This window comes from Halomonas sp. LMYGS-3, assembly GCF_059509875.1.
Genome location: NZ_JCAKFQ010000028.1, coordinates 1 through 56,119, shown reverse-complemented (window position 1 = coordinate 56,119; position 56,119 = coordinate 1). Strand labels below are relative to the sequence as shown.

51 protein-coding genes and 1 pseudogene are annotated in these 56,119 nt (G+C 65.2%); 31 read left to right on the top strand and 21 right to left on the bottom strand.

The features are described 5' to 3' along the window. Positions 1-249: 249 nt before the first annotated feature. Positions 250-1,962, top strand: coding sequence for a DEAD/DEAH box helicase (locus AC5W54_RS19200; protein ID WP_495963706.1), 1,713 nt, complete (start codon positions 250-252; stop codon positions 1,960-1,962). 117 nt (positions 1,963-2,079) lie between these two features. Here the strand turns inward: AC5W54_RS19200 and AC5W54_RS19195 are convergent, their stop codons facing one another. Genes AC5W54_RS19195 through araD1 form a run of 3 tightly spaced genes read right to left on the bottom strand, consistent with a single transcriptional unit; the run spans position 2,080 to position 5,845 of the window. After that, the gene (locus AC5W54_RS19195; protein ID WP_495963705.1) at positions 2,080-3,249 is read right to left on the bottom strand and encodes a fumarylacetoacetate hydrolase family protein; all 1,170 of its coding nucleotides are present in this window, start codon (positions 3,247-3,249) and stop codon (positions 2,080-2,082) included. Positions 3,250-3,264: 15 nt separating this feature from the next. Then, positions 3,265-4,842 carry an aldehyde dehydrogenase (NADP(+)) gene (locus tag AC5W54_RS19190; protein ID WP_495963704.1) on the bottom strand — a complete coding sequence of 526 codons (1,578 nt, stop codon included), beginning with the start codon at positions 4,840-4,842 and terminating at the stop codon, positions 3,265-3,267. A gap of 16 nt (positions 4,843-4,858) precedes the next feature. After that, on the bottom strand, positions 4,859-5,845 hold the full coding sequence (gene araD1 / locus AC5W54_RS19185; protein WP_495963703.1) for an AraD1 family protein: 987 nt from the start codon (positions 5,843-5,845) through the stop codon (positions 4,859-4,861). A 207-nt stretch (positions 5,846-6,052) separates the two neighbouring features. On the opposite strand from araD1, the gene AC5W54_RS19180 reads away from it, so the two are divergent. Further along, positions 6,053-6,979 carry a Gfo/Idh/MocA family protein gene (locus tag AC5W54_RS19180; protein ID WP_495963702.1) on the top strand — a complete coding sequence of 309 codons (927 nt, stop codon included), beginning with the start codon at positions 6,053-6,055 and terminating at the stop codon, positions 6,977-6,979. Positions 6,980-6,981: 2 nt separating this feature from the next. Here AC5W54_RS19180 and AC5W54_RS19175 read toward each other — a convergent pair whose 3' ends face one another. Then, on the bottom strand, positions 6,982-7,938 hold the full coding sequence (locus AC5W54_RS19175) for a LysR substrate-binding domain-containing protein (RefSeq protein WP_495963701.1): 957 nt from the start codon (positions 7,936-7,938) through the stop codon (positions 6,982-6,984). Positions 7,939-8,313: 375 nt separating this feature from the next. On the opposite strand from AC5W54_RS19175, the gene AC5W54_RS19170 reads away from it, so the two are divergent. From AC5W54_RS19170 to AC5W54_RS19130, 9 genes are all read left to right on the top strand, one after another. Further along, positions 8,314-9,564, top strand: a complete 1,251-nt coding sequence (locus AC5W54_RS19170; RefSeq protein WP_495963700.1) for an extracellular solute-binding protein — start codon at positions 8,314-8,316, stop codon at positions 9,562-9,564. A 75-nt stretch (positions 9,565-9,639) separates the two neighbouring features. Further along, the gene (locus tag AC5W54_RS19165; RefSeq protein WP_495963699.1) at positions 9,640-10,512 is read left to right on the top strand and encodes a carbohydrate ABC transporter permease; all 873 of its coding nucleotides are present in this window, start codon (positions 9,640-9,642) and stop codon (positions 10,510-10,512) included. Further along, complete coding sequence (locus AC5W54_RS19160; RefSeq protein ID WP_495963698.1) at positions 10,513-11,409, top strand: carbohydrate ABC transporter permease; 897 nt, start codon at positions 10,513-10,515, stop codon at positions 11,407-11,409. Between the two features lie 105 nt (positions 11,410-11,514). Next, positions 11,515-12,615, top strand: a complete 1,101-nt coding sequence (locus AC5W54_RS19155) for an ABC transporter ATP-binding protein (RefSeq protein WP_495963697.1) — start codon at positions 11,515-11,517, stop codon at positions 12,613-12,615. Positions 12,616-12,739: 124 nt separating this feature from the next. Continuing rightward, a complete protein-coding gene (arfA, locus tag AC5W54_RS19150; protein WP_495963696.1) occupies positions 12,740-14,263 on the top strand; it encodes an arabinosylfuranosidase ArfA in 1,524 nt (507 codons plus the stop codon). Positions 14,264-14,599: 336 nt separating this feature from the next. Beyond that, positions 14,600-15,676, top strand: a complete 1,077-nt coding sequence (locus AC5W54_RS19145; RefSeq protein WP_495963695.1) for an aldose epimerase family protein — start codon at positions 14,600-14,602, stop codon at positions 15,674-15,676. A gap of 161 nt (positions 15,677-15,837) precedes the next feature. Beyond that, positions 15,838-17,583 (top strand): IlvD/Edd family dehydratase, encoded by a 1,746-nt coding sequence (locus AC5W54_RS19140; RefSeq protein ID WP_495963694.1) that lies wholly within the window; start codon positions 15,838-15,840, stop codon positions 17,581-17,583. Between the two features lie 11 nt (positions 17,584-17,594). Further along, the gene (locus AC5W54_RS19135; RefSeq protein ID WP_495963693.1) at positions 17,595-18,488 is read left to right on the top strand and encodes an SMP-30/gluconolactonase/LRE family protein; all 894 of its coding nucleotides are present in this window, start codon (positions 17,595-17,597) and stop codon (positions 18,486-18,488) included. 18 nt (positions 18,489-18,506) lie between these two features. Beyond that, positions 18,507-20,318, top strand: coding sequence for an IlvD/Edd family dehydratase (locus tag AC5W54_RS19130; protein ID WP_495963692.1), 1,812 nt, complete (start codon positions 18,507-18,509; stop codon positions 20,316-20,318). An 85-nt stretch (positions 20,319-20,403) separates the two neighbouring features. Here AC5W54_RS19130 and AC5W54_RS19125 read toward each other — a convergent pair whose 3' ends face one another. Beyond that, the gene (locus AC5W54_RS19125; RefSeq protein ID WP_495963691.1) at positions 20,404-21,162 is read right to left on the bottom strand and encodes a FadR/GntR family transcriptional regulator; all 759 of its coding nucleotides are present in this window, start codon (positions 21,160-21,162) and stop codon (positions 20,404-20,406) included. A 116-nt stretch (positions 21,163-21,278) separates the two neighbouring features. Further along, a complete protein-coding gene (argE, locus tag AC5W54_RS19120; protein ID WP_495963690.1) occupies positions 21,279-22,436 on the bottom strand; it encodes an acetylornithine deacetylase in 1,158 nt (385 codons plus the stop codon). A gap of 151 nt (positions 22,437-22,587) precedes the next feature. Here argE and AC5W54_RS19115 point away from each other — a divergent pair, with 151 nt between their 5' ends. The 8 genes from AC5W54_RS19115 to AC5W54_RS19080 all read left to right on the top strand — a co-directional run bounded on the left by AC5W54_RS19115 (position 22,588) and on the right by AC5W54_RS19080 (position 30,048). After that, entirely contained in the window at positions 22,588-23,325 is a 738-nt protein-coding gene (locus AC5W54_RS19115; RefSeq protein ID WP_495963689.1) for a FadR/GntR family transcriptional regulator, read from the top strand. Between the two features lie 194 nt (positions 23,326-23,519). After that, complete coding sequence (locus AC5W54_RS19110) at positions 23,520-24,470, top strand: Bug family tripartite tricarboxylate transporter substrate binding protein (protein WP_495963688.1); 951 nt, start codon at positions 23,520-23,522, stop codon at positions 24,468-24,470. Between the two features lie 91 nt (positions 24,471-24,561). Next, positions 24,562-26,100, top strand: coding sequence for a tripartite tricarboxylate transporter permease (locus AC5W54_RS19105; RefSeq protein ID WP_495963687.1), 1,539 nt, complete (start codon positions 24,562-24,564; stop codon positions 26,098-26,100). After that, the gene (locus AC5W54_RS19100) at positions 26,097-26,552 is read left to right on the top strand and encodes a tripartite tricarboxylate transporter TctB family protein (protein ID WP_495963686.1); all 456 of its coding nucleotides are present in this window, start codon (positions 26,097-26,099) and stop codon (positions 26,550-26,552) included. The genes AC5W54_RS19105 and AC5W54_RS19100 overlap by 4 nt, the downstream gene beginning before the upstream one ends. A 10-nt stretch (positions 26,553-26,562) precedes the next feature. Beyond that, the gene (locus tag AC5W54_RS19095) at positions 26,563-27,729 is read left to right on the top strand and encodes a mandelate racemase/muconate lactonizing enzyme family protein (protein ID WP_495963685.1); all 1,167 of its coding nucleotides are present in this window, start codon (positions 26,563-26,565) and stop codon (positions 27,727-27,729) included. 82 nt (positions 27,730-27,811) lie between these two features. Further along, positions 27,812-28,171 carry a DUF1428 domain-containing protein gene (locus AC5W54_RS19090; protein ID WP_495963684.1) on the top strand — a complete coding sequence of 120 codons (360 nt, stop codon included), beginning with the start codon at positions 27,812-27,814 and terminating at the stop codon, positions 28,169-28,171. A 148-nt stretch (positions 28,172-28,319) separates the two neighbouring features. Continuing rightward, positions 28,320-29,363, top strand: coding sequence for a DUF4145 domain-containing protein (locus AC5W54_RS19085; protein ID WP_495963683.1), 1,044 nt, complete (start codon positions 28,320-28,322; stop codon positions 29,361-29,363). A 124-nt stretch (positions 29,364-29,487) separates the two neighbouring features. Then, the gene (locus AC5W54_RS19080; protein ID WP_495963682.1) at positions 29,488-30,048 is read left to right on the top strand and encodes a plasmid pRiA4b ORF-3 family protein; all 561 of its coding nucleotides are present in this window, start codon (positions 29,488-29,490) and stop codon (positions 30,046-30,048) included. A 37-nt stretch (positions 30,049-30,085) separates the two neighbouring features. On the opposite strand, the gene AC5W54_RS19075 is transcribed toward AC5W54_RS19080, so the two are convergent. The 4 genes from AC5W54_RS19075 to AC5W54_RS19060 form a co-directional block, all read right to left on the bottom strand. Next, positions 30,086-30,403: a CcdB family protein gene (locus AC5W54_RS19075; RefSeq protein WP_495963681.1), complete on the bottom strand. Its 318-nt coding sequence runs from the start codon at positions 30,401-30,403 to the stop codon at positions 30,086-30,088. Continuing rightward, the gene (locus AC5W54_RS19070; RefSeq protein WP_495963680.1) at positions 30,403-30,648 is read right to left on the bottom strand and encodes a type II toxin-antitoxin system CcdA family antitoxin; all 246 of its coding nucleotides are present in this window, start codon (positions 30,646-30,648) and stop codon (positions 30,403-30,405) included. The genes AC5W54_RS19075 and AC5W54_RS19070 overlap by 1 nt, the downstream gene beginning before the upstream one ends. A 161-nt stretch (positions 30,649-30,809) precedes the next feature. After that, positions 30,810-34,103 (bottom strand): AAA family ATPase, encoded by a 3,294-nt coding sequence (locus AC5W54_RS19065; RefSeq protein WP_495963679.1) that lies wholly within the window; start codon positions 34,101-34,103, stop codon positions 30,810-30,812. Beyond that, positions 34,100-35,413 carry an exonuclease SbcCD subunit D gene (locus tag AC5W54_RS19060; RefSeq protein ID WP_495963678.1) on the bottom strand — a complete coding sequence of 438 codons (1,314 nt, stop codon included), beginning with the start codon at positions 35,411-35,413 and terminating at the stop codon, positions 34,100-34,102. The genes AC5W54_RS19065 and AC5W54_RS19060 overlap by 4 nt, the downstream gene beginning before the upstream one ends. A 78-nt stretch (positions 35,414-35,491) precedes the next feature. Here AC5W54_RS19060 and nfi point away from each other — a divergent pair, with 78 nt between their 5' ends. Continuing rightward, positions 35,492-36,184 carry a deoxyribonuclease V gene (nfi, locus tag AC5W54_RS19055; protein WP_495963677.1) on the top strand — a complete coding sequence of 231 codons (693 nt, stop codon included), beginning with the start codon at positions 35,492-35,494 and terminating at the stop codon, positions 36,182-36,184. A 141-nt stretch (positions 36,185-36,325) separates the two neighbouring features. On the opposite strand, the gene AC5W54_RS19050 is transcribed toward nfi, so the two are convergent. After that, positions 36,326-37,216, bottom strand: a complete 891-nt coding sequence (locus AC5W54_RS19050) for an aldo/keto reductase (protein ID WP_495963676.1) — start codon at positions 37,214-37,216, stop codon at positions 36,326-36,328. A gap of 147 nt (positions 37,217-37,363) precedes the next feature. Between AC5W54_RS19050 and AC5W54_RS19045 the strand changes: the two genes are divergently transcribed. The 3 genes from AC5W54_RS19045 (at position 37,364) to AC5W54_RS19035 (ending at position 38,995) form a co-directional block, all read left to right on the top strand. Beyond that, entirely contained in the window at positions 37,364-37,924 is a 561-nt protein-coding gene (locus AC5W54_RS19045; protein WP_495963675.1) for a DUF1415 domain-containing protein, read from the top strand. Positions 37,925-38,008: 84 nt separating this feature from the next. Beyond that, positions 38,009-38,512 (top strand): thiol peroxidase, encoded by a 504-nt coding sequence (gene tpx / locus AC5W54_RS19040; protein ID WP_495963674.1) that lies wholly within the window; start codon positions 38,009-38,011, stop codon positions 38,510-38,512. 51 nt (positions 38,513-38,563) lie between these two features. Continuing rightward, positions 38,564-38,995: an OsmC family protein gene (locus tag AC5W54_RS19035; protein WP_495963673.1), complete on the top strand. Its 432-nt coding sequence runs from the start codon at positions 38,564-38,566 to the stop codon at positions 38,993-38,995. Between the two features lie 31 nt (positions 38,996-39,026). On the opposite strand, the gene AC5W54_RS19030 is transcribed toward AC5W54_RS19035, so the two are convergent. Together AC5W54_RS19030 and AC5W54_RS19025 are read right to left on the bottom strand one after the other, a co-directional pair. Further along, positions 39,027-39,734 carry a gamma-glutamyl-gamma-aminobutyrate hydrolase family protein gene (locus AC5W54_RS19030; RefSeq protein ID WP_495963672.1) on the bottom strand — a complete coding sequence of 236 codons (708 nt, stop codon included), beginning with the start codon at positions 39,732-39,734 and terminating at the stop codon, positions 39,027-39,029. Beyond that, on the bottom strand, positions 39,731-40,738 hold the full coding sequence (locus tag AC5W54_RS19025) for an amidoligase family protein (protein WP_495963671.1): 1,008 nt from the start codon (positions 40,736-40,738) through the stop codon (positions 39,731-39,733). Before AC5W54_RS19025 ends, AC5W54_RS19030 begins: the two co-directional genes overlap by 4 nt. Before the next feature lie 136 nt (positions 40,739-40,874). On the opposite strand from AC5W54_RS19025, the gene AC5W54_RS19020 reads away from it, so the two are divergent. The 4 genes from AC5W54_RS19020 (at position 40,875) to AC5W54_RS19005 (ending at position 46,307) form a co-directional block, all read left to right on the top strand. Next, on the top strand, positions 40,875-43,193 hold the full coding sequence (locus tag AC5W54_RS19020) for a mechanosensitive ion channel domain-containing protein (RefSeq protein WP_495963708.1): 2,319 nt from the start codon (positions 40,875-40,877) through the stop codon (positions 43,191-43,193). Positions 43,194-43,305: 112 nt separating this feature from the next. Beyond that, positions 43,306-44,292 (top strand): LacI family DNA-binding transcriptional regulator, encoded by a 987-nt coding sequence (locus tag AC5W54_RS19015; protein ID WP_495963670.1) that lies wholly within the window; start codon positions 43,306-43,308, stop codon positions 44,290-44,292. A gap of 162 nt (positions 44,293-44,454) precedes the next feature. Further along, positions 44,455-45,234, top strand: coding sequence for a ThuA domain-containing protein (locus AC5W54_RS19010; protein WP_495963669.1), 780 nt, complete (start codon positions 44,455-44,457; stop codon positions 45,232-45,234). Further along, entirely contained in the window at positions 45,231-46,307 is a 1,077-nt protein-coding gene (locus AC5W54_RS19005; RefSeq protein WP_495963668.1) for a Gfo/Idh/MocA family protein, read from the top strand. Before AC5W54_RS19010 ends, AC5W54_RS19005 begins: the two co-directional genes overlap by 4 nt. On the opposite strand, the gene AC5W54_RS19000 is transcribed toward AC5W54_RS19005, so the two are convergent. Further along, the gene (locus AC5W54_RS19000) at positions 46,270-46,683 is read right to left on the bottom strand and encodes a hypothetical protein (protein ID WP_495963667.1); all 414 of its coding nucleotides are present in this window, start codon (positions 46,681-46,683) and stop codon (positions 46,270-46,272) included. The genes AC5W54_RS19005 and AC5W54_RS19000 overlap by 38 nt on opposite strands. Position 46,684: 1 nt before the next feature. Beyond that, complete coding sequence (locus tag AC5W54_RS18995; protein ID WP_495963666.1) at positions 46,685-47,440, bottom strand: DnaJ domain-containing protein; 756 nt, start codon at positions 47,438-47,440, stop codon at positions 46,685-46,687. Positions 47,441-47,606: 166 nt separating this feature from the next. Here AC5W54_RS18995 and AC5W54_RS18990 point away from each other — a divergent pair, with 166 nt between their 5' ends. Further along, positions 47,607-49,088 carry a hypothetical protein gene (locus AC5W54_RS18990; protein ID WP_495963665.1) on the top strand — a complete coding sequence of 494 codons (1,482 nt, stop codon included), beginning with the start codon at positions 47,607-47,609 and terminating at the stop codon, positions 49,086-49,088. Continuing rightward, positions 49,085-49,453: a glutaredoxin family protein gene (locus AC5W54_RS18985; protein ID WP_495963664.1), complete on the top strand. Its 369-nt coding sequence runs from the start codon at positions 49,085-49,087 to the stop codon at positions 49,451-49,453. The genes AC5W54_RS18990 and AC5W54_RS18985 overlap by 4 nt, the downstream gene beginning before the upstream one ends. Before the next feature lie 9 nt (positions 49,454-49,462). On the opposite strand, the gene cdd is transcribed toward AC5W54_RS18985, so the two are convergent. From cdd to deoC, 4 genes and pseudogenes are all read right to left on the bottom strand, one after another. Next, positions 49,463-49,900 (bottom strand): cytidine deaminase, encoded by a 438-nt coding sequence (gene cdd, locus AC5W54_RS18980; RefSeq protein WP_495963663.1) that lies wholly within the window; start codon positions 49,898-49,900, stop codon positions 49,463-49,465. Continuing rightward, positions 49,897-50,634, bottom strand: a complete 738-nt coding sequence (gene deoD / locus AC5W54_RS18975; protein ID WP_495963662.1) for a purine-nucleoside phosphorylase — start codon at positions 50,632-50,634, stop codon at positions 49,897-49,899. The genes cdd and deoD overlap by 4 nt, the downstream gene beginning before the upstream one ends. Positions 50,635-50,716: 82 nt before the next feature. Next, positions 50,717-51,082 (bottom strand): annotated as a pseudogene (locus AC5W54_RS18970) (thymidine phosphorylase); the annotation flags it as partial. After that, positions 51,082-51,876: a deoxyribose-phosphate aldolase gene (deoC, locus tag AC5W54_RS18965; RefSeq protein WP_495963661.1), complete on the bottom strand. Its 795-nt coding sequence runs from the start codon at positions 51,874-51,876 to the stop codon at positions 51,082-51,084. The pseudogene AC5W54_RS18970 and the gene deoC, both read right to left, overlap by 1 nt. A gap of 206 nt (positions 51,877-52,082) precedes the next feature. Here deoC and AC5W54_RS18960 point away from each other — a divergent pair, with 206 nt between their 5' ends. Together AC5W54_RS18960 and AC5W54_RS18955 are read left to right on the top strand one after the other, a co-directional pair. Then, positions 52,083-52,856 carry a DeoR/GlpR family DNA-binding transcription regulator gene (locus AC5W54_RS18960; protein WP_495963660.1) on the top strand — a complete coding sequence of 258 codons (774 nt, stop codon included), beginning with the start codon at positions 52,083-52,085 and terminating at the stop codon, positions 52,854-52,856. Positions 52,857-53,005: 149 nt separating this feature from the next. Then, positions 53,006-53,695: a CBS domain-containing protein gene (locus AC5W54_RS18955; RefSeq protein ID WP_495963659.1), complete on the top strand. Its 690-nt coding sequence runs from the start codon at positions 53,006-53,008 to the stop codon at positions 53,693-53,695. Positions 53,696-53,764: 69 nt separating this feature from the next. Here AC5W54_RS18955 and AC5W54_RS18950 read toward each other — a convergent pair whose 3' ends face one another. Together AC5W54_RS18950 and AC5W54_RS18945 are read right to left on the bottom strand one after the other, a co-directional pair. Then, on the bottom strand, positions 53,765-54,901 hold the full coding sequence (locus AC5W54_RS18950) for an aminotransferase class V-fold PLP-dependent enzyme (protein WP_495963658.1): 1,137 nt from the start codon (positions 54,899-54,901) through the stop codon (positions 53,765-53,767). A 125-nt stretch (positions 54,902-55,026) separates the two neighbouring features. Then, positions 55,027-55,845, bottom strand: coding sequence for an IclR family transcriptional regulator (locus AC5W54_RS18945; protein WP_495963657.1), 819 nt, complete (start codon positions 55,843-55,845; stop codon positions 55,027-55,029). Positions 55,846-56,119 lie beyond the last annotated feature (274 nt).

Genomic DNA, 56,119 nt, shown 5'->3' with positions numbered 1-56,119 from the left:
TGAAGATGGAGCGCCAACCAGATGCCGCCAGACAGGTGGCATCGGCGCAGAAAGGTCGCCTTAGCGGTTCGCCAGCCTTCGAGGCTCGAACCGGATGCCAGGTGCGACCGGCGTCCCCGATACCGTGACTCGCTCTGCCCCCTGGCCATGACGGCCCAGCGATTGGCGCAGTGCGCCCGACCGTTTGCTTGCGTCGGGGGTGCCTCAATGTGATTTGCCGGCCATCGCCGGCCTACCAAGGTGTGATTGATGACCTCGACTTCTGTCGCTGCGCTGAGCTTCGGCGATCTGGCCCTGCTGCCCGCCGTTCTCTCTGCTGTCGAAACCCTGGGCTACGAGACCCCTTCGCCGATCCAGATGCAGACCATCCCGGCGTTGCTGGAAGGCCGTGACATGCTGGGCCAGGCCCAGACCGGTACCGGCAAGACCGCTGCCTTCGCGTTGCCGATCCTGTCGCGCCTCGAGCTCGACCGCCGCGAGCCCCAGGTGCTGGTGCTGGCGCCGACCCGTGAACTGGCCCAGCAGGTGGCCGTGTCGTTCAGCAAGTACGGCCAGAACCTCAAGGGCCTGGAAGTGGCGACCCTGTGTGGCGGCCAGGAGTACCGCGAACAGCTGGGCGCCCTGAAGCGCGGCGCCCAGGTGGTGGTGGGCACCCCCGGCCGGGTGATCGACCACCTGGACCGCGGCAGCCTCAAGCTCGATGGTCTCTCCGCCCTGGTGTTGGACGAAGCCGACGAGATGCTGCGCATGGGCTTCATCGACGACGTCAAGCGCGTGGTCGCCGATACCCCCAAGGATGCCCAGCGGGTGTTCTTCTCCGCTACCCTGCCGTCGGAGATCGAGCGCATCGTCAATCGCTACCTGGTCGACCCGGTCAAGGTGGCCATCGAGGCCAGGGTCGGGACTGCGGCGAGCATCGACCAGCGCATGGTGCGCGTCGATGGCGGTGCCAAGCTGGAGGCGCTGTCGCGACTCCTCGAGGTCGAGCCCGTCGATGGCGCCATCGTCTTCGTGCGCACCCGAGCCGCCTGTACCACCCTGATGGAGCAACTCTCGGCCCGCGGCGTCAACGTGGCGAGTCTCTCCGGCGACCTCGACCAGAGCCTGCGCGAGCGCACCATCACACGCCTCAAGCGCGGCAAGGTCGACGTGCTGATCGCCACCGACGTGGCCGCCCGCGGCCTCGACGTGCCGCGTATCACCCACGTCATCAACTACGACCTGCCCCAGGATGCCGAGGCCTATACCCACCGCATCGGGCGTACCGGCCGTGCCGGCCGCACCGGCGTGGCGATCACCTTCGTCGGCTTCCGCGAGGGTCGCAAGGTAGGCTGGCTCGAGCAGGCCACCGGTCAGAAGCTGAGCGAGATGCCGCTGCCCGACGAGGCCGCCATCCGCGCCCATCGCGACGAGGTGTTCCATCAGCGGGTGGTCGCTTCCCTGACCAAGGGCGCCGAGGAGCAGAACGCCCTGGTCGCGCGCCTGGTGGAGGAGGGGCACGACCCCATCGAGCTGGCCTGCGCCTTTGCCGCCATGGCCCGCGCCGACGAGGCACCCATCGGTCGCCTGCAGGCGCCACGTCGCGACAATGACCGTGGTGAGCGTGCCGCCCGCGATGGCAAGCCGCCGCGCCGCCGCGAGAGCGGCCCCAGCGAGGGCATGACCCGCTACCGTGTCGCCGTGGGTCACAAGGATGGCGTCAAGCCGGGCCAGCTGGTCGGTGCGCTGGCCAACGAGGGCGGCATCGAGGGGGCGCGTATCGGCCGCATCGATATCCGCAACGCCTTCTCGGTGGTCGAGCTGCCGAGCTCGCTGCCGGCCAGCATCCTGGCCAAGATGGCCCGCGCCCGGGTGGCCGGCCGTCCGCTGGAGATCAGCGAGGACCGTGGCGTCCCCGAGCGTGCGCCGCGCCGCCGCCACGACGACGGCGATGCACCGATCCGCCGCCAGTCGCGTGGCTGAAGGGCAGGATAAGCCGATCGCCACACCGTGACGATCGGCAGGCCACCAGGCAACGGGCCCGGGGAGGATTTCCCCGGGCCCGTTTCGCGTTCTGGCCTCACCCGGTGAGGGAGGGAATCAGCGACGCTGCTGGCTGGCCAGCCAGGCACGAATGCCGAAGGTCCAGGGCGGCAGGCGGTCCGAGCGGTCGACGCGGTTGATCAGTCCCCCCAGCGCGGGGGTGGCGATGGTCACGGTGTCGCCGAGGTGATGGGTGAAGCCCTGTCCCTCGCCGTCGCGATCCTGGATCGGCGAGAACATGGTACCGAGGAACAGCAGGAAGCCGTCCGGGTACTGGTGATGGGCGCCGATGGTCTGGTCGACCAGCTCCAGCGGGTCGCGGCTGATCTGGCGCATGTCGCTGCTGTCGTCGAGGATGAAGCCGTCGTCCTCGCCCTCGATGCGTAGCGACACCCGCGCCTCGCGCACCGTGTCGATCGTGAAGGCGTCGTCGAACAGGCGAATGAAGGGGCCGATGGCACAGGAAGCGTTGTTGTCCTTGGCCTTCCCCAGCAGCAGGGCGCTGCGCCCCTCGATGTCGCGCAGGTTGACGTCGTTGCCGAGGGTCGCGCCCTTGGCCTGGCCATTGGCATCTACCGCCAGCACGATCTCCGGCTCGGGGTTGTTCCACTGCGACGCCGGGTGCAGGCCGACGCGGTCGCCGAAGCCCACCGCCGAGAACGGCTGCGCCTTGGTGAACACCTCGGCGTCCGGGCCGAGGCCGACCTCCATGTACTGCGACCAGGCGCCGCGCGCCTGCAGCGCCGCCTTGAGCGCCATGGCTTCTTCGGAACCGGGCACGATCCGCGACAGGTCGCTGCCGATCAACGCCTGCAGCTCGGCGCGCAGTTCACCGGCCCGGCCGGGGTCGCCGCCGGCCTGCTCCTCGATCACCCGCTCCATCAGGCTCACGGCGAAGGTCACGCCGCAGGCCTTGATCGCCTGGACGTCGCAGGGGGCGAGCAGGTAGGGGGCGCGCCGCGGTTCGGCGAGCGAGTTCTCCAGCAGCGCCTCGACGGGGCCGAGGGATTCGCCCTCGGCGCGCGAGACGAATTCGACGGCATCGTCGCGATCGAGCAGGTCGGCCATGCAGCCGCACTGCGCGGAGATGTCGATGACCTCGCCGCGGCGGACCACCACCAGGGCCGGCCCCTCGTCCGGGGCCGACCGCCATACCCGCCCCACCAGCCGGGCGCGCTCCAGGTCCTCGGGAAGTAAGCGTTCGTTGTTCAACTGGCCACCTCGCATGGGTTGTCGTTTGCGTCACGCCTCACGCCGGCCGTCCACCAGCCGAGTCACGCCCAGCGGGTTGCCGTCGTGCAGCGCCTCGGGCAGCAGGGCCGCTGGCAGTGCCTGGTAGCACACCGGGCGCAGGAAGCGCTGGATGGCCGCACTGCCCACCGAGGTGGTGCGCGAGTCGGCCGTGGCCGGGTAGGGGCCGCCGTGGACCATGGCGTGGCACACCTCGACGCCGGTGGGCCAGCCGTTGGCGAGAATCCGCCCCGCCTTGCGCTCGAGCACCGGCAGCAGGCGGCGGGCCAACGGCAGGTCGCCGTCGTCCACCTGCAGGGTGGCGGTGAGCTGGCCTTCCAGGGCCTCGGCCACACGCTGCATCTCCTCGGCGTCGGCGCATTCCACCACCAGGGCGCTGGCGCCGAACACCTCGGCCTGCAGCGCTGCATCGGACAGGAAGTCGGCGCCGTTGGCGGCAAACAGCGCCGCCTGGCACTCGTGCGGTCCGGCGCCGGCCTGGCCACGGGCGATCTCGCGCACCTTGGGGTGGGCGGCCAGGGCACCGACGCCATCCTGATAGGCGGCGTGTATCCCCGGGGTGAGCATGGTCTGGGTGGCACTGCCCTTGACCGCCTCGCCGGCCGCCTTGACGAAGGCGTCGAGCGAGGGCCCGCTCAGGCCGATCAGCAGCCCGGGGTTGGTGCAGAACTGGCCGGCGCCCAGGGTGAGCGAGCCAACAAAGCCCTCGGCGATGGCTGGGCCGCGCGCGGCGAGCGCCTCGGGCAGCAGGAACACCGGGTTGATGGAACTCATCTCGGCATAGACCGGGATCGGCTGGGGGCGGGCCTGGGCGGTGGCCATCAAGGCGGTACCGCCCGTGCGCGAGCCGGTGAAGCCCACCGCCTGGATGCGCGGATCGGCGACCAGCGCCTGGCCGATCTCGCGGCCCGAGCCGAACAGCAGCGAGAAGACGCCCTCGGGCAGGTGGCACTGGGCCACTGCGGCCTGCACGGCGCGGCCGACCAGTTCGGAGGTGCCGGGATGGGCGGAGTGGCCCTTGACGATCACCGGGCAGCCGGCGGCCAGTGCCGAGGCAGTGTCGCCGCCGGCCACGGAGAAGGCGAGCGGGAAGTTGCTGGCGCCGAACACGGCGACCGGGCCCAGGGCCACGTGGCGCTGGCGCAGGTCGACGCGCGGCATCGGCTCGCGCTCGGGCAGCGCCGGGTCGAGGCGCACATCGAGCCACTCGCCGGCGCGCACCACCGCGGCGAACAGGCGCAGCTGGCCGCAGGTGCGGCCACGCTCGCCCTCGAGGCGTGCCCGGGGCAGGCCGGTCTCGGCCATGGCGCGCTCGATCAGAGGCTCGCCGAGGGCCTCGATCTCGCTGGCGATGGTTTCGAGGAAGGTCGCGCGCTCTTCCAGCGAGGATTCGCGGTAGCTGGCGAAAGCGGTCTCGGCCAGTTCACAGGCACGTTCGACCTCGGCCTTGCTGCCGCCGGCATAGGTGGGGGCGAGTGTCTTGCCGGTGGCGGGGTCGACGGCGGAGATGGGGGTGGAGTTGCCGCTGACGGCCTCTTGGCCGATGAGTAGCTTGCCTTCCAGTGTCATGGGGAACTCCTGCTTGTCAGAGTGCATGGATGTCGATGGGGAGGGCGTCCGGCTCCAGGCGCAGCGGGTTGCGCAGCGGGCGTCCCAGAGCGGGCAGGGCGATCTCGAAGCGGTCGCCGTCGCGAGTACGGAACCCGTCGGCGAAGCTCAGGGTGGCGGTGCCGAAGAAGTGCACATGGACGTCGCCGGGACGCCGGAAGCCCGGGTACTTGAAGTGATGGTGCTCGAGGTTGGCCAGGCTGTGCGCCATGTTGGCCTCCCCGGTGAGGAAAGGCTTTTCCCAGAGCGTCTCGCCATCCCGGACGATCCGGCTGGCGCCCTCCAGGTGCTCGGGCAGCTCCCCCACCAGCAGCTCCGGGCCGAAGCTGCAGGCGCGCAGCTTGGAGTGGGCCAGCCACAGGTAGTTGAAGCGCTCGGTCACGTGATCGGAGAACTCGTTGCCGATGGCGTAGCCGACCCGCCAGGGGGTGCCGTCGTCACCGATCACGTAGAGGCCGGCGAGTTCCGGCTCCTCGCCGGCATCCTCGGCGAAGGCCGGCACCGGCAGCGCCGCCTCCGGGGCCACGATACAGCTGCCGTCGCCCTTGTAGAACCACTCCGGTTGGGCGCCCACCTCGCCCGGTGTGGGCTTGCCGCCATCCACTCCCAGCTTGAACATGCGCATGGAGTCGGTCAACTCGCCCTCATCGACCTGGGGCTTGGCATGCATGGCCGAGCGGGTGTCGGCGCTGCCCAGGTGGGTGAGTCCGGTACCGGTCACCAGGCAGTGGGCAGGGTCGGGGTGCAGCAAGGGGGGCAGCAGGCGGCCATCATCGACCAGGCGTTGATAGTCGAGTCGGGTCTCGGTCGCCGAGGATTCGACGATGTCGGTGAGTGACTGCGCGCCAGCGATGGCGCGATGGGCCAGCGTATAGGTGTTGGCGTCGAGCAGCCTGACCTGTTGCTCGTTTTCGACCAGGGCGGCACGCACCTGGTCCTGATAGTCGCATTGAATCAAGCGCATGGCGTGATTTCCTCATAGTAGTTGAAAGGGCGGCATCGGCATGAACGGCAGCACCACTGGCAACCGTGTCGTTTGACACCGTTTGAATGCTTCTCAATGTTTAACATACAACAATCATGTTTAACATATACTTTAGTAGTGTCGCGTTTTACGCGGGCCATGAATTGGCCTCAGAATGCCTCCTCACTACAACGACAGGCTATCCGTATGAGTAGCATCGATATCGGCCTGGTGGGGGTTGGCAAGATCGCACGTGACCAGCACCTGCCGGCCATTGACTCCAGTCCTGACTTTCGCTTGGTAGCGACCGCCGATCCGTATGCCCGCTTGGAGGGTATCGACGGCTATGACTCACTGGCGGCCATGCTCGATGGTGTGCCGGACTTGCAGGCGGTGGCGATTTGCACGCCGACGCATCTGCGCCACTCCCAGGCGCGGCTCGCCTTGGGGCATGGCAAGGCGGTGCTACTGGAAAAGCCGCCTGGTGCCACGCTGAGCGAGGTCGAGGATCTCATGGCTCTGGCCGAGCGGCGGGGCTGCCCGATGTTTGCGGCCTGGCATTCACGCTTCGCTCCCGGTGTGGCCCAGGCACGGGAGTGGCTGGCCGAACGAGAAATTCATCGCATCGAGATCGAGTGGAAGGAAGACGTGCGGGTCTGGCACCCGGGCCAGGCATGGATCTGGGAGGCCGGTGGCATGGGGGTCTTCGATCCGGGAATCAACGCCCTGTCCATCGTCACCGAGATACTGCCGCAACCGTTCTTTCTGCGTTCAGCGAGGCTTGCGGTACCGAGCAACTGTCAGACGCCGATTGCCGCCGAGCTGGCATTCAGCGATGCGCAAGAGACGCCGATCCAGGCAGCTTTCGAGTTCCGTCAGACTGGTCCCCAGACCTGGGATATCCATGTCGATACCGAGGACGGTCGACTGAGCTTGACCCAGGGGGGCAGCCGGCTGGTCGTCGACGGGCATATCGTGCTCGACGCCGAGGAGCGGGAATACGCCGGGTTGTATGCCCGTTTTGCTGAACTGGTCGCCGGCCGAATCTCCGATGTCGATGTCGCGCCGCTGCGCCATGTGGCGGATGCCTTCCTGCTGGGGCGGCGTGAGACGGTGGATGCCTTCGTGGAGTGAGCTCAGTTCGCGCTTGCCGCACGCTGATGCGCGATGATCTCACGCAGCGTTCTCATTAGGGCACCGGCGCCTGGCGACAGGCGCTGGTCGCGCAGGCTCACCAGGCCGTAGGGCTGAACGCTGAGCGCTTCCCGAAGAGGCAGGATGCGAAAGCGCTGCGGCGCGCATAGCAGGCCCGCCACCTCGCGGGTGGTGGCGGTGATGGTATCCGACTTGTCGACCAGTGCAAGGGATACCAGCACGTCCGGGGTGTCGACGATCCGTGACGGAGGGGATACCCCGTGGTGAAGAAACAGGCTGTCGACCCGCTGGCGCATCAGGGCGCCGGGAGACTGAAGCGACCACGGATAGGCCGCCATGTCCTCCAGGGTCAGGGGAGAGCGCCCCGTCAGGGGGTGGCCTTCCCGGCACACGAAGCAAATATCTTCCTCGCCGATTTCCTCGAACACGAAGCGCTCCGTCGGGAAGCCGGCGGGGATGCGTGTGATGGCGAAATCCAGTTCCCCCTCCAGCAGTCGTGGCACCAGCGCCTGGCTGACGTCCACGGCAACGCTGACCTTCAGCCCCGGCCGGTCGCGGTGAACCCGCTCGATGGCGCTGGTCAGCAAGGTAACGGCCGGGGCCATCACGGTGCCAACTGCCACCATCCCGGCATTGCCCTCGCGTAGCGCGTTCAGTTCTTCGCCGGTATGACGCAGCTCGGAGAGCATGGTGCGGGCATGACGCACCATGATCTCGCCATACCAGTTGGGGGCCAGGCCCCGGGCATGTCGGTCGAAAAGCTTCACGCCCAACTGAGACTCGACATCCCCCAGCAACTTGGAGGCTGCCGGCTGGCTCATGCCTAGCCTGGCAGCGGCGCGATGCAGGTTACGCTGCTCGTCCAGGGCCAAAAACAGCTGCAGATGGCGCAACTTTAGTCGCACGCGTAGAAACCAGTCATCATCCAGGATCCGCACGGCAGCGCTCCTCTCGCTGTTCTGATAACAAAAAATATATCAAAAATGGCCAATTTTGACATTGGTTGATTATCTGATGGCCTGGCTAGCTTGAACCTTGGGCGCACCGGTACTGTGGTGCGCCACCCAAATACAACAATCCCCGGGCTCGGGGGCGACAGGAGAAAGCAGCATGTCACTCTCTTCCATCTTCATGGTCACGACTATTGCTCATCCAACTTCAAGAACAGACATGGCATCGGCAATGTTTTCAAATCGAGATGGCCATGGTGCAGCCTCATGCCGTCAGCCGGGGGCTCGCTAGCGAGGCAAAAGGTTTGGAGTTGGTCCTGCGTTTTTTTCTGATAACAGTACAATGAAATGGAAAGTCATGATATGAAAAATAAAGTAATGAAGAGAAAGCTGTCACTAGGTGTAACCTCTGCGTTGCTGATTGGCTCGACTCTGACGGTGGAGGCATGGGCCCAAGAGACTATCCGTATCATAAGCCACCGCCAGCCAGCTTTAGAATATTATACATCACAGATGAAAGGGGCCTTGGATGACGGGCGTGTGACCGTCGAGCTAATGCCGATTGACAAGGAGCTTGAGCTTGCCTCTATTACCATGTCATCAGGATCGGATGCAATCGATGTGCTCTACTTGAACGATGCGTCGCTGAAGCGCTTCGCGGCAAATGGTTGGCTAGAACCACTGGATGAGTTTTGGGAAAAATACAAGGAAGAATACAACCTCGGGGATTTTCCGCAATCCGTTGTGGATGCGGTAAGCTATGACGGTCATATCTATTCAATGCCGATCATGTCTAATGCAGAGCTCTTTTTCTATCGTTCCGATCTGCTGAAAGAGAACGGCATAGAACCACCATCCACTATGGAAGAGTACAAGCAGGCAGCAGCAGCCCTGGACAGTAACAGAATGGCCGGGACGATCATGTCTCTGAAGCCGGTTGACGCCGCCTTGAACGAAGCACACTGGTATATCAATGCCATCGGCGATGGCTGGTTCGATGAGAACTGGAAGCCCATATTTAATAACGAGGCAGGGGTTGTCGCTATTAAAAAAATGAAAGAGATGGCCGAGTATGCCCCCCGGGGCTTCACCTCTCATGCAAATGATGAGTCGACCATCAATCTTCAGCAAGGATTGGCTGCGATGGGCCTGCAATGGTTTACCCGAGCCGCAGCTATGGATGACCCGACTCAGTCGCGCTTTGTCGGTGAGTTCGAATGGGTGGCACCTCCTGGCGGTGGCGCGCGGATTGCCAATGACGGCTTCGCGATTTCCAAGTTTTCTTCAGCCGACAAGGAGGAAATGTTCCAGATGCTGGCAACCGCTGCCAGCCAGGAGAGTATGCGTAAGGGGGCAGAATATGCTATGCCGCCACGTCTTTCGGTGTTGGGAGATCCCGAACTCGCTGAGAAATATCGGTGGTATCCAGCCGCTCGCGAGGCGCTTGAAACAGGTCAAGCATTCCCGGCGATACCCGACTTTCTGGATGTGGGTGAAATCGTGACCCGCTACATCCTGCAGGCAGTAATCGGTGAAATGGAAGTACAAGCCGCTCTAGACAAGGCTGCGGTGGAAACCGAAAAACTCTTGGCCTCACGCGGTTACTACGAGTAACGGCATGAGCGTCGGCACCAGCGGGCGTGGTAGGGCGGTGGTGCCGTTGTCTGTAATCTCCGATAGGACTGACATATGGTACGTTGGCAAAGGGGTTTGTGGTGGTTTCTCTTGCCCAGTTTCGGTCTGTTGACCGTGGTCCTGCTTTGGCCATTGGGATATGCGATTTACCTCAGTTTCTTCGACTATTACTTAGGGTCGTCAGAGCGAACCTTCATCGGTCTCGGCAATTATTTCGAGTTGTTCGCTGAGACGCGTCTTTGGCAGTCGTTCTGGACGACGATTATTATCGCGTTCGGGTCGGTAGGGCTCCAGTTTGTGGTGGGGTTCGCGTTGGCGATTGGCATCTATAAACTGAAGTTCAGCGCCCGCCTTTTCACCATGTTGTTGTTCCTGCCTCACATTGTAACGCCGGTGGTTGCTGCGCTGTTTATTAAATGGATCCTGGTCTCTAACTTTGGGCTTCTGGACGCCACGCTACTGGGCCTCGATATTACTCCGCCGGACTGGCTGGGCGATCCGATATGGGCAAAAATCAGCGTTATACTCGCCGATGCCTGGATCTTTACGCCACTGATCATGATGGTCCTCTATGCCGCGCTACAAACGCTTGACCAGTCGCTGGTTGGCGCCGCCCAGATCGATGGTGCAAATGCTTGGCAGATTCTTCGCCATATCATCATTCCGGCACTGATACCTGCGATAATATTCACGGTGTCGGTCCGACTCATGGATGCATTCAGATTCTTCGACACTATTTATGTGTTGACTGGTGGCGGCCCCGGAACCGCGACCGAAACCATCACCATGTATACTTATCAGCTGGGCTTCCGGATGTTGGATATTGGCAAGGCCTCTGCTTTGGGTGTCATTACCTTGGTCGTCGTCGCCATCATTCTTCTCACCATCAATAAAGTTCTGACTCGTATTTACAGGAAGGGAGACTGAATGTCGATGATAATTACTGACAAGGCGCTGAGCAAAAGAGGCCAAGAGGCCCGGAAGACTGCCCCTGAAAACAGCGCGTTGCTCAACAGAGGTCAGATGCTGCTATTTGCAGCGCTATGCATCTTTACGTTCTTCAATCTCATTCCTTTGCTTTGGGCTGTCCTGACGTCACTGAAACATCCGGCGGACGCCTTTACCATACCGCCAACGCTAGTCTTCGAGCCGACGTTGGAGTATCACAAGCAAGTATGGATCGACCATGATTTTGTCCAGTATTTGTTTAATAGCCTTATTGTGTCAGCCGGAACAGTGATCATTTCCGTCCCGATCGGGACTTTGGCGGCTTATGCACTGTCTCGCATCCCTCGCCAGCGGTCTGGTCCGATTCTCAGTGCCCTGTTCACCATTCGGATGTTTCCACATATTCTACTGGCCATTCCTTTTTTCGTGATGGGGAGTTTTTTGAACCTTATTGACAGCTATGTATTGTTGATTCTGGCGTTGATCGCGATAAATCAACCGTTCACTATTTGGCTGATGCATGGTTTCTTTTTGGATATTCCTCGAGATCTGGATGAGGCGGCCGCTCTTGATGGGTGTAACAGTTGGCAGTCGTTCCGTACCGTGATTCTCCCCCTTGCACGACCCGGCATGACCGTCGCGGCCTTGTTTAGTCTGCTCCTCTCATACAACGAATTTCTTTTTGCCCTTGTACTGACTGGGGTCGACACAAAAACCCTTCCGGTGGCAATCGCTTCCTTTGGTGGGGAGGATATCTCTAGTCTGTCTCTTGCAGCCGCTGGCGCAATCGGGATCATGCTACCGATCGTCATCATCATGATGCTTCTGCAGCGGCATCTCGTTCGTGGGCTCACAATGGGAGCGGTCAAGGGTTGAGTGCCCATGGTAAGGCCGTGAATTAACGTTTCGATACCTCGATTGAGTGTGTAAAGCATCAGGTTATGCCAATACAATCAAAGTCCGAGATAAGGAATAATACTTATGGCTTCAGTTGAAATAATGAATGCCGTGAAGGCTTACGGAGATCAACAGGTCCTACACAGTGTAAATATTCATGTAGAGGATGGTGAGTTCGTTGTCTTGGTGGGACCTTCAGGCTGTGGGAAGTCGACCTTGCTTCGCATGATTGCCGGTCTCGAAGACATCACTGGCGGTGAAATATGGATAGATGGAAAGGTCGTGAACACTAAGCATCCGAAAGACCGTGACATTGCGATGGTCTTTCAGTCTTATGCCCTTTATCCTCATATGACGGTTGAAGAAAACATGTCATTCTCTCTTAGGATGAAGAAAAAGGATAAAGAAGAGCAGAGACGGAAGGTCGTCGAGTCTGCACGTATACTTAACTTGACGAATCTTTTGGACCGTTATCCTCGACAGCTTTCTGGAGGACAGCGTCAACGGGTCGCCATGGGGCGGGCGATTGTCCGCGATCCCAAGGTTTTTCTGTTCGATGAGCCTCTTTCTAACTTAGATGCCAAGCTACGTGTACAAATGCGAGCCGAGATAAAGTCTTTGCATCAAAAGTTGAAAACGACGATCGTTTATGTGACGCATGATCAGATTGAGGCCATGACGATGGCCGATAAGATCGTCGTCATGCATGATGGTTATATTGAACAGATTGGTAGTCCCTTGGAGCTCTATGACCATCCAGAGAATCTCTTTGTCGCAGGTTTCATGGGATCTCCCTCAATGAACTTTATCAAGGGGAGAGTGGATGGAGCTGATCCTCAATGTTTTCTGACGCAGTCTGGTGAGACGCTGCGGCTACCATATCCTGTGGATATTGACTCCAGCCGCGAATTGGTTATTGGGATCAGGCCCGAGCATTTTGAGGTTTCCGAGGAAGGGACAGAATTTGAAGTGGCAGTAATCGAACCGACTGGTTCGGAGATTCAGGTGATCTTGAATTTGGGTGGCGAGAATGTCACAGCTGTTTTTCGTGACCGGCTGTCTCTTGGGCCAGGCGATAAAGTGCGTTTGGCAATGTCGAAAAATGGGTTGCATCTTTTTGATAGTGAATCAGGAAAAAGGTTGAACCCCGATCTATACATGCAAGCGGTTAGCCCCGCACATTAAGGGTTTTTTTGCAATATTATTGGGGTCAGCCGATGTTTGGGGAAGGGATCCTGATATTACACATCCGTAACTCACGGATGGCAGGCTGCACGCCTTTGTCATTTTTCCGGGGAGTACTGAAGAGATGATTACTACACAGCTGGTCGTCGATCGTGACTTCGATATATCACCACTGGATCGGCGAATCTTCGGAACCTTCGTCGAGCACATGGGGCGATGTGTATATAGCGGCATATACGAACCAGACCATCCGAGTGCCGATGAGCACGGCTTCCGCGGTGACGTCATGGCACTCACCCGTGAATTGGGCCCGACTATTGTCCGTTATCCCGGTGGCAACTTCCTTTCCGGTTACAACTGGGAGGATGGTGTTGGGCCAAAGGAAGATCGGCCGGTACGTCTCGATCTCGCATGGCTTTCCACCGAGACCAATCAGTTCGGTACGAACGAGTTCATGCAGTGGTGCCGTACCGTGGATGTCGAACCGATGTTCGCTGTCAACCTCGGCACGCGTGGTCCTGATGAGGCGCGGCATTTCCTCGAGTACTGCAATCATCCCGGTGGGACTGCGCTCTCCGAATTGCGTCGTCAACATGGTGTCGAAGAGCCGCACGCTATCAAGTTCTGGTGCCTTGGCAATGAAATGGATGGTCCCTGGCAGATCTGCCAGAAGACTGCTGACGAATACGGGCGCATTGCCAAAGAGACCGCAAAGCTTATGCGCTCGGTCGATCCGAGTGTACAGCTCGCTGCCTGCGGATCATCTAAGCATGACATACCCACCTATGGTGTATGGGAAGACCGCGTGCTGGAGCATTGCTTTGACGAGGTAGATTTCATCTCGTTGCATCATTACTTCGGGAACTCCCACGACTCTACCGCCGAGTATCTCGCCAATGTCGAGCTGACTGACTTGTTCATCAAGGAAATCGTTGCGGTGGCCGACAGTGTAGCGGCTAGGCGACACTCGACAAAGCGGATCATGCTGTCGTTCGACGAGTGGAACGTCTGGTACAAGGCGCGCTCTGCAGAACATCGTAGCCAGCCCGGCTGGCCGCAGGCGCCACGCTTGATTGAGGAGGTCTACAATCATGAAGATGCGTTGTTGGTGGGTGGGGCGTTAATTACATTGATGAACAATGCCGATCGGGTGAAGGCTGCTTGTTTAGCACAACTGGTCAATGTCATCGGCCCTATAATGACCGAGCCCGGTGGAGAGGCGTGGCGCCAGACGATATTCTTTCCGTTCGCGCAGGCCTCAAAGTATGCACGGGGTCGCGTGCTGAGGTGCTTGATTGACTCACCGAGTTATCAGGCGAATACCTTTCCTGAAGTGCCTTATCTGTGCGCTGCTGTTGTGCACGATGACGAGTGCGGCCAGACCGCGATATTTGCCCTCAATCGCCATCTCAGTGAGTCGCAGGACATTACCATCGAACTGCGTGGCCTGGGTAACCAGCAGCGCTTGGTAGAGGCGCTCGAACTCTATCATTCTGATATGAAAGCGACTAATACACAGGCGTCACCCGATACAGTGTGTCCAGAAACCAATGCCGTAGTGGAAGTTGATGGCGACCGGGTCAAGGCGCACTTAAAGCCAGGATCCTGGAATGTGATAGTGACAACTAATGCAACGGATAGATGCTGATCGCTGTGCTGCTATCTAGTGGTAGCGACCTGCCCGGCGAAAATCAGATATTCTGTCGCTATGGGTAAGCCCTACGGTGCGTTATCAATGCACAAAAAGATGCATGAGCAGGCCGAGTAACTCGTAATCTAGGGTAATTGTGCATCATCCGGAAAATGGCTATTTAATGTGGCCTCATGTGGTCAAGTTCCGTGAGCATTAGGGTTGCATGAATGGTATCTCGAAGGGATGGCGTAGGTACTTCATGCCCAAGACGTGATTGGTAGGATACGTTTGGCATGAGTGCAGGCGTAGGATGCACAAGATGGTCAAAAGGGAAACTTCTGGAGCTAAATAGTGCAAGCCAAGATAGAAAAGCAACTATATGCGTGTGACCCCCAGTTGGGAAAAATTCATCAATATTGGCTTTGTAATAAGTGGGGTGTTCGGGTAGGTGTGCTGGATTATGGTCTGACGGTTACTGACTTTATTTTGCCGGACCGCACCGGCAATCCGGTGAACGTTGTATTAGGGTTTAATGATTTTTCTTCTCTCCGTCAACAAACGGCTTTTGTCAATGCAATTATTGGCCGCTATGCCAACCGTATTTCCCATGCCAGGTTCACGATAGAGGGTCGTGACTTCAGCCTCAGCTGCAATGAAAATAAGCATCATTTGCATGGTGGGCTAGCAGGGTTTGATAAGCAACTATGGTACATCGAAAGTGTACAAAGTGATAGTGAGGAGAACTCGCTTTGTGCCCGCCTCCTGTCGCCGGATGGTTCCGGAGGTTATCCAGGCGAGCTGGATTGTCATGTAACCCTTAGTCTTGATAACGATAATAGACTGACGTTTAAGGTGATCGCTACGACAAGCCGGCCCACTAATGTAAATATTACTAGTCACCTTTACTTCAATCTTTCCGGGGGTGAAAAAGGTACCATAAAGGATCATGTTTTTCTGATTCCCAGTACAGCGGTCGTGGATATTGATGCCTCGGGGATCCCGAGCGGGAGTATCATTACGGTTGACGGAAGTGCACTGGATTTCAGTCGCACTAAAGTGCTTAAGGATGCATTTGTTCATGCTGATCCGCAGATTGAAAAGCGCGGTGGTATCGATCACTGTTATGTCATTAAGCCCCGCGATGAGTCAGGCAGCATAAAGATGGCAGAAGTTAACTGCCCTTCGTCTGGGTTAAAACTTCAGCTTGATGCAACTCAGCCGGGGGTGCAGTTTTATACAGGGCAGAATCTGCAGGATGTTGTATCCCGTGATGGTAGTCGCTACGCTCCTTTCACTGGGTTTTGCTTGGAGCCTCAGCACTTTCCGGACACGCCGAACCAGTCCGGGTTTCCGGCTACTTTATTGCTCCCTGGAGAAAAATATGAGCAATGCTTCAGCTATAAGGTAAATGTTTCAGAGAAAAGTTAATGCTCTCCAGTAATCCTGATATGGTTCAGGCGCCTCACCTATCTTGTAGGCTCTTGAGTACCTGATTCTTGTCGCCATCCTATTGCTGGCGATGAGTGCTCGACTGCTGGTAGAAAACACGATGGGAGCGATCACGATCCTGCTCTTTGATTGGAGGTCTTATGTCCGATTACAAGCGCCAGCTACGTTCCGCCGAGTGGTTCGGCAGTGCCGACAAGAACGGCTTCATGTATCGCAGCTGGATGAAGAACCAGGGGATTCCCGATCACGAATTCCAGGGCAAGCCGATCATCGGCATCTGCAACACCTGGTCGGAACTGACGCCGTGCAACGCGCACTTCCGCAAGCTCGCCGACCACGTCAAGAAGGGGGTGCTGGAGGCCGGAGGCTATCCGGTGGAGTTTCCGGTGTTCTCCACCGGCGAGTCCAACCTGCGGCCCACGGCGATGTTCACCCGCAACCTGGCGAGCATGGACGTGGAGGAAGCAATCCGCGGCAATCCCATGGACGCGGTGGTATTGCTGGTGGGCTGCGACAAGACCACGCCGGCGCTGCTGATGGGGGCGGCGAGCTGCGACCTTCCCACCATCGTGGTCACCGGCGGCCCCATGCTCAACGGCAAGCACGAGGGCAAGGACATCGGCTCGGGCACCGTGGTCTGGCAACTCTCCGAACAGGTCAAGGCCGGCAAGATCACGATGCACGACTTCATGGCCGCCGAGTCCGGCATGTCGCGCTCGGCGGGCACCTGCAACACCATGGGCACCGCCTCGACCATGGCCTGCATGGCCGAGTCGCTGGGTACCTCGCTGCCCCACAATGCGGCGATTCCGGCCGTGGACTCACGGCGCTACGTGCTGGCGCATCTCTCCGGCAACCGCATCGTCGAAATGGTCGACGAGGATCTGACACTGTCCAAGGTGTTGACCCGCGAGGCGTTCGAGAACGCCATTCGCACCAATGCCGCCATCGGCGGCTCCACCAACGCGGTGGTCCACCTCAAGGCCATCGCCGGGCGGATCGGCGTCGATCTCGCGCTCGACGACTGGACCACGATCGGCCGCGGCACGCCGACCCTTGTCGACCTGCAGCCCTCGGGGCGTTTCCTGATGGAGGAGTTCTACTATGCCGGCGGGTTGCCCGCCGTGCTGCGCCGGCTGGGCGAAGCCGACCGGTTGCCGCACAAGGACGCGCTGACCGTCAACGGCCAGACCCTGTGGGAGAACGTCCGGGACGCGCCGCTCTACAACGACGAGGTAATCCGGCCACTGGACAATCCCCTCCGCGAGGAGGGTGGCATCTGCATCCTGCGCGGCAACCTGGCGCCGCGCGGCGCGGTGCTCAAGCCCTCGGCAGCGAGCCCAGAGCTGATGCGACACCGAGGCAGGGCGGTGGTCTTCGAAGACTTCGACGACTACAAGGCGCGTATCAACGACCCCGATCTTGAGGTCGACGCCGACAGCATCCTGGTGATGAAGCACTGCGGGCCGCGCGGTTATCACGGTATGGCCGAGGTCGGCAACATGGGGCTGCCCGCCAAACTGCTCGAGCAGGGCGTCACCGACATGGTGCGCATTTCCGATGCGCGGATGAGCGGCACTGCCTACGGGACCGTGGTATTGCACGTGGCACCCGAGGCCGCCGCCGGCGGGCCGTTGGCGGCGGTGCGCGATGGCGATTGGATCGAGCTCGATTGCGAGGCCGGACGTCTGCACCTGGATATCAGTGATGCCGAGCTCGAGGCCCGCCTGGCGGAGAGCGACCCCACCGAGAAGTCGCGGCGCATCGCCAGCGATGGCGGCTATCGCCAGCTCTACATCGAGCATGTACTGCAAGCCGATGAGGGCTGCGATTTCGACTTCCTTGTCGGCAAGCGCGGCGCCGAGGTGCCGCGTCATTCACACTGAGGCTGAGCACCATGGTGGATGCATCGAAGATCGAATGCGTGTGGCGCGGCCGGGCGATGCTCGGCGAGGGACCCTTGTGGTGTCCGCAACTCGGCGCCATGGGGTGGCTGGTGTTCGTCGATATCCTCAAGGCACGCCTGCATGCCTATGACCTGGCCAGCGGTGACACGCATGGCTGGGCGTTGGAGGAAGCTTGTTGCTGGCTGGCGCCTCGAGAGGAGGGCGATGGCTTCATTGCTGGACTGCGTTCGCGACTGGTGCATTTGCGACTGAGCGAGAGCGGGCCGAATATCGTCGCCGAATGGGCAACTCCCGGCGACGAGCCGGATGGCAACCGTCTTAACGATGCCAAGGTCGACCCCCAGGGCCGTCTATGGTTCGGCTCCATGGACGATGATGCCAAGTGCCCCACTGGCTCGCTGTATCGTCTGGATCGGCACGGTCCGGTACTCGTGGATGCCGGCTACCGGGTCGCCAACGGCCCGGCCATCAGTCCTGATGGTGCCACCCTGTATCATAGCGATACCCCGCTGGGTGTCATCTATGCCTTCGACCTTTCGCCGCAAGGTGAACTGTCCAACAAGCGCGAGCATGTGTGTTTCAATGCGACCCAGGGGTTTCCCGATGGCATGACCTGCGATGCCGAGGGTGGACTCTGGGTAGCGCACTGGGATGGTGGTCGTGTGAGCCGATTCCGGCCAGATGGTGCCCTGGACGAGACCCTGCCGCTACCGGCCTCGCGGGTGACGTCTTGCGCCTTCGGTGGGCCACGGCTGGATCAGTTGTTCATTACCACCGCGGCCGTGGAGCGTGACCAGGAGGGGCTGGCTGGGGGGCTGTTCCGGGTGGTGCCGGGCGTGAGAGGCGTGATGCCGGCAGCCTATCGCCTGTCCACTGAATATTAACGATTCCAGGATTTCGCCATGACGAGTCAATCGACCGACAGACGGATCACCTCCGACCAGCTGCGCTCGCGCTGGTGGTTCGACAACCCCGAGCATCCCGGAACCACGGCGCTGTGCATCGAGCGCTACCTGAACTATGGCATCACCCTGGAGGAGCTCACCAGTGGCAAGCCGATCATCGGGATCGCCCAGTCCGGCTCCGACCTGACGCCGTGCAATCGCCACCACGTGGAACTCGCCAAGCGGGTCAAGGACGGCATCCGTGCCGCGGGTGGGGTGCCCTTCGAGTTCCCCATGCATCCGATCCACGAGAACGTGCGCCGCCCCACGGCGGCGCTGGATCGCAACCTGGCCTACCTGGGGCTGGTCGAGGTACTGCACGGCTACCCGCTCGACGGGGTGGTGCTCACCACCGGCTGCGACAAGACCACACCGGCCTGCCTGATGGCCGCCGCTACGGTCAATATTCCGGCCATCGTGCTCTCCGGGGGGCCGATGCTCAACGGCTGGCGGGGCAGCGAGCGGGTCGGCTCCGGCACCATCATCTGGGAGTTGCGCAAGCGACTCGCCGCGGGTGACATCGACTACGATGAGTTTCTGGCGCGGGGCGCCGACTCGGCGCCGTCGATCGGCCACTGCAACACCATGGGCACCGCCTCGTCCATGAACTCCATGGCCGAGGCACTGGGCATGAGCCTGCCCGGGTCGGCGATGATCCCCGCCCCCTACAAGGAGCGCGCCATGGTCGCCTACCAGACCGGCGAGCGGTGCGTCGCCATGGTCTGGGAGGATCTGCGCCCCTCGGAGATCCTCACCCGCGAGGCCTTCGAGAACGCCATCGTGGTCTGCTCGGCGCTGGGCGGCTCGTCCAACGCCCCGATCCATGTCAACGCCATCGCCCGACACGCCGGCATCGAGCTGACCAATGACGACTGGCAGCGGCTGGGCCACGAGATCCCGTTGCTGGCCAACGTGATGCCGGCCGGCGCTTATCTCTCCGAGGAGTTCTATCGCGCCGGTGGGGTGCCGGCGGTGCTCCACGAGCTGCTCGCTGCCGGCAAGCTCCACGTTGACGCGCTGACCGTCAACGGCCAGACGCTCGGTGCCAATACCCAGGGACGCGAGACCCGCGACGCAGACGTCATCCGGCGTTACGACAACCCGCTGGTCGAGCACGCCGGCTTCCTCAACCTCAAGGGTAACCTCTTTGGCTCGGCGTTGATGAAGACCAGTGTGATCTCGCGGGACTTCCGCGAGCGCTTCCTCAGCGACCCCGACGACCCCGAGGCCTTCGAGGGTCGGGTCGCGGTATTCGACGGTTCGGAGGACTACCACGCGCGCATCGACGACCCGAGCCTCGAGATCGATGAGCGCACCATCCTGGTGATGCGCGGCGCCGGACCGGTGGGCCACCCCGGCGGCGCCGAAGTGGTCAACATGCAGCCGCCCGAGGCGCTGATCAAGCGTGGCATCGAGTCACTGCCGTGCCTGGGTGACGGCCGTCAGTCGGGCACCTCCGGCTCGCCGTCGATCCTCAATGCCTCGCCCGAAGCGGCCACCGGCGGTGGCCTGGCCTTGCTCGAGGACGGCGACCGGCTGCGTATCGACCTGAAGCGCGGTGAGGTGAGGTTGTTGATCGATGAGGCCGAACTCGCCGCACGGCGCGAGCGTCTGGAGCAGCAGGGCGGCTATCGCTATCCCGACCATCAGACACCCTGGCAGGAGATCCAGCGCAGCCTGGTCGAACCGCTCGACCGCGGCATGACGCTGACGCCGGCGACGAAGTATCGCGACGTGGCGCGCCAGAGCCCGCCGCGGGACAATCACTGAACTTCTCCTCGACAATACGCACCACCCACCGGTCGAGCGCCTGACCTTCAGGCGCTCGCAATCCATGGACGTTGCATGGGAAGCGTCAGGCCGGGGCCAGGTCCCGGCCCAGCGTGCCCTCCCCGGGCTCGATTCCCAGCGCCTGGGCGGTGCCCTCGAGGACGGCCTGGGCCGCCAGGAAGGCTTCGCGGGGCTTGCGTGCACGAATGCACTCCATCACCTGCCGGTGCCGCTCGAGACTCTCCTCGGGGTCGGTGGCGCTGAGATTGGAGATCTCGATCAGCAGGTAGATGGACGGGCGCAGGATGTGCGAGAGCTGGGCCCAGACGATATTGTGGGTGGCCTTGTAGATGGCGATATGGAAGGCGATGTCATAGTCGCTGTGCAGCCGGCGTTCTTCCGGGCAACTGGCATTGTGCAGGTTCTGCCCCATGCCTTCGAAGGCCTCCTCGATAGCGACCAGGTCGCGAGCCTTGGCGCGCCTGGCGGCGGTCATGGCGACATAGGGTTCGACATCCAGGCGAAAGGCGAGAATTTCGCGCTGGATCTTGGGGTTGGGGGAGGCGTAGCGGGTCATCCATTCGGTCACGGTGGGGTCGAGGATGTTCCACTCCTCGTAGTCCCGAACCTTGGAGCCGTGTCCCGAAATGCGTTCGATGATGCCGACATCGACCAATTGCCGCAGGTCGCTGCGCACCGCGGAGCGGTTGATGGCGAACTGCTCGCAGAGGTCGATTTCCTTGGGCACGAAGTCCCCGGGCTGATAGCGACCGGAGAAGATGGCCTCGGCCAGAAAGTCGGCGACGCTGGGACGTTGGGACGCTTTGAGTGCTCTTGCCTTCACGGGCGGATTCCCGAGGAAATTTCGTTGCACGGTGCCATATGTTGAACATTTTGGCAATCCGACCAACGTCCGAGGAGCCCTCCGATATGCCGTGCCGATGCAGTGACAGCGGGGGCTCAGCCGTGTCGCTGCCGTGCGCCCAACTGCTTCATGAATCTGGTGCCCGCCTCGAGCTGCTCGATCTCGATGTACTCGTCGGGTTGGTGGGCCTGGCCGATGCTGCCGGGCCCGCAGATCACCGTGGGCAGCCCCTCGCGCTGGAACTGGCCGGCCTCGGTGGCATAGGCCACTGCCCCGGAGGGCCGCTCGCCGAGCAGTTCGCGGCACAGGGCGAGCACCTCGGCGTTGTTGTCGTCGGCGAGTGCCGGCACCGTGACGTTGAGCGTCTCGGTGACGATGCCCGTCTCGGGGGCGATGCGCTGCATCCCGGCCTCGAGCTCGGCGGCGTAGGCGTTCACGCGGCCGAGCAGATCCTCGAAGCGGTCCTGGGGCAGGTGGCGGATCTCCCAGTCGAAGCTGCACTCCCGGGCCATGATGTTGATCGCGGTGCCGCCGGCGATCCTGCCCACGTGCAGGCTCGAGTGGACCACGTTGAAGGCCTCGTCGACACGGCCTTCGGCCTTGAGTTCGGCCATCACGTCCTCGATCCTCGTCACCAGCCGGGCGGCCACGTGGATCGCCGAGACCCCCTGGTCGACCTGGCTGGAGTGGGCTGCGCGGCCGGTGACGGTGGTGCGCAGGTTGGTGGCGCCCTTGTGCGCCACCACCGGCTGCATCAGGGTCGGCTCACCGACGATCACCGTGGCCGGGCGCGGGTGGTCGGCCAGCAGGCGCTCGATCATGCGCGGGGCACCGAGGCACCCGACCTCCTCGTCGTAGGAGAGGGCCAGGTAGATGGGGCGTTCCATATCCTGCTTCACCCACTGCGGCACCTGGGCCAGGGCACAGGCGATGAAGCCCTTCATGTCGCAGGTGCCGCGCCCGTAGAGGCGACCGTCGCCCTTGTCGACCAGCGCGAAGGGATCGCTCGACCAGGGCTGACCGTCCACCGGCACCACATCGGTATGGCCGGAGAGCACCACGCCGCCCGCCACCGCCGGGCCGATGCGGGCCAGCAGGTTGGCCTTGCTGCCATCATCGTTCTCGATACGCCAGTGCTCGACACCATGGTCGTCGAGGTAGGCTTCCACGAAATGGATCAGCTCCAGGTTGGAGTCACGGGAGACGGTGGGGAAGCCCACCAGTTGCTCGAGCAGCTGCTTGGCGGTCGTCATGCGAGAGAGTCCTGGGTGAATCGGTCTGCTGTCAGCCTAACACGAGCGATACGCGGTCTGGCCATCGCCGGTTGGGATAGCGTGGAGAGTTCGGGGGCGAGGATAGGGGCAGTTGGCGTATCCTGTGGAGAAAGCGGCCAGGAAGACCGGCATGAGTTCCCGCACTGACAAGGTGACCGCCCTCGAGACCTTCCCCGAGCGCCAGGGGCGCCAGGGGCAGAAACTGGGTGACCGCGTGTATGGCGATATCGTCGATCGCATCATCAAGGGCGAGTACGGCGAGGGCCAGCGGCTGCCCTCCGAAGAGAAGCTGGCGCAGATGCATGGGGTCTCGCGCCCGATCGTGCGCGAGGCCCTGGCCAGGCTGCGCGAGGATGGGCTGGTGCGTTCGCATCGTGGTGCCGGCAGCTTCGTGCTCCTGCGTCCCGACCGGGCGATGCTCGACTTTGCGCCCCTGGAGAGCCTGGCGGACATTCAGCGCTGTTTCGAGTTCCGCATCGCCGTGGAGGCCGAGTCGGCGCGGCTGGCGGCGCTCAATGCCACGGCCGAGGACCGGGCGGCCATCTCGACCGCCTTCGCCCTGCTCGAGCAGCGGATTCGCGAGAATGCGCTGGGGGTCGATGCCGACTACGGCTTCCACCTGGCCATCGCCCACGCCACCCACAACCGCTTCTTCGCCGACACCCTGGTCTCGCTCGAGGCCCCCATCACCTATGGCCAGCGCCTGGCGCGCGGGCTGGGCCAGCGTCACCCCGGCTGCCACCTTCCCGAGGTGCAGGAGGAGCATCGCCGCATTCACGACAGCATCCTGGCCGGTGACGCCGAGGGCGCCAGCCACCACATGCGCGAACATCTGGGCAACTCACGCCGCCGGGTGTTCGAGGGCTGAAGGCGGCCGTCCTGCCTCCTCGATTTGACAACTTTTACAACTGGGCTAGCTTCAGAAGCAGGCGCTGCTCTCGGCACACCGCCGGGATCGGTGCCCGTCGGCGACCATCGGTCGAGCGCACGACAGGAGGATGGTGCCGGCGTGGATCCGGTAACGAGCACGATTTCCCATAACAACGAGATCGGGAGCATGCCATGAAGTTCGTACCCACACCGCTGGTCGGTGCCATGACAGCCGTCGCCCTGCTGGGGCTGGCCGGCATTGCCCATGCCGAGTACCCGGAAAGGGCCATCACCTACACCATTCCCTTCGACCCGGGCGGTGAGTCCGACGTGACCGCGCGCTTCCAGGAACCGATCCTCGAGGAGATCCTGGGTGTCAGCGTCAACGTGACCCATCGCCCCGGCGGCGGCGGTGCGGTGGCCTGGAGCGAATTCCAGAATGAGGCCGAGCCGGACGGCTACGAGATCATCGGGGTCAATATCCCGCACATCATCGGTCAGCCGATCCAGCGCTCCGATGCCGGCTTCGAAACCGACAACTGGGACATCATCACCTTCTTTCACTCCACCCCCAATGCCTTGATCGTGCCGGCCAACAGTCCCTTCGAGACCCTGGAGGATCTGGTCGAGTATGCCCGGGAGAACCCCCAGGCGGTGACCCTGGGCGGCAGCGGGACCTACAGCGCCAACCACCTGGACATGCTGCGCTTCGAGAAGGAAGCCGATATCGACCTGACCTACATCCCCTTCACCGGCACCGGCCCGCTTCCGGCCGCACTCGAGGGCAATCACGTCTCCGGGATCTTCAACTACACCATGCTCGGGGTGCAGCTGGAGGAGCGCGGACGGGTGCTTGCAGTAGCCTCCGAGGAGCGCGTGCCGGCGCTGCCCGATGCCCCGACCTTCAAGGAGCAGGGTTATGACATCGTCGGTGGCGCCTATCGTGGCGTGGCCGCCCCCAAGGGAACGCCCGATGAGGTCATCAGCGTCCTCGAGGAGGCCTTCGCCGAAGCCAACCGCCAGATCACCGAGAAGCAGGAGCCGCTGGGCTTCGTGATGGAGTACATCACCGGTGACGAGATCGACGAGGTGATTGCCTCGCTCCGGGAGGCATATACTCCGATCCTCGAAGGCGCCGAGTAACGTCTCCTCCCTCCGCGGGGCCCCGGTCGGGGCCCCGGCTTCCTTCGACACCATGGCGGCCATCCGGGCATGGCTCGCAGGAGGGTGATAGATGGAGATGATGCTGGAGGCGTTGGCCTCGCTGCTGACCTTCGAGAGTTTCCTCACGGTGCTGGTCGGGGTGTCGGCCGGCCTGCTGATCGGCTCCCTGCCGGGGCTTACGGCGACCATGGCCCTGGCCGTGCTGTTGCCATTCACCTTTTCCATGCCCGCGCTTCAGGGCCTGATCGCCCTGGGCGCGGTCTACATGGGCGCCATCTATGGCGGCGCCTTCACCGCCATCCTGATCAATACCCCCGGGACGCCGTCATCAATCGCCACCACCTTCGATGGCTACCCGATGGCCCGTCAGGGGCGAGCCTACGAGGCCCTGGCGGCCGCCACCATCGCCTCGGTGGTCGGAGGCCTGGTCGGGGTGGCCTTCCTGCTCATCCTCGCCCCGCCGCTGGCGCGACTGGCGGTGGCCTTCGGTCCCGCCGAGATGTTCTGGGTCGCGATGCTGGGGCTGACCCTGGTGGCCAGCCTGTCGAGCGATTCCCTGCTCAAGGGGCTGCTGGGCGGCTGTATCGGCATGCTGCTCAGCACCATCGGCGTCTCGCCGGTCGGTGGCGAGACGCGTTTCACCTTCGGCTATCCGCCGCTGCAGGGCGGGATCGAACTGATCGTTGCCCTGATCGGGCTGTTCGTGATTCCCGAACTGCTGACCATGGCGGCCGAAGGGCGAGGGGCCCTGTCTCAGAAGGGCAGCTTCGGCAAGAGCAAAGTCTCGATACTGCAGGTCGCCAGGCATATCTTCTCCAAACCGGTCAACCTGATTCGCTCCTGCCTGATCGGGCAGGTGATCGCCATCATTCCCGGCGCCGGCGGCAACGTGACCAGCCTGGTGGCCTACAACGAAGCGCGGCGCTTCTCCAAGGATCCCAAGAGCTTCGGCAAGGGCAATATCGATGGCGTGGTGGCCTCGGAGTCGAGTAACAACGTGATGGTCGCCGGCAGCATGGTGCCGTTGCTGACGCTCGGCATTCCCGGCGCTCCACCGGATGCCATCATCCTCGGCGTGTTGCTGCTGCATGGCCTGCGTCCCGGCCTGAGCCTGTTCACCGAAACCGGGGTATTGACCAATGGCTTCATCCTGTCGATGGGCCTTGCCGCCCTGATGCTGCTGCCGGTCGGCTTGCTCGGGGGGCGCTTGATTCATCGGGTAGTGATCAAGACCCCTTACTACTTCCTGGTGCCGTGCATCGCCATGGTCACCATCCTGGGGACCTTCGCCCTGCGCAACAGCCTGCTCGATGTCGGCATCATGTTGATTCTGGGAACGGCAGGATATTTCCTGCGCCTGATCGGCATCCATGCAGCGCCCATCGTGCTCGGCCTGATCCTCGGTGGCATCGCCGAGCAGGGTTATGTGCAGACCATGCTGGCGGCGGTGGTCGACCCGATCCCCTGGCTGCGGCTGGTGCGCAACCCGTTGTCGATGGTACTCGCCGGGCTGGTGGTGCTGGGCGCGGCGACGGCGCTGCTGCCGGCCTGGCTGGAGCGCAGCGGACGCCTGGACAAGGGATCGGCAGACAGGAGGGGGGACGTATGATCCTGCGCCTGAATACCGATATCGCCGCAGGAATCGTCGGCCTGGTCTTCGCCGCCGTGCTATGGCTGCCGCGCAGCGACATGGGACGCTTGAGCATCATTTTTCCACGCGCCATTCTGGCGATCCTGGCGGTGATCTCGCTGACATTGATCGTCAAGGGTTTCATCAAGCCCGGTAGTCGCCGTATCGAGATTTCGGGAAGCCTGCAACGGCTGTTGGTGGTCATGGCGAGCTTCTTCGTCTGGTGGTTCGCCATCGGCGAGCTGGGCTTCGTGGTGACCACCTGCGTGGCTATCTTCCTGCTCGCCTGGTACCTGGCCCGGGTGGATGGCCCGGTGTCGTGGCGGCGCTTGTTGCAGTGGGTCCCGATCATCGTCGTGCTGGTCGGTGCCTTCTATCTGACCTTTACCCAGGTGCTCAACGTCCGCCTGCCTTCGGGGCTGCTGTTATAGGAGTTCAGTCATGCGAATCACCGATATCCGCGAAGCTCGCGTCTCGATCGCTTCCGACATCGCCAACGCCTACATCTCGTTCGCCGGGATGGATGTCTCGGTGCTGGCCATCCATACCGATGCCCGGGTCGACGGCCGCCCGGTGGTCGGCTACGGCTTCAACTCCAACGGCCGCTACGCCCAGAGCGGGTTGCTGCGCGAGCGCTTCCTGCCGCGCCTGCGCGATGCCGATCCGGCCTCGCTGCTCGACGAGAGCGGCCGCAACCTCGACCCCTTCCGCGTCTGGGATGTGTTGATGGCCAACGAGAAACCCGGCGGGCACGGCGAGCGCTCGGTGGCGGTCGGCATCATCGACATGGCGGTGTGGGACATCGTCGCCAAGGTCGAGAGCAAGCCCCTGGCGCAGCTGCTGGCCGAGCGCTACGACGACGGTCTGCCCGACGAGCGCGTCTCCGTCTATGCGGCGGGGGGCTACTACTACCCGGGCAAGCCGATCCGCGGCCTCGAGGACGAGATGCGCGACTACCTCGACCTGGGCTACACCTGCACCAAGATGAAGATCGGCGGGGTGCCGCTGGTCGAGGACCTCGCGCGGGTCGAGGCGGCTATCGAGGTCGTTGGCGATGCCGGACGCCTGGCCGTCGACGCCAACGGCCGTTTCGACCTCAAGACCACCCTGGCCTTCGCCGAGGGCCTGGCCCCCTATGGCGTGCGCTGGTACGAGGAGGCGGGCGATCCCCTCGACTATGCGCTGCAGCGGCAGCTGTGCGAGCACTACGCGCCGCCGACGGCCACCGGCGAGAACCTCTTCTCCCATCAGGACGTGCGCAACCTGCTGCGCTACGGCGGCATGCGCCCGGATCGCGACATCCTGCAGATGGACCCGGTGCTCAGCTACGGTCTGGTGGAGTATCTGCGCATGCTCGAGGTGCTGCACGCCCACGGCTGGTCGTCGCGTCAGTGCATCCCCCACGGCGGCCACCAGTTCGCCCTCAATATTGCCGCCGGCCTCAAGCTCGGTGGCAACGAGTCTTACCCGCGGGTATTCGCCCCCTTCGGTGGTTTCGCCGATTCCACGCCGGTGGAGGAGGGGACGGTCGCGCTGCCCGATGCGCCGGGCATCGGCTTCGAGGACAAGCGGGAGCTGATGGAGGTGTTCCACCGGTACCTGGGCTGAAGCACTAACCCCTGGTCGGCATGTCACACGCTATGCTGTGATGACACCCCAACCGTTCTCGCGACGACAGGAGGATGGTGCCATGAGCTATGTCGATGCCTTCGTGTTGCCGGTCCCGCTCGAGCGCCTGGATGACTACCTGCGGCTGGCCCGTCACGCCGGCGAGATCTGGAAGGAGTACGGGGCCCTGGAGTACGTCGAGTGCGTGGGTGACGATATCCGCCCCGGCGAGCACACCTCCTTCCCCCAGAGCGTCAAGCTGGAGCCGGGCGAGACGGTTGTCTTCGCCTGGGTCCGCTACGCCTCCCGCGAGGAGCGCAACCGCATTCTCGAGCAGGTGATGAACGATCCCCGCCTGGCCGACATGCTGGACCACGCCAAGCTGCCCTTCGACGGCAAGCGGCTGTTCTGGGGCGGGTTCATGGAGCGTATCCGGCTGTAGTGGCCGGGCCACGGGCCCATGCGGAACGGTGATTGCCCTCGCTGACTGGCCCCTCAGCCCGTTTAGTGGCAGGCTAACGGAATGCCGGATACAGCCCGCCGTAAGAGCGGGCCGCGGCAGCCCAGGCAACCGGGACCAGGGAACGCGCATGCAGGGACATCCAGATCGCGGGGATGGCGGCAACTATTTCAGTAGCTCTTGCAGCAACTTCGGCTTTCTATCCGGGCATGACCCGGTCTTCCTCGAACTCGCCACCAGCGCCGAGCGCGCCTTCAGCCACGACCCCAACACCACCCTGATCAAGCTGCGCCAGCTCGGCGAGGCCCTGGCCCAGGACATCGCCGCCCGTCTCGGCCTCGAGGTGGAGGAGCGCACGGGCCAGCGCGACCTGCTCTACCGCATCGACACTGCCCTCGGCCTCGACCCCACGGTGCGCGAGCTCTTCCATACCCTGCGTAGTGAAGGCAACAGAGCCACCCACCGGTTCCGCACCCAGCACCGCGAGGCCATCCAGGGGCTCAAGGTCGCCCGCAGCCTGGCGGTATGGTTCCACCGTGCCTTCGCCGCCCCCGACTTCAAACCCGGTGCCTTCCAGCCGCCCGAAGACCCCAGCTGTGAGTTGCGCGAGCTCCAGGCGGAGATGGAGCGCCTGCGCGGCGAGCTGGCCAGTGCCACCGAGCAGGCCGAGGCCCAGCGCCGGCTGGCCGAGCTGGAGTCCCGCGAGAAGGAAGAGTACGCCGAGCTGGCCGAGGCCATGGACGAGGAGGCGCGCCGCCTGGCCGAGGCGTCGCGGACCCAGCAGGCCGAACTCGAGAAACGCGAGCGGGAATTCCAGCGGCGCCTGGCGGAGCAGTCCCAGACCCAGATCCAGACCGACAGCAAGCCGCCGAAGGCCTTCCGCCAGCGGGTGCGCCAGGCCAACCAGGCGCTGAACGTCCAACTCGGCATGGACGAGGAGCTCACCCGGGAAATCGGGGACGTACCCCCATTTCCCCGCTTGATTCAGTTGATCGTAGATATAAGCTTGGTGCTAACAATGAGATGCAAATTAAGTCCACTCCGACTGCTCTCCGGAAGCGTGAATGAAAGCAGGCGTGAGGAAATTGGGAAATGGAAGAAAACGGGAGTAAACTCTCATTTAGCCCCCGAAACATGCCGCCTGAGGTATATTGGCGATAGACTGCCGAACTAAGCTTGATGACCATGAGCCTCGATATGTTAACATGCGATGATATGGGGTGATGAATACTGTTGATTACACCCGTTCATTCAATATCATGGCGTGAGCCGGATTGCTGTTATACGCTGGAGTGAGTATGCAAGTGGTACAGAGTTTTCCGAGGGTCTATCAAATCAAAGTGACTCTGAAGAGAGTCAAGCCTCCGATTTGGAGAAGGCTGAAGATTTGGAGCGATACGGATCTGGAAGAGCTGCATGACATCATCCAGATTGCCATGGGCTGGACCGACGAGCATCTGCATATGTTCGTCTTGGGAGGCAAGCAGTATGGTGTGTCGGACCCGGACTTCGAGGACGAGACGATTCCGGAGGAAGAGATCCGGATCGACACGTTGCTGAAAAAGGAGAAGGAGTCGCTGACCTATGAATATGACTTCGGCGATGGGTGGGTGCATGAGGTAGTGCTGGAAAAGATCCTTGAGGGCACAGAGGATGAGACAGTGCCGAGGTGTATGACCGGCCGTCGCAGTTGCCCGCCGGAAGATATCGGGGGAGTTTGGCGATACCAGGAGCTCCTCGAGGCCTTTTCCAATACATCGCACCCTGAGCATGAGGAGTCTTTGGAATGGTTTGAAGAGGATTTCGATCCCGAGCACTTCGATCCGCTCGAAGTGAACGAGATCCTCGCGGAGTCATGAGGGAAGTGGGAAATCGGGGACGCGCCGGAACCCAGAGTCATATACCAGAGATCAAGAAATCGACGGCAGCGATGATCTTCTCTCGGTAGTGGTTGAGGTCACAGACCTTGACTCCAAGGCGTTGCCTGTCGATGCCGGCAAGGTCTTGTGTCATGGCGATGAAATATTCGCCGTTGATGTCAAGGCTTGGGTTCAGCTGAGTGATTTGCATCCCTTCTGCCAGATCGGGTGGGCAAAGGGGTACCACAACGGTGGTGCGGAGCTCGCTCAGCAAGTCACTCTGGATGTCGAGCAGGTAAGGGTACTGCTTGCGTGATACCGGGTTCTTGTTCTCATACACGCAGAACTGGGCCATCAGAACTTCCTTGCGCTATCGCCGAACGTGCCGTTTTCCTCAACGAATCGGTTGTACGCCTGGATGGCGCCGGCATTCTCCCGTTGCCACTGGGCGCGCTGCTCGGCACGGACCTGCTCGGCGAGGGCTTTCTCCAGGGCAGCGGAGAGGTTGATGCCCAGGCTCCTGGCTTGTTCAAGCAAGTCACTGTTAATGCTGACATTTGTCGGCTTCTTGGGGGCTCGGGTATCGTAGGTCTGTTGCATGGCTGCTGCCTCGCCAAGGTTATGTGCACAGCCTATGCGCATAGGCGATGGCGGGCAAGGGTTTGCCATCGCTTCGCGATGGATCGCGCGGCGTAGCCATGCTCCTATCCAGAGGACGCTCGGTGTGCCGGCGGCTCGTGCAGAGCCGCGGGCGTTTTCCATCACACACTGACCAACCTCGCCCGGCTGGTGCCGTTGCCCATGGGCTCCACCTGGATCTGCACCGGGATGCGCTCGTGCATCTCCTGCACATGGGAGATCACTCCCACGCGGCGGCCCAGCGCCTGCAGGCCGTCCAACGCCTCCATGGCCAGTGCCAATGATTGCGGATCGAGGCTGCCGAAACCCTCGTCGATGAACAGCGATTCGATGGTGAGCTCGCCGGAGGCCATCGAGGCGAGCCCCAGGGCGAGGGCCAGGGAGACCAGGAAGGTCTCGCCGCCGGAGAGCGAGTGCACCGAGCGGCGTTCGTCACCCATGTCGTGGTCCACCACCAGCAGGCCCAGGGGACTGCCGCCGCGCACCAGGCGGTAGCGGCGGCTGAGGCCGGCCAGGTGTGCATTGGCGTGCTCCAGCAGCTGCTCCAGGTTGTAGGCCTGGGCGATGCGCCGGAACACCTTGCCGTCGGCCGAGCCGATCAGCTCGCTGATCTGGCCCCAGCGGCGGTGCTCGGCGCGTGCCGCCTCCAGTTCGGCCTGGCCCTCGCGCTGGCGCTCGCGGCGACGGTCGTCGTCGCGCAAGGCGTGCATGGCCGCGTCGCGGGCGTCACGGGCAGCCTGCCGTTGCGGCGCCAGGGCGCGCTCCTGCTCGTCGAGCCGCTGGCTCAGGGCATGCAGTTTGGCCTCGATCGCCTCCTCGGGGACGGTGGCCGGGACCTCCGGGAAGGCGTCTCGACGGTGGGCGACCAGGGCCCGCTGGCGTTCGTCGAGGCTGACCCCGGCGGCGTGCCGTTCGCGATCGGCGTTCTCGAGCTCCTGGCGGCGCGCGTCGATCCCGGCCTCGTCAACGGCCAGCAGTCGCGCCAGGGTGGTGTCGTCCAGTTTGGGGTGTCGGCGACGCCAGGCATCGAGGCTGCGCACGAGCTCGTCGCGTTCGTCGGTCAGGGTCTCGGCCTGCCGGCGCTGATAGGTCGCCTGCTGGTCGAGCCGGTCCCGTTCGCTCCGTCCTGCCTGGTGGTCACGTCGGGCAGCCTCCAGCCTCGCCCGGGCATTCTCCACGGCCTGTTCCAGGGCCGTCTGCCAGGCATCCGGCGAGGCATGCTTGCCCAAGGCCTCGGCCAACGCCTCGGCCAGCGCCTGGCGCTGCTTGCGCTGGGGAGCGAGTTCGGCCGCGAGCCGCCGCTGGGCCTCCTCCAGGCTCTCCTGCCGGGTGACGAGCTTGCCCAGGGTGAGTTCGTCGCGCTGGAGCGCCTCGCGCAGTGGCGTCAGGCGAGCCTCGGCGGCCTCGATCGTCTGCAACGCCTCGCGAGCCCGGTCGCGTGCCTGGCGCGCGGTCGCCAGCTCCTGTGTCAGCCAGGCGGACCGTTCGGGTTCGGCCACGGGCTCGAGCTCCGTGACCAGCGCCTGGCCGGCCAGGGTGTCGTCGGCATCGGCACGCTCACGGGCGGCGTGCTCGAGATCTACCTCGTGCTGCCGGAGTCGAGCGTCCAGTGCGCGATATTCGCCCTGCAGCTCGTGGTGCCGTTCCCGGGCGGCGGCGGTGCGCGTCTCGGCTTCCTGCTGTTGGCGCTCCTCCTCGGCTTCGGTGGCGGCGAGCCGGACGGCTTCCGGCGTCTCGGGGGGGTGGTGCCGCCAGGGGTGGTCGCGTCCGCCACAGACGGGGCAGGGCTCACCCTCCCGCAGCCGGTCGCGTAGCCAGACCACGCTCTCGCTGCGGGCAGCGCGCAGCCGCTCGAGGCTATCGACCAGGCGTCGCTGCTCGGCTTCCAGGCCTTCGAGGCGGATGGCGGCCTCGCGTCCCGCCGTCAGCAGTCGCTCGCGGGTCGCCTGGTCCCGGCGTCGGCTCTCCTCGAGAGCGGCCCGTCGCTCCCGGGCGCGAGCCACGGCCCGCCAGGCACCCTGCAGGGCCTCCAGCGCCAGGTACCGGTGGGCGGCGGCCTCGAAGGCGGCCTGCCAGGCTCCCCGTGCGCGGTCGATATCGGCGTCGTCGCCCAGGTGCGTCTGCAACTGCGCCTCCAGGTCGTCGCGTTCCCGGCGTCGCCGCTGGCTGGCCGCCCGGGTCTCGGCCAATTCCCGGCGCACGCCGTCGGTCTCGTCACGCTGGCGTCGCTGCTCGGCTTCGCGTCGTGCGATCTCCCGGTCGAATCCGGCCAGGCGGGCGGCCTGCTCGCGGGCGGCCTGGAGGGCCGGTCGGGCCTGGTCGCTGTCCCGCATCGCCTGGGCCAGTACCGTCTCGGCGGCCTGCAGTGTCGTGGCATGCCGGTCGAGTGCCTGCTCGGCCTGGGCCAGTTGGTGGCGGGTGGCGGTCTGGGCCTCGTTGAGGCGGGCCAGGTCCGCCTCGAGGCGTTCCCGACGGGCAAAGCGGTGGCGCTGGGGGGCCAGGGCCTCGAGCTGGGCCTGCTCCGCGCGACGCGGGGCGAGTGCCTGCCAGGCCTGCTCGGCCCGGGCATGGCGTGAGCGGGCGTCCTCCCGTGCGTCATGAAGCTGGCGATGGCGCTGGAAGGCATCGCGCCGGGCGGCCAGGGTGCCGGCGTCCCGGTCGAGCTTGGCCAGAGCGGCATCGCTGTCACGGGCGGCACGCTCGAGCTCGGCGCGGGTCTCGGGGTCGGCGGGCAGGTCGTCGGCGAGTTTGGCCTCCAGGGCATCGACGCGCTTCTTCGCGTCACTGGCGCGTTGGTAGGCGGCCATGGAAATGGCGGAGTATTCGGTGGTGCCGGTCAGGCGCTCCAGCAGGTCGCTGCGCTCGTTATCGTCGGCCTGCAGGAAGGCGGCGAACTCGCTCTGGGCCAGCAGCACGGCGCGAGTGAACTGGTCGAAGCTGAGCCCCAGGCGCTCCGGCAGCAGGCGGTCGAACTCGCGCTTCTGGGTGGTCAGCAGGCGGTCGTCGTCGAGGTCGCGCAGCGACTGTTCCACCGCCTGCAGGCGGCCGGTGGCTCTCTCCCGGGCGCGGCGCACGGCCCAGCGCGCCCGATAACGGCGGCCGTCGCGGCCCAGGAAGTCCACCTCGGCATGGCCGCTCGCCGTGCCACGGCGCAGCAGGGTGCGCGGGTCGGCGGTGCTCACCGTTTCGTCTTCCACATCGGGTAGCGGGGCGTCGCGGCCCGGCGCCCGGCGCAGCCGCGGTGTGCTGCCGTAGAGTGCCAGGCAGAGGGCATCGAGCAGGGTGCTCTTGCCGGCACCGGTGGGGCCGGTGATGGCGAACAGCCCGGCGTCGCGCAGCGGCCGCGTGGTGAAGTCGAGTTCCAGGGGGCCGGGCAGGGAGGCGAGGTTGGCCAGGCGCAGGGCGAGGATCTTCATGGGCGTTCCCTCCTCGAGCCGCTCTCCGTGGCATCGCCATCCAGCACGTCCTGGAGCAGGCGGTCGAAGTCGGCCATGACCGCCTCGTCGGGCGGCTCGCCCCAGCGCGACTCCCAGGTGCGCTCGAAGAGCCGGCGCGGCCCCAGTTGCTCCAGGTCGACCCGGGCCTCGGCGTTGCCGCCGTCGACCTGGGGCAGGCGGCGCTCCAGCCGCAACAGCCGCAGCGCCTTGCCCTCCAGCGCCGCCTCCACCCGGGCGCGCAGGTCGGGCATCGGGGCGCTGAGCGTGACGCGCACCTCGAGCCAGGGCCATTGCTCGCGGGGCCGGGCGGGATCGTGGTCCAGTGCCTCCAACTCGGCGAGGACGTCGTCCAGCTCGGCGGGCCCGATGCGGTGCATGGCCACCGGCCGCGGCACGGGGATCGCCTCGGTGGACAGTAATGTCTCGCCTTCCAGCACCACCTCGACAACCTGGTGGGGGTAGGCCACCTCGCTGAAGTCCAGCGGCAGGGGGCTGCCGCTGTAGCGAATCCGCTCTTCGCCGACGCGTTGGGCGCGGTGCAGGTGGCCCAGCGCCACATAGGCGATCTCGGCGGGAAACAGGGCGGCGGAGATCGACTCCTCGCCGCCGATCACGATGGGGCGCTCGCTGGCCTCGGAGACCGCCGCGCCGTGCAGGTGGGCATGGCTCATGGCCACCAGGGCCTGGCCGGGAACGCGCCGCCGGCGAGCGGCGTCGATCAGCTGCCGGTGTACGCGGGAGATGCCGGCCACATAGTCGTTCTGGACAGGGTCATGACGGGCCTCGGCGTTGCCACCGTCACCGGTGGTGTCGGCGACGTCGCGGGCGGCACCGTTGCCGGTCACTTCCGCGGGGCGCAGGAAGGGCAGCGCCAGGCACCAGGCGCGGGTCTCGCCCTGCTCATCGGTGAGCGGCACCAGCAGCCGCTCGGCGTCGAGACTGCCGTCGTCGCACCAGTTGACCCGGCCCAGGGCGTGGGTACGCAGGCGGCGCATCAGGGGCGCCGGCAGTTCGACGCGGTTGCCGCTGTCGTGGTTGCCGGCGATCAGCACGATGTCGAGCATCGGCAGGCGCTCGTGGGCGGCGACGATGAAGTCGTAGAGCAGTTCCTGGGCGCGCAGCGACGGGTTGACCACGTCGAAGAGGTCGCCGGCCACCAGCAGGGCATCGGCCCGGCGCTCGGCCAGGGTGTCGAGCAGCCAGGTCAGGAAGGCACGGTGCTCCTCGCTGCGCTCCTGGCCGTGGAAGCTCTGGCCCAGGTGCCAGTCGGCGGTATGGATCAGCTTCACCCTCGTCTCCCGGTGTTCCGTCACGGTGGAAAACCCGTAGTCTAACGCGACGGGAGTCGGCGATCAGGGAGCCTTGCGATGATTTCTCCACCACTGCACGACTGGGACCTCATCCCCGAGGAGGCCATCGCCCTGCAGCGGCGGCTGGCCGGGCGCGTCGAGCGCGAGGATCGCCTCGACCCCGTGCGCCATATCGCCGGGGTGGACATCGGCTTCGAGCAGGACGGCGAGATCACCCGGGCCGCGGTGGTGGTGCTCGCCCGGCCCGAGGAGCTGGTCGGCGCCGGCACCTTCGAGGTGGTGGAGCAGGCGGTGCATCGCGAGCCCACCCGCATGCCCTATATCCCCGGGCTGCTGTCGTTCCGCGAGGTGCCGGCGGCGCTCGCCGCCTTCGACAAACTGAAAACCCGGCCCGAACTGGTGATGGTCGACGGTCAGGGCATCGCCCATCCGCGCCGCCTGGGGGTGGCCTCGCACCTCGGGCTGTGGCTCGACCTGCCGACCATCGGCGTGGCCAAGTCGCGGCTGTGTGGGCGCCACAAAGAGCCGGGCCCGGCGCGCGGCGACTGGGCGCCGCTCACTGACGGCGACGAGGTGATCGGCGCGGTGCTGCGCTCGCGCCGCGGGGTCAAGCCGGTCTTCATCTCGCCGGGGCATCGCCTTACGCTTGCCACGGCGCTGGAGTGGGTGGTGCGCTGTCTGGGGCGCACCAAACTGCCGGAACCGACGCGGCTGGCCGATCGGCTGGCCTCTCGGCGGGGAAAGCGGTGATTGGCTGCTGCGCTCGATATCCAGGCCGCCGGCGGTGCTCGCAATCCTCATTGAGCACCCAGTCAACTCCGGTTGCTGTGCTCCGGCGGACGACCTGCCTATCGTCGCTCGCGACGTAAATCCCTCGCTTTCCCGGCCCTTTTAAACGATATCCAGGGGGACCTTTCGCTTCGGCGCCGGAAAGGCGTCGTCGAGCCGGTCCAGGGCCTCGGCGTCGAGCTCGATGGCGAGCGCCGCGGCGTTCTGCTCCACATGCTCGCGCTGTACCGCCTTGGGAATGGCGATCACGTCGCGACGTCCCGCGTATTCGCGAATGACCCAGGCCAGTAGCAGCTGGGCCGGGGTCACATCGAGTGCCGAGGCCACCTCGCGCACCTCGGGGTGGGTGAACAGCTCGCGGCGCAGCCCACCGGCCTGGGCCAGGGGGCAGTAGGCCATGGTGGGCATGCCATGCTCGCGTTGCCAGGGCCGCAGTGAGTGCTCGATGCCTCGCGAGCCCAGGTGGTAGAGCACCTGGTTGACCGTGCAGGCCTCGCCACCGGGCAGGGCGGTCAGCTCGGCCAGCTCGTCGACGTCGAAGTTGGAAACCCCGAAGCGGCGGATCTTGCCGGCCTCGCGCAGGCGCTCGAAGGCCTCGAGGGTCTCCTCGAGCGGGATATTGCCGGGCCAGTGCAGCAGGTAGAGGTCGAGATGGTCGGTCCCGAGTCGCGAGAGGCTGCGCTCGCAGGCGGCGATGGCGCTGTCTCGGCCGGCGTTCCAGGGGTAGACCTTGGAGACCAGGAAGGCGTCGTCGCGACGGCCGGCCAGCGCCTCGCCCACCACCTCCTCGGCGCCGCCGTCGGCGTACATCTCGGCGGTGTCGATCAGCGTCAGGCCGAGCTCGAGGCCCTGCTGCAGGGCGCGTACCTCGTCGCGGTGCGGGGCCAGGCCCTCGCCCAGGTACCAGGTGCCCTGGCCGATGGCGGGCAGGTCGAGTGCGGATTCGTGGGCGGTGGCCGGGAGTCGAACCCGGGGCAGGGGAGTGGCGGCCATGGCGATTCTCCGACGGCGCTCGGTGGACATCCGGGGGTGTCGGCCTTCGAGTGAGGCCGGCCTTCATGCTGCGCCACGACGGGTACCTTTGCAATCCGCGCGCCGGCGACCGACCATGGGGGACCTCCCCACCTGCCGAGCCCCGCCATGACTGCGTCCGATTCCCGCCATCTCGCCGCGACCCGCGCCTGGGTCGAGACCTTCGTGGTCGCCCACGACGTCTGTCCCTTCGCCGCTCGCGAGCTCGCCCGCGGCACCCTTCGCTATGCCGAAATAGCGGCCGACGACTGGGAAACCGCGCTGTTGGCACTGGTCGAGGAGTGCCGGCGGCTCGACGACGACCCCGACATCGCGACCACCCTGCTGGTGCTGACCCGCGGCGTCGAGGACTTCGACGACTACCTCGACCTGTTGGCCATCGCCGAGGCGCTGCTGGCCGAGCAGGGCTACGAGGGGATCTATCAGCTGGCGAGCTTCCACCCCGACTACTGCTTCGAGGACGCGGAGCCGGACGATCCCGGCAACTTCACCAACCGTTCGCCCTGGCCGATGCTGCACCTGCTGCGCGAGGCGAGCCTGGAGCAGGCGCTGGCCCACTATCCCGACGACCCGGCGCTGATCCCCGAGCGCAATATCGCCGCGATGCATCGGCTGGGGCATGACCGCCTGGCCGAGGCCCTGGCGGCGCTTCGCGACCCGCTGCGCTGAGGCTCCCCAGCGGCCGGCGGCTGGGCTAGGCTATAGGCGCAGCACCCCTGACAGGTTCCATCCCGCCATGCACGAGGAGTTCGCATGAAACAGGTAACCCGCGCCGGTGTCCCGGTGGATGTGGCCGGCGACTTTCCGGCCGTCGGCCAGGCGGCACCGCCGCTGACCCTGACCAATGCCGAGATGGTCGACGTGACGCTCGCCGACTACGCCGGCAAGCGCAAGGTCCTCAATATCATCCCCAGCATCGACACCCCCACCTGTGCCACCTCGACCCGCAAGTTCAACGAACTGGCATCGAGGATGGATGATACCGTGGTGCTGGTGGTCTCCGCGGACCTACCCTTCGCCGCCACGCGTTTCTGCGGCGCCGAGGGACTGGATAACGTCGAGACCCTCTCCACCTTCCGCCACCGCGAGTTCCACCGCGACTGGGGGGTGGACCTGTGTAGCGGGAGCCGGGCCGGCCTCTGTGCCCGCGCTGTGGTGGTGCTGGATGAGCAGGACAAGGTGATCCACGGCGAGCTGGTGCCGGAGATCAAGCAGGAACCGGACTACGAGGCGGCGCTGAAGGCGCTGAGCCGATAGGCGTCTACACTGTGGATGCGTTTAGATTCCCATCGACAAGGAGAGCGACTCATGAGCATCAAGAAGACGGCCTCCGCCCGCTGGCAGGGTGGCCTGAAGAACGGCAAAGGGACGGTGTCCACCGAGAGCGGCGTACTCAAGGAGACGCCCTACGACTTCAAGCAGCGCTTCGAAGGCGAGGCGGGCACCAACCCCGAGGAGCTGATCGGTGCCGCCCACGCCAGCTGCTTTTCCATGGCGCTGTCGCTGATTCTGGGCGAGGCCGGCATGGAAGCCGAGAGCATCGACACCCGCGCGACGGTGTCCCTGGACCAGGGCGATGACGGCTTCAGTATCACCGCCGTGCATCTGGAGACCCGGGTGCGGATCCCCGGTGCCGATCGCGCCGCCTTCGAGGAGGCCGCCGAGAAGGCCAAGGGGGGCTGCCCGGTATCCAAGCTGCTCAATGCCGAGATCACCCTGGAGGCGAGCCTCGAGAGCTGATCGCGGCGGCTCCCGCTACCGCCTTCGACGGTCACCCCCGGGTGGCCGTCGTCGTTTCCCGGTGGCGGTCGGCGGCATTGACCAGCGCGCGGATCAACCGCTGCTGGGGCCGGTTGAAGACCAGCCACTCCGGGTGCCACTGCACGCCAAGCAGGAAGTCGTGATCGCGGGACTCGATGCCCTGGACCAGGCCGTCGCGGTCGCGGGCGACGATCTCGATGCCGCGGCCGGCCCGCTGCACCGCCTGGTGGTGCAGGCTGTTGATGCGACACCAGCTCACGCCGAGCACGCGATGCAGCCGGCTGTCGCCGACGATGTCCACGGTCTTGCGTGGCAGCACGGTACGCCGGCGCTTGAGCCCCTCGTGGGTGGTGTAGATGTCCGGGTCCAGGGTGCCGCCCAGGTGCACGTTGATCAGCTGGGCCCCGCGACAGATCCCCAGCACGGGGGTGTTCTGGGGAATGAAGCGCTCGAGCAGCTCGAGTTCCAGCTCATCGCGCTGGGGATCGACCCGCACGTCGAGCTGCACCTCGCCGCCGTAGAGGTGGGCCTGGATGTCATCGCCGCCCCCCACGATCAGGCCGTCGAGGGGCCCCGGCCAGGGGCGCGAGGGCGACAGGCGCAGGGGGCGGCCACCGTGGCGCCACACCGCGAACCAGTCGAAGAGCCAGGCGATCTGGCTCTTGTCGTCGGAGGTGGTGATGCCGATCAGTGGGCGGGATGGCGCATCGCGGCTCACGTTTCCCCCATCCAGCCGCGCAGCTTCTGCAACCAGCGGGTCAGCGGCGACCGGGTGTGCTTGACCACGTAGCGGGTGGCGCGCTCGGCCAGCCGCTGGGGGGCTGCAGCCAGCTTCTCGACCTCCACCCAGCGGTTCCACTCCACCACCGACCCCCAGCCGGGCTGCGAGAGCTGGGCATTGGGCAGTCGGTAGTGGAAGGTCGGGCGCGGCTTGACCAGGCGGTTGGTGAACAACGGGTGGGGATAATCCTGACGCAGGCAGGCGAACAGCGGAAACAGGTCCAGCTCGCGATTGCGCGTCGGGTTGTACTCCAGGTAGTCCCCGATCAGGGTGTCGACGTCCGGGGCATAGTCCGGCGCGAGTACCTTGAGCGCATAGGGCTTGGGAAAGGGGTTGGCATGGGGCAGCACCTCCCGGGTAATGTCGATGTCGATCTGCTCGCGCAGCCATTCGGCGGTCAACAGGTAGGCGCGCAGGTGGGCGAGGATGTCGCTCACCTCGAGGCTCGGGGCCTCGGGGTTGAGATGCAGCCCGAAGCCGTAGAGCAGGCTGGCATCGGTGCCCTTGGCGCCGTGCCCTCGCAGCGCCTCGAACAGGGCGTCGAGCTCGCCGAGCTCGTCCCAGGGGATCGGCGGGCAGATGATCTCGGTCGGCACCAGGCCGGTGACCACGTCGCCGATCAGCTCCCGGGTCCGGGTGTGAAAGTCGACGCGCATCTGGTGGCGCTGGCGCTCCCACTCGGTGTCCTCCTTCGGCGCGGTGTTGAGTACCTCGTCGTCGGGATGGGCGTACTGGGTGTCGAGCTCGATGATGAAATCACCCCAGCGGGTCTTCCGGACCTTGAGACGATGCGCGCTGACCGTCACGATCTCGCCACCGAACAGTCCCCGGACCAGCTCGGCGGTGTCCCGCGGCGGCAGACCGGCGAACTCGATCTCCACGCCGACGCGCCGGATCTCGCCGGCGGCATTGCGGGGCACGGGTGGCGGTATCGGCGTCATGACGGCATCCTGTGCGTGACATGGGAGGTTCTTGAGGAGCCTATCATATTGCTCGCGGGTGTCATGAGGGACCATCCGCGGAGACCGCCTCGACCGCGATGGAGACGAGATGTTGCCCAGCCCGCCGACCGGCCCGATGCCGACCCCACGCCCCGCGCCGGTGGGGCGACTGCTGCTGTGGCTTCTGCTGCTGGTGGGGCTCTGTGCGGCGCTGCCGGCCCAGGCGCAGCAGCTGGGGCTGCCCGGGCTGCTGGAGGGCGAGGAGTCGAGCGAGGCGCACGATCCCGGGGCGTTCCAGGCGTCCCTGGAGCGGGTGATCGCCACCCTGGAGGATGCCGAGCGCCGGGACGCCCTGCTGCAGAGCCTGCGTGACCTCCGGGAGGTCCACGGCGAGGCCGCCGAGGAGGACGGGATCGCGCCGCGTCAGGGGCTGCTCGGTGCCCTGGCCGAGACCATCAGCGACCTGGGCGAGCAGGCCGAGGCGGGTGAATCGCCGCTGGATCACTGGGAGGAGCAGCTCGAGCGGGGCTGGACGGCGCTCAGCGAGCTGGTGGTCGAGACCGGCAACGTCGACCTGATGCGTTTCGTGATCGAAGGCACGGTGCTACTGGGCATCTGGGTCGGGTTGCTGGTGATCCTGATCGCCCTGGGGCGGTTGCTGGCGAAACGGCGCGGCTGGCCGCTCGACCTGCCTCGGGAGCCCCGTGCCAGCCAGCTGGTGGTGCATTTCCTGCGCCGCATGCTGCCCTGGGCACTGGCCTTTGCCCTGGTACTGGGCATTGCCCAACTGATCCCGGCCAGCCCCGGCCGCGACATGGTGCTGGTGGTGGCCTATGTGGCGCTCTGCGGGCGCACCCTCTCGGTGGTGGTGGAGACGGTGATCTCGGTGTTCACCCGGGGGCACCGCTTCGTCGCCGTGCAGATTCTCCAGCAGCAGGGGCTGCGCCGACTATTCGTGATCGGTGCCCTGATCGCCCTCGGCGACGCCTTCAACTCGTCGCGGCTGGTGGCCCTGCTCGGCGACGAGTTGGCCGGCTTGATGTCGGTGCTCGCCAACGTGCTGGCGGCACTGCTCAGCGGGCGCTTCATCTTCAAGTTCAAGCGTCCGATCCAGCACCTGATCCGCAATCGTCCCTACCGGCAGCGTCGCGACAGCGGCGGCGCGGCCGAGGTGATCCGGGTCGTGGGCGGGCTGTGGCATGTGCCGGCGCTGCTGATGGTGGGGGCGTCCCTGGTGGCGATCTTCGTCACCCAGGGCGATGTGGGCGCGGCGCTGGCCCGCTCGATCATCACCGCGGCGCTGCTGGTGCTGACCCTGGTAGTGACCGGGCTGCTGCGCCGCCAGTCCGAACGCGCCGTGCGCCGGCGTCGCGTCAGCGAGTACCGCAAGCGGCTCGAGCGCTTCGGCTATGCGCTCTCCCATGTGCTGGCGTGGATCGCCTTCGCCGAGCTCTCGCTGCAGGTGTGGGGCGGTTCGCTGATCGGCCTCGGCCAGCAGGGGGTGGTGGCCAGCGCGCGCATCGGCCAGGCGCTGCTGGGAGTCGGCTTCACCGTGCTGCTGGCCTGGCTGGCGTGGATCTTCGCCGACACGGCCATCCAGCGCGCCCTGGTCTCTTCGGCGCGCTCCCGCGGGCGGCGGGTCAACCAGGCCCGTGCCCAGACCATCACGCCGATGATCCGCAACGTGATCTTCGCCACTATCGTGATCATCGCCGCCATCGTCGGCCTGGCCAACCTGGGCGTGAACGTCACCCCGCTGCTCGCGGGTGCGGGGGTGATCGGCCTGGCCATCGGCTTCGGCGCCCAGACCCTGGTGCAGGACCTGATCACCGGCATCTTCATCCTCATCGAGGATTCCCTGGCGATCGACGACTTCGTCGAGATCAACGGCCACGTGGGCAGCGTCGAGGGGCTGACCCTGCGTACCGTGCGGCTGCGTGACCTGGACGGCATCGTGCACATCATCACCTTCAGCCAGATCCAGTCGATCCACAACATGTCGCGGCAGTTCGGCATCGCCCTGATGCGGGTCCGTGTGCCCCACGGCATGAAGGTCGACGAGGTGATTGCGCTGGTGCGCGAGGTGGCCGACGAGCTGCGCCAGGATCCGATGATGCGCCACCACATCTGGTCGCCGCTGGAGCTGCAGGGAATCGAGAGCTTCGACGAGGGCGGCGCCATCCTGCGCATGCGGCTGCGCACCGCCCCGGTGATGCAGTGGGACGTCGCCCGTGCCTTCAACCTGCTGCTCAAGCAGCGCATGGAGGAGCGGGGGCTCGATCTTGGCATTCCGCGGCTCAGCGTCAGCATGGAGGGCCGTGGCGGCGGTCGCCTGGATGGTACGGCGGCCGAGAGCGAGGACTACGATGCCAGCGGCCGCCGCCCCGGTGAGGCCGGGGTGGCCGACCCCGAGGGTGACACCAGCGCCCGCGGCGGTTCGCCGGATCCGGCGTAGTCTGCGGCGGCTCGGTTGAGTGCACGTCCCGGCGACTTTGGGCACAATCGGGCCGCGGGTTTCACGGGATATCGGCGGAGCATGCTCCGTCGCAGCGGCGGAGTGGGGCGCGATGAGCGGGACGATGAGCAGCGACGAGGCACCGGCGAAGGGGGCCACCATTCGCGAGATCGCCAAGGCGGCGGGGGTTTCCATCGCCTCGGTGAGCCGGGCGCTGAACGGCAAGCCCGGCATCAGTGAGGCGCTGCGCGAGCATATCCTGCAGATCAGCCGCGACATCCACTACCGGCCCAGCGCCGCCGCCCGCGCCTTGATCGGCGGCAGGAATGCGGTGGTCGGTATCTCCCTGGGGCGCCAGGACATCGAGCTGCGCCCCTACTACATCCTGCTCTACCAGCACCTGACCCTGGCGCTGCACCAGCAGGGGATGGTGCCGATCTTCTTCGCCTGCGACCAGACGCCGTCGCTGCCCGAGCGAGCGGGGGCCGCCATCCTGCTGGGGGACTTCCCGAGGGACGAGCGTCCCGCCTTTCTCGCCGCACGGCGCATTCCCTTCGTGCGCATCGGCCCGCCCGGCGATGGCTTCTCGGTGGCGCCGGACGATCGCCACGGCATCTACCTGGCGACCCGGCACCTGATCGACGGAGGGCGCCGGCACATCGCCTTTGTCGGCGATGAGGCCGGTGACGATGGGCGGCATCGCCTGCAGGGGTACCGGCGGGCGCTCGAAGCGGCCGGACTGCCCGAATGCCTCATCGGCGTGCCGTTCAGCTACGATCCCGCCCTGACCGCCTATCGCTATCTCGGCCGTTTCCTGCAGTCGGGGGCGTCGACGCTCGATGGCCTGGTGTGCGAGAACGACGAATTCGCGCGCGGCTGCCTGACGGCACTGGAGGATCGGGCGATCCGGGTGCCCGCGGAGGTCGCGGTGACCGGTTTCGACGACCTGCCGACCCTGGCCGCCCAGCTGACCACGGTGCGTCAGGATATCGGCCGGATCGCCGACGAGGCCGTACGCCTGCTGGGGGAGGCCATCGCCGGTGCCAGGCCCCGGCATGTCAGCCTGCCGGTCACGCTGGTTCGCCGCCAGACCGGTTGAGACGACCCAGTGACTCCCGGGGGAGATCGACCAAAGTCGAGTGGGTAAACGTTTACTCTTTCTTCGTAAACGTTTACTTTTGCCTCCTTCGCGCCTGCGGCGCGAGGCCATATCGCTCCCGGGACATCCTGTTCCGAGGCCATCCCCGAGAGGAGAGACACGATGACGCTCAAGGTCACCGTCTGGGGGGAGAACGTGCACGAGCAGACCAACGAGGTGGTTGCACGACTCTATCCCGAAGGCATGCACGCCTGTATCGCCGATGCATTGAACGAAGACCCGGCGCTCGAGGCGCGTTCGGTCACCCTGCAGGAGCCCGAGCATGGTCTGACCGAGGAGGTGCTGGAGAATACCGACGTGCTGCTGTGGTGGGGGCATGCCGCCCATGGCGAGGTGTGCGACGAGATCGTCGACCGGGTCCAGGCGCGGGTGCTGCAGGGCATGGGACTGCTGGTCCTGCACTCCGGCCACTATTCGAAGATCTTCAAGCGCCTGATGGGCACCACCTGCTCGCTCAAGTGGCGCGAGGCCGGCGAACGCGAGCGGCTGTGGGTGGTCAACCCCGGCCATCCGATCGTCCAGGGCCTGGGCGACTACATCGAGCTGCCCCACACCGAGATGTACGGCGAGCCCTTCGCGGTGCCCAACCCCGACGAGGTGGTCTTCATCAGCGCCTTCGAGGGCGGCGAGGTGTTCCGCTCGGGCCTCACCTACAAGCGCGGCAACGGCAAGATCTTCTACTTCCGTCCCGGCCACGAGACCTACCCGATCTACTACGACGACCAGGTGCGCCTGGTGCTGAAAAATGCCGTCAAGTGGGCCCGTCCCGAGGGCTCGCGGTGGATCGACAGCTGCCCCAACGTGCCGCCGGAGCAGGCACCGAATCCGGTCGAGGTGAAGGGCGAAGGGTTGCACAAGCCCGGTGAGGAGGGGTTCAAATGATTCGACTGGCGATCATCGGTGCCGGCAGCATGGCCGGCGAACATGCCAAGCACTTCAAGGCGCTCGAGGGTGTCGAGGTGGTCGCAGTGTGCGACCTCGACGGCGACAGGGTACGGGCCTTCGCCGACCGGCACGGCATCCCCGAGGCCTATACCGACCTCGCGGCGATGCTCGCACGCGACGATATCCAGGCGGTGAGCAACGCCACCCCGGACGGGGTGCACAAGGCGACCTCGCTGGCCGCCATCGCTGCCGGCAAGCATATCCTCTGCGAGAAACCGCTCGCGACCAACGAGGCGGACGCCCGCGAGATGGCCGAGGCGGCCCGCGAGGCCGGGGTGATCAACATGATCAACCTCAGCTACCGCGATGCCCCGGCGATCCAGCACGCCCGCGAACTGATCGCCTCCGGTGCCATCGGTCGGGTGATGCATGTCGATGCCAGCTACCTGCAGAGCTGGCTGGTCAGTCATGCCTGGGGTCGTTGGGACCGGGACAGCCAGTGGCTGTGGCGGCTCTCCGAGGGCCACGGCAGCAAGGGCGTGCTGGGCGACGTGGGGGTGCATATCCTCGACTTCGCCAGCTTCCCGGTGGGCGACATCGTCGACGTCAACTGCAAGCTCAAGTGCTTCGACAAGGCCCCCGGCAACCGCATCGGCGACTATGTGCTCGACGCCAACGACAGCGCCCTGATGCGTGTCGAGTTCGCCGGCGGTGCGCTCGGCACCATCCAGGCCACGCGCTGGGCCACCGGCCACCACAACTCCCTGAAGCTCTCCGTCTATGGCGACAAGGGGGCGGTCAGCGTGGTGCTCGACGACGCCAAGGATCGCGTGCTGACCTGCTTCGGCGACGACGTGCACGCGGCGCGCTGGACCGCGGTGGAGGCGCCGCCGACGCCGAGCATCTACCGGCGCTTCATCGACGGCATCGCCAGTGGGGTCAACGACCAGCCCGACTTCGCGCGGGGGGCGGCACTGCAGGCGGTGTTGGATGCCTGCTTCCTGTCCGATGAGCAGGATCGTAGCGTTTCCTTTACAGCAGCCAGCGACACAGCCCCATCCCCAGCATGATGCCCAGCGCCAGCAGCGCGGCCGCCAGCCAGGGGCCGCGCAGGCGTTGCCAGCGGTTGTGCAGCAGGGCGGCGCGGGTCAGGCGCTGCATCAGCTCGTCGTGGCGGGAGCCGTGGGTATCCGGCGGCAGCGAGAAGTCGTCGGCCGGACCGTCGCGCCAGTAGGGGGCATGGGTGAGGCCGAGGCGGGCGCGCAGGCGGCCGATCTCCGACAGGGTGGTATGCAGGGCATCGTACTCCTCGCGACGGGAGTCGACCTCGAGCACCGTGCGGGCGTCCGCCTTGAGGGCGGTGTGCTCGCAGCGCTCGATGGCGTCGGCGATCTCGACTTCGCCGGCCCGTGGGGCGAGCCCCAGCCGCTGGTAGAGATCGCGCATCTCAGCTCACCTGCATCAGGTAGTCATAGGCCCGGCGGATCCGCTGGAAGCGCTGGGAGGCGCTGGTCATCATCGCCTCGCCGGCGTTGAAGAAGCGGTCGGGATGGTGGGCCTGGGCCAGGCGACGATAGGCCGTGCGGATCTCGCTGCGGCTGGCGCCGGGCTCGAGGCCGAGCACCGCCAGGGCACGCCGGGTACGGTCACCGGGCGGTGGTCCCTGGCGCGAGCCCCGCGCGTGCTGGCGCTCGTCCTGTCGTCGCGACTCCTGCTCACGCTGACGACGCTGCTCCTTGGCCTGCCAGTAACCGCTTCGGCTGGGATCGTCGGGGTTGGCGAAGGCCTTGCCGGCCACCGCCTCGAACAACGGGGCGAACTCGCCGGGTGAGACGCCGAGCAGATCGGCGAGAAAGCGCAGCACATGCTGGTTGGCCAACGACAGCCTGCCGTCCTCCTGTGCCAGGGCGATGGCCAGGCGCAGGAACGAGGCGGCCCGCTCCCCGTGCACCTCCTTCTGCAGCACCTCGGCGGCCAGCTGGATGGCGCCCAGTTCCTGGCTGGCGGCGATCTCGAGGATCGGTGCCAGCGCGTGGCCGTGGCGAAAGCCGCCGGTCAGTTCGGTCAGGCGTGTGCGCTCCGGTTCGCCGATCGGGCCGCGATTCGTCAGCACCCAGGCGAGCAGCAGCAGGGCCGCGGTGTCGGCCTGATGGCGGCTCTTGAGCAGCAGCAGCTCGAAGGGCGAGAAGCGGGCAATGGTCATTCCCTGGCTCCCGGGAGTTCGATGTTGTTCTTGGCAGATCAAGGGGGTACGCCATGGTCGCCCCGGCGCGCAGCGTTGGCAAGTCCGACGCCTCACGCAGTACCATCGGAGGTCATGGCATGGCCCCGACTTCGCGGGGTGGCCCCGGGCCAGGAGCAGCGGCGAAGTGATCAGCGTCGAGCGCAAGGACAGCTTCCATCTCAAGATCTCCCGCGTGCTGCAGGAGGAGACCTCTCACAAGCTGGACCTCTTCCTGTTCGTACCCGGCGAGCTGGGGCTCAATACCCATGTGATCTCCGAGGATGCGTTCTATCACGGCGCCATCCACGTCAAGCGCACCTACTACAGCGATCGACACCAGCTGCCACTGGTGATGAGCCGCCTGGCCGGGCGCGGCAAGCTCGACACGAACCAGTATCGCCTCGGGTTGAGTCTCTACGCCTATCAGTACGTGGTGGCGCTGGAACGCTCCAACCAGGCGTTGCTGGATACCGCCCGCGAGGCACGCAAGGCGGAGAAGCAGGGTGAGGAAGCGAGCACGCGGCGACGCGGCGACCGGGCGAAGGAGTCCGTCGAGACCGACGGGGCGGAGGAGAACGGCCCGGAGGGGGATCTCGCCGAGCAGTTGCGGGAGCGTCTCGAGGAGCTCTGCGAGCTCACCCAGGGGATCCTGCGGCGGCTGCGTCGTCAGAAGCCAGGCGACGAGAGCCTGCACCGCTACTACGTCAACATCGACAACTATCTCTCCTGGTTCACCGAACAGAGCCTGCTGGCGCTGGTCGCCCACCTGCCGCGGGGCAGTGGCTACCGGGAGATCCGCGAGCGACTGCTGGCGATCTGTCGGGCGGAGAGCGAGCATCGGGAGTCCCGCGAATACAACTCCGAGCGGGTCACCCGCGATCCGACGCGGATGTCGAACAAGATGCGGCTGCTGCGTCGCCTGATCGAGTATCCGGTGACCCTCAAGCAGCGCAACCAGGAGCTCGGTGGCGGTGAGGAAAAGGCGGTCAAGGGGCTCGCCACGGCGGTGGTGATGGTCTTCGTCTCCATGGGACTGCTGCAGGCCAGGGATGCCCTCGGCGATATCACGGTGCTGCTGGTGCTGGTGATGGCGTTGCTCTATGCCCTGCGCGAGGTGTTCAAGGACGACCTGCGCGTCACCCTGTGGCGCTTGTTGCGCAAGGGGCGACCCAAGTGGCGCCGCCAGTACCTGGATCCCACCAGCAACGAGCCGGTCGGCCGCCAGCTCGAGTGGTTCGACTACAAGCGCTTCACCCGCCTCGACCCCGACGTGAAGCGGGTGCGCAAGCGCAACGTGGCCCAGCGCGAGGAGGTGGTGCTGCACTACCGCTCCAGTTCGCGGATGTCGCCGACTCGCTTTCTCAGCGGTTACAACCGCACCCGCGAGACCCTGAGCCTGGATCTCTCGCTGCTCACCCGCCTGATGGACAAGGGCAGCCATCATGTCTATCGGCTCAAGGAGGGGCAGGTCTCCCGGGAGGCGGTGGAGAAGCGCCACTTGATCAACCTGGTGATCCGCGACGTGGAGGGCGAACGGGAGCCAACCCTGCAGCGCTGGAAGATCGTCATGAGTCGATCGAAGATCGTCGATGTCGAACTGGTGCACGAGGAGGGAGACGAGAGATGAAATCGCCGCTGAAGACGCTGCTGGCCCCGGTGGAGTGGGTAGCCGAGAAGCTCGGTACCACCGCCGAGATCGAGCGCAGCGCCGAGGAACAGGCCCGGGTCGATCGCGAGTGTGAGCGGCTCGCCCTCTACCAGTTCCGGGCCGATCCCGACTGCATCAAGGTACGCCGCGAGATCACCCGGCTGAATCTCGCCATCGAGGTGCGCGACGCCCAGCTCGACCCGGCTCACCGCCAGGCGCTGAAGGAGGCCGGCGGCAAGGCGCAGGCACCGTGCCTGCGCATCGCCGCCGACGAGGGGCCCGATCGCTGGCTCTATGACAGCGATGCGATCATTGCCTGGCTGCGCGAGCGCTTCGGCGAGTGAGGCGGGCGGTCAGGCCGGCCCCGGGGAATGCGGCGCGAGGTTCTCGGGGCCGAAGGCGTCGGGCAGCAGCTCGTCCATGGTATAGCGCCTGAGCGGCTGGCCCTCGGCATCAAGCACCTCGATGCGGGTGTCATCGTCGGCGAACTCGCGGATACGCTGGCGGCAGTCACCGCAGGGCGAGCACAGGTGCGTACCGGGGCCGATCACGTAGACGCGGCGCAGCCGCCGCTCGCCGGCGCTGACCATGGCGGCGATGGCCGAGGCCTCGGCGCACAGGCCCTTGTAGTGGGCGACCTCCACGTTGGCGCCGGCGTAGCGGGTGCCGCTCTCGCTCTCGACCAGTGCGCCCACCGGGTGGTGCGAGTAGGGGGCGTAGGCACGGTCGCGTACGGCGATCAGCTCGCTGACGATTGCCGGATCGACTGGCTGTCGTGAGGCTTCGCTCATGGGGTGTCTCCCGCCTGGCCTCGGTCGTCGCGCAGCACGCTCTCCAGGGCGATCTCCATCATCTCGTCGAAGGTACTCTGCCGGTCGGCGCTCGAGAGCGAGTCGCCCTTGAGGATATGGTCCGACACCGTGCAGATGGTCGCGGCGCGGGCGCCGAACTCGGCGGCGACGCCGTAGAGGCCGGCGGCCTCCATCTCCACGCCGACGACGCCGTAGCGCTTCATCAGCGCGAAGAGCTCGGTCTGGGGGGTGTAGAACAGATCCGCCGAGAAGAGGTTGCCGACCTTCACCGCCACGCCCAGCCCCCGGGCGGCGTCCACCGCGTGACGGCTCAGCTCGAAGTCGGCGATGGCGGCGAAGTCGTGGCCCAGGAAGCGGGTGCGGTTGACCCTGGAGTCGGTGCAGGCGCCGAGGCCGATCACCACGTCGCGCAGCGCCACGTCGTCGCGCACGGCGCCGCAGGAGCCGACCCGGATCAGCCGCTCGACACCGTAATCGGTGATCAGCTCCTTGGCATAGATGGAGGCCGAGGGGATGCCCATGCCGTGGCCCATTACCGAGATCTCGCGGCCCTGGTAGCGGCCGGTGTAGCCGAACATGTTGCGGACGTCGGTGACCCGGCGGGGCGCGTCGAGGAAGGTCTCGGCGATGTACTTCGCCCGCAGCGGGTCGCCGGGCATCAGCACGGTATCGGCGAAGTCACCGCGCTCGGCGTTGATGTGGGGGGTCGCCATCAGTGGCCTCCTGTGGATGCGGTGCCGGTGGAAGTGGGGAGAAAACTCTCGCCGTCGGCCATGGGCGGCAGGCCGCGGCGATATGGCCCAGGCCGCGGCCCGAGACCATCGGCACGCAGCCGCCACAGGCGGCGACCCAGGGGCCGAGCACCAACGAGACCAGGTCGCCGACCCCGCCGGTGGAGTGCTTGTCGAGCACCGGGCCGGGCAGGTCGAGGTTGCACCAGTCGCGCACCTCGCCGGAGTCGCGGATCGCCTCGGTCAGGGCCACGGTCTCGGCCGCGTTCATGCCGTTGAGGAAGATCGCCATGGCCAGGGCCCCGACCTGGGCGTCGCTCAGGCTGCCATCCTTGATCCCGACCACCAGCGTCCGGATCGATTCGGCGTCGAGCATCTGGCCGTCGCGTTTGGCGCGGACCAGTTCCTGGGGCAGGGCTCGAGAGTGCATCAGTAGCCTCCCGCCGGCGTGCCGCCGCCGGAACTCTCGCTTCCAGGGGCATGGCCCAGGGTCTCGAGCAGGCTGTCGAGCAGGCCCGAGGCGCCGAAACGGAAATGCGTCGGGGTGACCCAGTCGGCTCCCATCAGGCGCTCGGCGAGGGCCAGATAGGTCTGGGCGTCTTCCACGGTACGCACCCCGCCGGCAGCCTTGAAGCCGAGGTCGCGCCGGCCGCTCTCCCGGATCGTGGTCAGCAGGAGCTCGGCGGCCTCCAGGGTGGCGTTCACCTTCACCTTGCCGGTCGAGGTCTTGAGGAAGTCGGCGCCACTCGCGATGGCGAGTTCGGCGGCGCGGCGGATCAGCGCTGGGGTCTTCAGCTCGCCGGTTTCCAGGATCACCTTGAGGGTGGCCTCGCCGCAGGCCTGGTGACAGCAGGCGACCAACTCGCGGCCCACCGTCTCGTCGCCCGCCATCAGCGCCCGGTAGGGGAAGACCACGTCCACCTCGTCGGCGCCGGCGGCGACGGCCTCGCGGGTTGCCCGGGCGGCGGCCAGGACGTCGTCCCCGCCGTGGGGGAAGTTGGTGACTGTGGCCACCTTGACGCTGCCCTCCAGCCCATGGGCCTTGAGGGCGCGGCGTGCGGAGGTCACGAAGGCAGGGTAGACGCACACCGCCGCCGGGGTGCCGGCCGGCGTCTTGGCGCGTCGGCACAGTGACTCGATGCGCTCGTCGGTGTCGTCGTCGTTGAGGCTGGTGAGGTCCAGAAGCACCAGGGCCTGGCGTGCCGTCTGTTGCAGGTCGGTCATGGGGCACCTGTTGTCGTTGGTTTCACCCCGAAGGGGTGGGGCTTGGGTGTGGGGTGAAAAATAGAACAAGCAGTGTTATTTTTCTAACAATATTTGGTTGGCTCGCCCGAAGGCGTAAGGAGCGGCGAGCGCGATGGCAATTCCCGCGATGCTGGATCAGCATAGAGCCCCACGGTGCTCGCCGTGACACAGGACGAGGAGGTTCGATGAACGGCCGCAGTGCCATGCGACTGGCGCGCCTGCAGGAGGTGCTGGTCGGCGGCGGGACCATGCGACTCGCCGAGGCGGCGAGGCTCTGCGGGGTCTCGGAAATGACCATTCGCCGCGACGTGGCGGCGAGCGACGGTGCCATCACCTTCTTCGGCGGGCGCCTGGTGATGGCCGACAATCCCCGTTTCGCTCCGGTCTACGACCTCGACGAGCAGAAGGTCAGCCACTATCCGGCCAAGTGCCGGCTCTGCGAGCGGGCCAGCGCCTTCATCGAGGAGGGCGACACCCTGTTCATCGATTGCGGAACCACCCTGATGCCGCTGGTCGAGTCGCTGGCGGCCCACCGCGAGCTCACCGTGGTGACCTATGCGCTCAACGTCGCCAATGCGGTGAGCGCCTTGCCCGGCGTGCGCCTGGTGCTGCTCGGCGGCCTCTACCACGGCTCGTCGCAGTCGTTCGGCGGCGACGACATCGCCGAGGCGATCCACCGACTCGGCATCAATCGCGCCTTCCTGTCGGCAGCGGGCGTTCACGATCAGAAGGGGGTGAGCTGCTTCCATTTTCACGAGGTGGGTCCCAAGCAGGCCGCCATCGCCATCGCCGGGCAGCGTCTGTTGGTGGCGGACGAGAGCAAGCTCGGCATGATCCGTCCGGCACGTTTCGCCAGCGTCGACGACTTCGATGTGGTGATCACCGACGGCGAGGCGGGGCGCCGGTTGCAGCAGCATCGCGAGGAGACGGGCAAGGGGCCAGAGGTGTGGCTCGCCTGAGGGTGGCTTGTCGCCCCTGTCCTGAATCAAGGCGCGGGCGCTGGGCCGTTGCTATTCTGCATATAGGCAACGACTTCACGGGAGCGATGCCCGCGTCCGAAGGGTTCGGTGCGGTGGCTCGGCATCCCGCTTTCCCAGGAGACCATGACATGCAAGCCGCCGATATCATGACCACCAATGTGATCAGCGTGACCGTGGATGCCGAGGTGCGCGAGATCGCCAGCCTCCTGCTGGAGCACGGCATCAGTGCCGTACCGGTGGTCGATGCCGACCAGCGAGTGCTGGGTATCATCAGCGAGGGGGATCTGATGCGTCGGGTCGAGAACGATACCGGCGAACACAAGTCCTGGTGGCTGAGGTTGTTGTCCGGCGCCAACCCCGGTGACTACGTCAAGTCCCATGGCCGCAAGGCCGGCGAGATCATGACCCCGAAGCCGATCACCATCGGCGAGGACGAGCCGCTGCACCGCATCGCCAGCCTGCTCGAGAAGCATCGTATCAAGCGAGTGCCGGTGGTGCGTGACGGCAGGCTCGTGGGCATCGTCAGCCGCTCCAACCTGTTGCGGGGGTTCTCGGTCACGGCGCCGGATACGGGCCTGGATGTCACCGGCGACGATCGGGAGATCCGGGACGCCATTCTCAAGGAGGTCGACGAGAACACCGGTGTGCTGGTCGATCGCATCAACGTCATCGTCGCCGAGGGCAAGGTGCAACTGTGGGGGCTGGTGGAAAACCAGGAAGAGAAGATCGCCGTCCAGGTGGCCGCCGAGAACACCGCCGGCGTGAAGGCGGTGGAGAACAACCTGGGCTTCGTACCTCGGGGCATGGCGAGTTTCTGACGCGCCGTCATCAACGCCAGCGGGGTGGCCGTTCGGCCCCCCCGTTGGCGTTGATGGGGTGTGGTGCTCTCAGTCCTGGCGGGCCTGAGCCTGGCGCAGGGCGCTTTCCAGGTTCTCCAGGCTGCGCTCGAGGTGGTGCAGCTTGTCCAGGCCGAACAGCCCGATGCGGAAGGCCTGGAAATCGTCACCCTCGTCGCACATCAGCGGCACGCCGGCCGCGACCTGTACCCCTGCCTCGGCGAAACGATCGACGATCCGTGCGTCGTCGGTATAGCTGACGACCACGCCGGGGGCCTCGAAGCCCGGGGCAGCGACACTCGCGAGGCCATGCTCGGCGAGCATGGCACGCACGCCCTGGCCCAGCGCCAGCTGCTCCTCGCGGAGTTTTTCCAGGCCGTAGGCCTCGACCTCGGCCATCACGTCGCGCAGCCTGACCAGGCCGTCGGTGGGCAGAGTGGCATGGTAGGCGTGCCCCCCCGCCTCATAGGTCTCCATGATCGACAGCCACTTCTTCAGGTCGCAGGCGAAGCTGGTGCTGGTGGTCGAGTCGATGCTCTCCCGGGCCAGGTGCGACAGCATCACCAGGCCGCAGCAGGGCGAGGCGCTCCAGCCCTTCTGGGGGGCGCTGACCAGCACATCGATGCCCAGGTCCTGCATGTCGACCCAGAGGGTGCCTGAGGCGATGCAGTCGAGCACGAAGAGGCCACCCTCCTCGTGGACGGCGTCGGCGATCCGTCGCAGATAGTCGTCGGGCAGCAGCATCCCGGAAGAGGTCTCGACATGGGGCGCGAATACCACGTCGGGCTGCTCGGCGTGGATCGTCTCGAGCACCTCCTCGATGGGCGGCGGGGCGAAGGGCGAGGTGGGATCGTCCTCGTCGAGCCGCCGCGCCTTGAGGACATCGGCGTCCGAGGGAATGCGCCCCATTTCGAGGATCTGGCTCCAGCGATAGCTGAACCAGCCGTTGCGAATCACCAGGCAGCGCCGGTCGGTGGCGAACTGACGGGCCACGGCCTCCATGCCGAAGGTGCCGCTGCCCGGCACGATCACGGCGCTGTGCGCGTGGTAGACCCGCTTCAGGGTGGCGGAGATATCGCGCATGACGCCCTGGAAGCGGGCCGACATATGGTTCAGGGAGCGGTCGGTGTAGACCACCGAGTACTCCAGCAACCCATCGGGGTCGACATCGGGTAGCAAGCCGGCCATTTCATTCTCCGTATTGATGTCAGGCCTTCGTGGCTGAAGGCTCGTTCGTGCCCTGAGCATATTCCGATTCGCTAACGGGGGCCAGCCGAGGTAGGGGGCAGGCAAGGAGGTTGGGGCAGCCGTGGCTATTCCGAGCTGGCCAGCGAATTGCCTCGTGGCATCGCCTCCTGGTCGATGGCGGCGATGGCCCTGGCGGCGCGCTGGAGTGCCGGCAGACACTGCAGGGCCTTGTCGCGTGTCATGCGCATGATCGGTGCCTGAATGGCGATGCCCAGGTTCGACTTGCCCTTGGGGTTTGGCGCCAGGACGGCGATACAGATCAGGCCGGGCAGGAACTCCTCGTCATCGAAGGCGAAGCCGTTCTGGCGAACCATCTCGACCTCCTCTTCAAGGGCATCCAGCGTCGTGAGGGTATTCCTGGTGAACGCCTTCAAGGGAATCTCTCCCAGCAGCCGCTTGCGCTGCGCCGGGCTCATCTGGGCCAGGAACAGCTTGCCGCTTGCCGAGCAGTGCACGGGCACTCGGGATCCCGGGTGCAGGTAGAAACGCAGGGCGGCCGAGGTTTCGACGCGGTCGAGATAGAGTACCTCGCCTCCCGAGAGCGCGGTGATATTGCAGCTCTCGCCGACCTCATCGACCAGTTGGCTCAGCACCGCATGGCGGGCTCCGTGCACGGTGTCGTTGAGCAGGAGATTTTCGGCCAGGCGGCGCAGCCGGCTGCCCTTGTTGTAGTGGCGGCTGTCGGCCTCACGCTGGAGCATGCCGGAGCCCTCGAGCTGCTGAAGCATGCGATGCAGGGTCGGTTTGGGCAGGCCGGTCTCGTCGACCAGGCTCTGCAGGGTAAAGAACTGATCCTTTTCGGCGATGACCTCCAGCAGCGCCAGCAGGCGCTGGGCAGGTGTGTCGCCCTCGAGCTTGGTGATCTCGGATTTGCTACTGGTCATGACGGTCCCCCTTTCCGTCAAGGTATCTCGTTCCTGAAAAGAAATCAATTTGTACCATTTTTTGAAATGCGGCATTGACATCGCAGCGAAGGAGAGGCTAGATTCTGACCATGTTTCGGTAATCGGAACTTTCTGTACCACAAAAACGTTATTCGGCGATGCGCCGAGGAGGACCCCGATGAGCACCCCCGATCCCCAAGACACCCGCCGCGTCGTGCAGGGCAAGCAGACCATGACCCCCTCCGAGGCGTTCGTCGAAACCCTGGTCGCCAAC

Excerpts from the sequence above, each read along its gene's own strand:
- AC5W54_RS19020 (WP_495963708.1), top strand. The coding sequence starts at position 40,875 with ATGCCGACCCCACGCCCCGCGCCGGTGGGGCGACTGCTGCTGTGGCTT.
- AC5W54_RS19160 (WP_495963698.1), top strand. The coding sequence starts at position 10,513 with ATGTCGATGATAATTACTGACAAGGCGCTGAGCAAAAGAGGCCAAGAG.
- AC5W54_RS19170 (WP_495963700.1), top strand. The coding sequence starts at position 8,314 with ATGAAAAATAAAGTAATGAAGAGAAAGCTGTCACTAGGTGTAACCTCT.
- AC5W54_RS19025 (WP_495963671.1), bottom strand. The coding sequence starts at position 40,738 with ATGACGCCGATACCGCCACCCGTGCCCCGCAATGCCGCCGGCGAGATC.
- AC5W54_RS19000 (WP_495963667.1), bottom strand. The coding sequence starts at position 46,683 with ATGCGCGATCTCTACCAGCGGCTGGGGCTCGCCCCACGGGCCGGCGAA.
- AC5W54_RS18960 (WP_495963660.1), top strand. The coding sequence starts at position 52,083 with ATGAACGGCCGCAGTGCCATGCGACTGGCGCGCCTGCAGGAGGTGCTG.
- AC5W54_RS19075 (WP_495963681.1), bottom strand. The coding sequence starts at position 30,403 with ATGGCCCAGTTCTGCGTGTATGAGAACAAGAACCCGGTATCACGCAAG.
- AC5W54_RS19080 (WP_495963682.1), top strand. The coding sequence starts at position 29,488 with ATGCAAGTGGTACAGAGTTTTCCGAGGGTCTATCAAATCAAAGTGACT.
- AC5W54_RS19050 (WP_495963676.1), bottom strand. The coding sequence starts at position 37,216 with ATGGCCGCCACTCCCCTGCCCCGGGTTCGACTCCCGGCCACCGCCCAC.
- AC5W54_RS18950 (WP_495963658.1), bottom strand. The coding sequence starts at position 54,901 with ATGGCCGGCTTGCTACCCGATGTCGACCCCGATGGGTTGCTGGAGTAC.
- AC5W54_RS18945 (WP_495963657.1), bottom strand. The coding sequence starts at position 55,845 with ATGACCAGTAGCAAATCCGAGATCACCAAGCTCGAGGGCGACACACCT.
- AC5W54_RS19010 (WP_495963669.1), top strand. The coding sequence starts at position 44,455 with ATGACGCTCAAGGTCACCGTCTGGGGGGAGAACGTGCACGAGCAGACC.
- tpx (WP_495963674.1), top strand. The coding sequence starts at position 38,009 with ATGAAACAGGTAACCCGCGCCGGTGTCCCGGTGGATGTGGCCGGCGAC.
- AC5W54_RS19195 (WP_495963705.1), bottom strand. The coding sequence starts at position 3,249 with ATGCGAGGTGGCCAGTTGAACAACGAACGCTTACTTCCCGAGGACCTG.
- AC5W54_RS19100 (WP_495963686.1), top strand. The coding sequence starts at position 26,097 with ATGATCCTGCGCCTGAATACCGATATCGCCGCAGGAATCGTCGGCCTG.
- AC5W54_RS18955 (WP_495963659.1), top strand. The coding sequence starts at position 53,006 with ATGCAAGCCGCCGATATCATGACCACCAATGTGATCAGCGTGACCGTG.
- AC5W54_RS19035 (WP_495963673.1), top strand. The coding sequence starts at position 38,564 with ATGAGCATCAAGAAGACGGCCTCCGCCCGCTGGCAGGGTGGCCTGAAG.
- AC5W54_RS19090 (WP_495963684.1), top strand. The coding sequence starts at position 27,812 with ATGAGCTATGTCGATGCCTTCGTGTTGCCGGTCCCGCTCGAGCGCCTG.
- nfi (WP_495963677.1), top strand. The coding sequence starts at position 35,492 with ATGATTTCTCCACCACTGCACGACTGGGACCTCATCCCCGAGGAGGCC.
- deoC (WP_495963661.1), bottom strand. The coding sequence starts at position 51,876 with ATGACCGACCTGCAACAGACGGCACGCCAGGCCCTGGTGCTTCTGGAC.
- AC5W54_RS19085 (WP_495963683.1), top strand. The coding sequence starts at position 28,320 with ATGCAGGGACATCCAGATCGCGGGGATGGCGGCAACTATTTCAGTAGC.
- AC5W54_RS19140 (WP_495963694.1), top strand. The coding sequence starts at position 15,838 with ATGTCCGATTACAAGCGCCAGCTACGTTCCGCCGAGTGGTTCGGCAGT.
- AC5W54_RS19015 (WP_495963670.1), top strand. The coding sequence starts at position 43,306 with ATGAGCGGGACGATGAGCAGCGACGAGGCACCGGCGAAGGGGGCCACC.
- AC5W54_RS19135 (WP_495963693.1), top strand. The coding sequence starts at position 17,595 with ATGGTGGATGCATCGAAGATCGAATGCGTGTGGCGCGGCCGGGCGATG.
- AC5W54_RS19180 (WP_495963702.1), top strand. The coding sequence starts at position 6,053 with ATGAGTAGCATCGATATCGGCCTGGTGGGGGTTGGCAAGATCGCACGT.
- argE (WP_495963690.1), bottom strand. The coding sequence starts at position 22,436 with ATGACGACCGCCAAGCAGCTGCTCGAGCAACTGGTGGGCTTCCCCACC.
- AC5W54_RS19065 (WP_495963679.1), bottom strand. The coding sequence starts at position 34,103 with ATGAAGATCCTCGCCCTGCGCCTGGCCAACCTCGCCTCCCTGCCCGGC.
- AC5W54_RS19070 (WP_495963680.1), bottom strand. The coding sequence starts at position 30,648 with ATGCAACAGACCTACGATACCCGAGCCCCCAAGAAGCCGACAAATGTC.
- AC5W54_RS19200 (WP_495963706.1), top strand. The coding sequence starts at position 250 with ATGACCTCGACTTCTGTCGCTGCGCTGAGCTTCGGCGATCTGGCCCTG.
- deoD (WP_495963662.1), bottom strand. The coding sequence starts at position 50,634 with ATGGCGACCCCCCACATCAACGCCGAGCGCGGTGACTTCGCCGATACC.
- AC5W54_RS19005 (WP_495963668.1), top strand. The coding sequence starts at position 45,231 with ATGATTCGACTGGCGATCATCGGTGCCGGCAGCATGGCCGGCGAACAT.
- AC5W54_RS18985 (WP_495963664.1), top strand. The coding sequence starts at position 49,085 with ATGAAATCGCCGCTGAAGACGCTGCTGGCCCCGGTGGAGTGGGTAGCC.
- AC5W54_RS18995 (WP_495963666.1), bottom strand. The coding sequence starts at position 47,440 with ATGACCATTGCCCGCTTCTCGCCCTTCGAGCTGCTGCTGCTCAAGAGC.
- AC5W54_RS19115 (WP_495963689.1), top strand. The coding sequence starts at position 22,588 with ATGAGTTCCCGCACTGACAAGGTGACCGCCCTCGAGACCTTCCCCGAG.
- AC5W54_RS19165 (WP_495963699.1), top strand. The coding sequence starts at position 9,640 with ATGGTACGTTGGCAAAGGGGTTTGTGGTGGTTTCTCTTGCCCAGTTTC.
- cdd (WP_495963663.1), bottom strand. The coding sequence starts at position 49,900 with ATGAGCGAAGCCTCACGACAGCCAGTCGATCCGGCAATCGTCAGCGAG.
- AC5W54_RS19130 (WP_495963692.1), top strand. The coding sequence starts at position 18,507 with ATGACGAGTCAATCGACCGACAGACGGATCACCTCCGACCAGCTGCGC.
- arfA (WP_495963696.1), top strand. The coding sequence starts at position 12,740 with ATGATTACTACACAGCTGGTCGTCGATCGTGACTTCGATATATCACCA.
- AC5W54_RS19190 (WP_495963704.1), bottom strand. The coding sequence starts at position 4,842 with ATGACACTGGAAGGCAAGCTACTCATCGGCCAAGAGGCCGTCAGCGGC.
- AC5W54_RS19105 (WP_495963687.1), top strand. The coding sequence starts at position 24,562 with ATGGAGATGATGCTGGAGGCGTTGGCCTCGCTGCTGACCTTCGAGAGT.
- araD1 (WP_495963703.1), bottom strand. The coding sequence starts at position 5,845 with ATGCGCTTGATTCAATGCGACTATCAGGACCAGGTGCGTGCCGCCCTG.
- AC5W54_RS19110 (WP_495963688.1), top strand. The coding sequence starts at position 23,520 with ATGAAGTTCGTACCCACACCGCTGGTCGGTGCCATGACAGCCGTCGCC.
- AC5W54_RS19095 (WP_495963685.1), top strand. The coding sequence starts at position 26,563 with ATGCGAATCACCGATATCCGCGAAGCTCGCGTCTCGATCGCTTCCGAC.
- AC5W54_RS19045 (WP_495963675.1), top strand. The coding sequence starts at position 37,364 with ATGACTGCGTCCGATTCCCGCCATCTCGCCGCGACCCGCGCCTGGGTC.
- AC5W54_RS19155 (WP_495963697.1), top strand. The coding sequence starts at position 11,515 with ATGGCTTCAGTTGAAATAATGAATGCCGTGAAGGCTTACGGAGATCAA.